This is a genomic window from Burkholderia sp. Se-20373 (assembly GCF_017104705.1).
Lineage (GTDB): Bacteria > Pseudomonadota > Gammaproteobacteria > Burkholderiales > Burkholderiaceae > Burkholderia.
The window spans coordinates 1-47,243 of sequence record NZ_JAAGPH010000053.1 but is presented as its reverse complement, the minus strand read 5'-3'; the positions used below and the strand labels follow the sequence as shown (position 1 = coordinate 47,243).

At 67.2% G+C, this 47,243-nt stretch carries 47 protein-coding genes and 1 pseudogene; 23 read left to right on the top strand and 25 right to left on the bottom strand.

Annotated features, from left to right (window positions below):
• Positions 1-40 precede the first annotated feature (40 nt).
• Positions 41-418, bottom strand: a complete 378-nt coding sequence (locus G3N96_RS18955) for a hypothetical protein (RefSeq protein WP_206138106.1) — start codon at positions 416-418, stop codon at positions 41-43.
• 491 nt (positions 419-909) lie between these two features.
• Here G3N96_RS18955 and G3N96_RS18950 point away from each other — a divergent pair, with 491 nt between their 5' ends.
• The 3 genes from G3N96_RS18950 to G3N96_RS18940 all read left to right on the top strand — a co-directional run bounded on the left by G3N96_RS18950 (position 910) and on the right by G3N96_RS18940 (position 3,215).
• Positions 910-1,263 (top strand): DOPA 4,5-dioxygenase family protein, encoded by a 354-nt coding sequence (locus G3N96_RS18950; RefSeq protein WP_206138105.1) that lies wholly within the window; start codon positions 910-912, stop codon positions 1,261-1,263.
• 117 nt (positions 1,264-1,380) lie between these two features.
• Positions 1,381-1,812 carry a nuclear transport factor 2 family protein gene (locus G3N96_RS18945; protein WP_206138104.1) on the top strand — a complete coding sequence of 144 codons (432 nt, stop codon included), beginning with the start codon at positions 1,381-1,383 and terminating at the stop codon, positions 1,810-1,812.
• Entirely contained in the window at positions 1,809-3,215 is a 1,407-nt protein-coding gene (locus tag G3N96_RS18940; RefSeq protein WP_206138103.1) for an MFS transporter, read from the top strand. Before G3N96_RS18945 ends, G3N96_RS18940 begins: the two co-directional genes overlap by 4 nt.
• A gap of 67 nt (positions 3,216-3,282) precedes the next feature.
• Here the strand turns inward: G3N96_RS18940 and G3N96_RS18935 are convergent, their stop codons facing one another.
• The 3 genes from G3N96_RS18935 to G3N96_RS18925 all read right to left on the bottom strand — a co-directional run bounded on the left by G3N96_RS18935 (position 3,283) and on the right by G3N96_RS18925 (position 6,382).
• Positions 3,283-3,903 carry a hemolysin III family protein gene (locus G3N96_RS18935; protein WP_039349524.1) on the bottom strand — a complete coding sequence of 207 codons (621 nt, stop codon included), beginning with the start codon at positions 3,901-3,903 and terminating at the stop codon, positions 3,283-3,285.
• Positions 3,904-4,084: 181 nt separating this feature from the next.
• Entirely contained in the window at positions 4,085-4,291 is a 207-nt protein-coding gene (locus G3N96_RS18930) for a YbdD/YjiX family protein (RefSeq protein WP_011353713.1), read from the bottom strand.
• A gap of 12 nt (positions 4,292-4,303) precedes the next feature.
• A complete protein-coding gene (locus tag G3N96_RS18925; protein ID WP_089428804.1) occupies positions 4,304-6,382 on the bottom strand; it encodes a carbon starvation CstA family protein in 2,079 nt (692 codons plus the stop codon).
• A gap of 271 nt (positions 6,383-6,653) precedes the next feature.
• Here G3N96_RS18925 and dapF point away from each other — a divergent pair, with 271 nt between their 5' ends.
• The 5 genes from dapF to G3N96_RS18900 all read left to right on the top strand — a co-directional run bounded on the left by dapF (position 6,654) and on the right by G3N96_RS18900 (position 11,092).
• A complete protein-coding gene (dapF, locus tag G3N96_RS18920) occupies positions 6,654-7,463 on the top strand; it encodes a diaminopimelate epimerase (protein ID WP_206138102.1) in 810 nt (269 codons plus the stop codon).
• Positions 7,460-8,347: an RNA polymerase sigma-70 factor gene (locus G3N96_RS18915; protein ID WP_206138101.1), complete on the top strand. Its 888-nt coding sequence runs from the start codon at positions 7,460-7,462 to the stop codon at positions 8,345-8,347. Before dapF ends, G3N96_RS18915 begins: the two co-directional genes overlap by 4 nt.
• Positions 8,348-8,576: 229 nt before the next feature.
• A complete protein-coding gene (locus G3N96_RS18910; protein ID WP_206138100.1) occupies positions 8,577-9,590 on the top strand; it encodes a LysR family transcriptional regulator in 1,014 nt (337 codons plus the stop codon).
• 205 nt (positions 9,591-9,795) lie between these two features.
• Positions 9,796-10,551, top strand: a complete 756-nt coding sequence (locus tag G3N96_RS18905) for an SDR family oxidoreductase (RefSeq protein ID WP_206138099.1) — start codon at positions 9,796-9,798, stop codon at positions 10,549-10,551.
• A 25-nt stretch (positions 10,552-10,576) separates the two neighbouring features.
• Positions 10,577-11,092 (top strand): Ohr family peroxiredoxin, encoded by a 516-nt coding sequence (locus tag G3N96_RS18900; RefSeq protein ID WP_206138098.1) that lies wholly within the window; start codon positions 10,577-10,579, stop codon positions 11,090-11,092.
• Positions 11,093-11,147: 55 nt separating this feature from the next.
• Here G3N96_RS18900 and G3N96_RS18895 read toward each other — a convergent pair whose 3' ends face one another.
• The 3 genes from G3N96_RS18895 to G3N96_RS18885 form a co-directional block, all read right to left on the bottom strand.
• Positions 11,148-11,576 (bottom strand): PRC-barrel domain-containing protein, encoded by a 429-nt coding sequence (locus tag G3N96_RS18895; protein WP_206138097.1) that lies wholly within the window; start codon positions 11,574-11,576, stop codon positions 11,148-11,150.
• Between the two features lie 226 nt (positions 11,577-11,802).
• Complete coding sequence (locus G3N96_RS18890; RefSeq protein ID WP_241022715.1) at positions 11,803-12,933, bottom strand: 3-deoxy-7-phosphoheptulonate synthase; 1,131 nt, start codon at positions 12,931-12,933, stop codon at positions 11,803-11,805.
• A gap of 193 nt (positions 12,934-13,126) precedes the next feature.
• Positions 13,127-14,443: a lipase family protein gene (locus tag G3N96_RS18885; RefSeq protein WP_206138096.1), complete on the bottom strand. Its 1,317-nt coding sequence runs from the start codon at positions 14,441-14,443 to the stop codon at positions 13,127-13,129.
• 402 nt (positions 14,444-14,845) lie between these two features.
• On the opposite strand from G3N96_RS18885, the gene G3N96_RS18880 reads away from it, so the two are divergent.
• The 3 genes from G3N96_RS18880 to G3N96_RS18870 are packed head-to-tail and all read left to right on the top strand — an operon-like array spanning position 14,846 to position 17,117.
• The gene (locus tag G3N96_RS18880) at positions 14,846-15,400 is read left to right on the top strand and encodes a hypothetical protein (RefSeq protein WP_206138095.1); all 555 of its coding nucleotides are present in this window, start codon (positions 14,846-14,848) and stop codon (positions 15,398-15,400) included.
• Positions 15,400-15,852, top strand: coding sequence for a hypothetical protein (locus G3N96_RS18875; protein ID WP_241022714.1), 453 nt, complete (start codon positions 15,400-15,402; stop codon positions 15,850-15,852). The genes G3N96_RS18880 and G3N96_RS18875 overlap by 1 nt, the downstream gene beginning before the upstream one ends.
• Complete coding sequence (locus G3N96_RS18870; RefSeq protein ID WP_206138107.1) at positions 15,852-17,117, top strand: hypothetical protein; 1,266 nt, start codon at positions 15,852-15,854, stop codon at positions 17,115-17,117. The genes G3N96_RS18875 and G3N96_RS18870 overlap by 1 nt, the downstream gene beginning before the upstream one ends.
• 91 nt (positions 17,118-17,208) lie before the next feature.
• Here the strand turns inward: G3N96_RS18870 and G3N96_RS18865 are convergent, their stop codons facing one another.
• Complete coding sequence (locus tag G3N96_RS18865) at positions 17,209-17,913, bottom strand: YceH family protein (protein WP_089459216.1); 705 nt, start codon at positions 17,911-17,913, stop codon at positions 17,209-17,211.
• A 402-nt stretch (positions 17,914-18,315) separates the two neighbouring features.
• Between G3N96_RS18865 and G3N96_RS18860 the strand changes: the two genes are divergently transcribed.
• Complete coding sequence (locus G3N96_RS18860; RefSeq protein ID WP_206138094.1) at positions 18,316-19,080, top strand: SDR family oxidoreductase; 765 nt, start codon at positions 18,316-18,318, stop codon at positions 19,078-19,080.
• A 20-nt stretch (positions 19,081-19,100) separates the two neighbouring features.
• Here the strand turns inward: G3N96_RS18860 and G3N96_RS18855 are convergent, their stop codons facing one another.
• The 3 genes from G3N96_RS18855 to G3N96_RS18845 are packed head-to-tail and all read right to left on the bottom strand — an operon-like array spanning position 19,101 to position 21,534.
• Positions 19,101-19,808 carry an MOSC domain-containing protein gene (locus G3N96_RS18855; protein WP_206138093.1) on the bottom strand — a complete coding sequence of 236 codons (708 nt, stop codon included), beginning with the start codon at positions 19,806-19,808 and terminating at the stop codon, positions 19,101-19,103.
• Entirely contained in the window at positions 19,805-20,701 is an 897-nt protein-coding gene (locus G3N96_RS18850; RefSeq protein WP_206138092.1) for a dihydrodipicolinate synthase family protein, read from the bottom strand. Before G3N96_RS18850 ends, G3N96_RS18855 begins: the two co-directional genes overlap by 4 nt.
• A gap of 50 nt (positions 20,702-20,751) precedes the next feature.
• Entirely contained in the window at positions 20,752-21,534 is a 783-nt protein-coding gene (locus G3N96_RS18845) for an aldolase (protein WP_069252746.1), read from the bottom strand.
• Between the two features lie 134 nt (positions 21,535-21,668).
• Here G3N96_RS18845 and G3N96_RS18840 point away from each other — a divergent pair, with 134 nt between their 5' ends.
• Both G3N96_RS18840 and hutC read left to right on the top strand, forming a co-directional pair.
• On the top strand, positions 21,669-22,211 hold the full coding sequence (locus G3N96_RS18840; RefSeq protein ID WP_039340426.1) for an XRE family transcriptional regulator: 543 nt from the start codon (positions 21,669-21,671) through the stop codon (positions 22,209-22,211).
• Positions 22,212-22,241: 30 nt separating this feature from the next.
• Complete coding sequence (hutC, locus tag G3N96_RS18835) at positions 22,242-22,979, top strand: histidine utilization repressor (RefSeq protein ID WP_069252748.1); 738 nt, start codon at positions 22,242-22,244, stop codon at positions 22,977-22,979.
• Positions 22,980-23,061: 82 nt separating this feature from the next.
• On the opposite strand, the gene G3N96_RS18830 is transcribed toward hutC, so the two are convergent.
• Positions 23,062-23,910, bottom strand: coding sequence for a phytanoyl-CoA dioxygenase family protein (locus tag G3N96_RS18830; protein ID WP_089441378.1), 849 nt, complete (start codon positions 23,908-23,910; stop codon positions 23,062-23,064).
• A 39-nt stretch (positions 23,911-23,949) separates the two neighbouring features.
• Complete coding sequence (locus tag G3N96_RS18825; protein WP_206138091.1) at positions 23,950-24,753, bottom strand: ABC transporter substrate-binding protein; 804 nt, start codon at positions 24,751-24,753, stop codon at positions 23,950-23,952.
• Between the two features lie 488 nt (positions 24,754-25,241).
• Here G3N96_RS18825 and G3N96_RS18820 point away from each other — a divergent pair, with 488 nt between their 5' ends.
• The 3 genes from G3N96_RS18820 (at position 25,242) to G3N96_RS18810 (ending at position 27,460) form a co-directional block, all read left to right on the top strand.
• Complete coding sequence (locus G3N96_RS18820) at positions 25,242-25,721, top strand: helix-turn-helix domain-containing protein (protein ID WP_206138090.1); 480 nt, start codon at positions 25,242-25,244, stop codon at positions 25,719-25,721.
• Positions 25,718-26,407, top strand: coding sequence for a nucleotidyl transferase AbiEii/AbiGii toxin family protein (locus tag G3N96_RS18815; RefSeq protein ID WP_206138089.1), 690 nt, complete (start codon positions 25,718-25,720; stop codon positions 26,405-26,407). The genes G3N96_RS18820 and G3N96_RS18815 overlap by 4 nt, the downstream gene beginning before the upstream one ends.
• Before the next feature lie 192 nt (positions 26,408-26,599).
• On the top strand, positions 26,600-27,460 hold the full coding sequence (locus G3N96_RS18810) for a LysR family transcriptional regulator (RefSeq protein WP_206138088.1): 861 nt from the start codon (positions 26,600-26,602) through the stop codon (positions 27,458-27,460).
• A gap of 97 nt (positions 27,461-27,557) precedes the next feature.
• On the opposite strand, the gene G3N96_RS18805 is transcribed toward G3N96_RS18810, so the two are convergent.
• From G3N96_RS18805 to G3N96_RS18795, 3 genes are all read right to left on the bottom strand, one after another.
• Positions 27,558-28,031, bottom strand: a complete 474-nt coding sequence (locus tag G3N96_RS18805) for a nuclear transport factor 2 family protein (protein WP_206138087.1) — start codon at positions 28,029-28,031, stop codon at positions 27,558-27,560.
• Between the two features lie 68 nt (positions 28,032-28,099).
• Positions 28,100-29,284, bottom strand: a complete 1,185-nt coding sequence (locus G3N96_RS18800; RefSeq protein ID WP_206138086.1) for an amidohydrolase family protein — start codon at positions 29,282-29,284, stop codon at positions 28,100-28,102.
• Positions 29,285-29,369: 85 nt separating this feature from the next.
• Positions 29,370-30,569 carry an amidohydrolase family protein gene (locus G3N96_RS18795; protein ID WP_206138085.1) on the bottom strand — a complete coding sequence of 400 codons (1,200 nt, stop codon included), beginning with the start codon at positions 30,567-30,569 and terminating at the stop codon, positions 29,370-29,372.
• Positions 30,570-31,022: 453 nt separating this feature from the next.
• On the opposite strand from G3N96_RS18795, the gene G3N96_RS18790 reads away from it, so the two are divergent.
• Complete coding sequence (locus G3N96_RS18790) at positions 31,023-31,670, top strand: glycine zipper 2TM domain-containing protein (protein WP_089461894.1); 648 nt, start codon at positions 31,023-31,025, stop codon at positions 31,668-31,670.
• 221 nt (positions 31,671-31,891) lie between these two features.
• Here G3N96_RS18790 and G3N96_RS18785 read toward each other — a convergent pair whose 3' ends face one another.
• The 3 genes from G3N96_RS18785 to G3N96_RS18775 form a co-directional block, all read right to left on the bottom strand.
• Positions 31,892-32,413 carry a hypothetical protein gene (locus G3N96_RS18785; protein ID WP_241022713.1) on the bottom strand — a complete coding sequence of 174 codons (522 nt, stop codon included), beginning with the start codon at positions 32,411-32,413 and terminating at the stop codon, positions 31,892-31,894.
• Positions 32,414-32,519: 106 nt separating this feature from the next.
• On the bottom strand, positions 32,520-33,770 hold the full coding sequence (locus G3N96_RS18780; RefSeq protein WP_206138084.1) for an FAD-dependent oxidoreductase: 1,251 nt from the start codon (positions 33,768-33,770) through the stop codon (positions 32,520-32,522).
• Positions 33,771-33,799: 29 nt separating this feature from the next.
• A complete protein-coding gene (locus tag G3N96_RS18775) occupies positions 33,800-34,153 on the bottom strand; it encodes a RidA family protein (protein ID WP_206138083.1) in 354 nt (117 codons plus the stop codon).
• Between the two features lie 296 nt (positions 34,154-34,449).
• Between G3N96_RS18775 and G3N96_RS18770 the strand changes: the two genes are divergently transcribed.
• Together G3N96_RS18770 and G3N96_RS18765 are read left to right on the top strand one after the other, a co-directional pair.
• Positions 34,450-35,085: an XRE family transcriptional regulator gene (locus tag G3N96_RS18770; protein ID WP_206138082.1), complete on the top strand. Its 636-nt coding sequence runs from the start codon at positions 34,450-34,452 to the stop codon at positions 35,083-35,085.
• A gap of 135 nt (positions 35,086-35,220) precedes the next feature.
• The gene (locus G3N96_RS18765) at positions 35,221-35,730 is read left to right on the top strand and encodes a GNAT family N-acetyltransferase (protein ID WP_206138081.1); all 510 of its coding nucleotides are present in this window, start codon (positions 35,221-35,223) and stop codon (positions 35,728-35,730) included.
• A 193-nt stretch (positions 35,731-35,923) separates the two neighbouring features.
• Here the strand turns inward: G3N96_RS18765 and G3N96_RS18760 are convergent, their stop codons facing one another.
• Complete coding sequence (locus G3N96_RS18760) at positions 35,924-36,538, bottom strand: fimbrial assembly protein (protein WP_206138080.1); 615 nt, start codon at positions 36,536-36,538, stop codon at positions 35,924-35,926.
• Between the two features lie 530 nt (positions 36,539-37,068).
• Here G3N96_RS18760 and G3N96_RS18755 point away from each other — a divergent pair.
• Positions 37,069-38,427 carry an aspartate aminotransferase family protein gene (locus G3N96_RS18755; RefSeq protein WP_206138079.1) on the top strand — a complete coding sequence of 453 codons (1,359 nt, stop codon included), beginning with the start codon at positions 37,069-37,071 and terminating at the stop codon, positions 38,425-38,427.
• A gap of 577 nt (positions 38,428-39,004) precedes the next feature.
• The gene (locus tag G3N96_RS18750) at positions 39,005-40,846 is read left to right on the top strand and encodes an amidohydrolase (protein WP_206138078.1); all 1,842 of its coding nucleotides are present in this window, start codon (positions 39,005-39,007) and stop codon (positions 40,844-40,846) included.
• A gap of 80 nt (positions 40,847-40,926) precedes the next feature.
• Here the strand turns inward: G3N96_RS18750 and G3N96_RS18745 are convergent, their stop codons facing one another.
• Positions 40,927-42,114: a M20 aminoacylase family protein gene (locus G3N96_RS18745; protein ID WP_206138077.1), complete on the bottom strand. Its 1,188-nt coding sequence runs from the start codon at positions 42,112-42,114 to the stop codon at positions 40,927-40,929.
• A gap of 59 nt (positions 42,115-42,173) precedes the next feature.
• On the bottom strand, positions 42,174-43,406 hold the full coding sequence (locus tag G3N96_RS18740) for a diaminopropionate ammonia-lyase (protein ID WP_206138076.1): 1,233 nt from the start codon (positions 43,404-43,406) through the stop codon (positions 42,174-42,176).
• A 158-nt stretch (positions 43,407-43,564) separates the two neighbouring features.
• Here G3N96_RS18740 and G3N96_RS18735 point away from each other — a divergent pair, with 158 nt between their 5' ends.
• Positions 43,565-44,041: an Lrp/AsnC family transcriptional regulator gene (locus G3N96_RS18735; RefSeq protein ID WP_089459233.1), complete on the top strand. Its 477-nt coding sequence runs from the start codon at positions 43,565-43,567 to the stop codon at positions 44,039-44,041.
• A 71-nt stretch (positions 44,042-44,112) separates the two neighbouring features.
• On the opposite strand, the gene G3N96_RS18730 is transcribed toward G3N96_RS18735, so the two are convergent.
• From G3N96_RS18730 to G3N96_RS18720, 3 genes and pseudogenes are all read right to left on the bottom strand, one after another.
• Positions 44,113-45,837, bottom strand: coding sequence for a tannase/feruloyl esterase family alpha/beta hydrolase (locus G3N96_RS18730; RefSeq protein ID WP_206138075.1), 1,725 nt, complete (start codon positions 45,835-45,837; stop codon positions 44,113-44,115).
• Positions 45,838-45,870: 33 nt separating this feature from the next.
• Positions 45,871-47,019: a porin gene (locus tag G3N96_RS18725; protein ID WP_206138074.1), complete on the bottom strand. Its 1,149-nt coding sequence runs from the start codon at positions 47,017-47,019 to the stop codon at positions 45,871-45,873.
• 64 nt (positions 47,020-47,083) lie between these two features.
• Positions 47,084-47,243 (bottom strand): annotated as a pseudogene (locus tag G3N96_RS18720) (3-(3-hydroxy-phenyl)propionate transporter MhpT); the annotation flags it as partial.

Sequence of the window (47,243 nt, the reverse complement as noted above, 5' to 3'; positions counted from 1 at the left end):
CCGGCGAATCGGATCATGCAAGCCATGCTCGCCTCCTGCATCAGAACGTGTTCTCGCCCTTCAGGTAGTACGCGGTCTTCACGAAGAACGCCTTGACCGGATGGCCGCCCTGCGCGTCACGCGCGGCGCGCGCCTCCATCGCGGCACGCGCTTCGCGCGACCGGTCCGGCACCGGGTTGTGGACACGTTCGAGCGCGCGCTGCATCGCGAGCGGATAGTTCTGGTTGCCGGCCGACGTCGCGCGATAACCGGCGCGCGTCATCTGCCGCAGTTGCGCGTCGGTTTCGGCACGCGCCGCCGACCAGCTCGACAGCGACGCATTCGATGCGCCGTCGGTCACGGCGGACTGAGCGAAACTGACGGCGGGCAACGCAACGAGTGCGCAGGAAAGTACCGCAACGGGAACGAGGGATCGCATGGTGGCCTCCAGGTGGTTGTCCCCGCATCGATCATGTTCGACGATGCGTTGAAACCATCGTATGACGCGCTGCATTCCGTATGAATAGCCGATTCTGCAATTGATATTTGCGGTGTCGACACCCGGTGCGCCAATCGCGTCATGCGCGAATCCCGCCGAACAGGCATTTCCTTATTTCATTCAACGCCCTGATCTCGTTTGTTCAGACGATCCGAAGCAACGCACGCAGCGCTTTTTCAATTTCGGAAATGACATGTTGCCGATGCGATCACCACCGGCGCACCCGCCGACAAGGCTTCCGGCGTGATATCGCGCGTGCGGATACCGCAATCGCCGGCCCAATCGAATCGCACGTTTCTCGTGATTCAGGACAAGTCATCGCACCCGGATTGCCGAATCGAGACACGACGCGCACGGCAATGACGCGCGATAATCACGCATCGCCGTTTCGCACGGCACCTCATGCCTTCCCATTTTCATCGAGTCCTTCCATGGCCGCCCTCGACATCACCGCCATCCACAGTTGGCACGCCCACGTCTATTTCGATGCGGCCAGCCGCGACGCGGCCTGGGCGTTTCGCCAGGTCGTCGACGAGCGGTTCGGCGCGGTCATCGAACTCGGCCGCTTTCACGAACGCCTCGTCGGCCCGCACCCGGCCTGGTCGTACCAGATCGCATTCGACGCCGCGCGCTTCAACGAGATCGTGCCGTGGCTCGTGCTGAACCACGGCGCGCTCGACATCTTCCTGCATCCGAATACGAACGACGAACTGCGCGACCATCGCGATTGCGCGGTGTGGATCGGGAAGTCGTATCAGCTGAATCTCGACGCGCTGGCCGGATAAGAGCCGCCACGCGGCCGCCTGCGCCGCGGCGACATCCACGTTTCGGGTCGACGTGAAACGTCCCGCGGCGGTGCGCCCCTACAGTGGGTTCCGTTATCGATGCTTCCGGAACCCGCCATGTCACACGCCCACGCCGATGCCCGGCACATTTATGAAGGCTGGCACGCGGCCGTCGTCGCGCGCGACGTCGATGCGCTGATGGCGCTGTATGCCGACGACGCGGTGCTCGAAACGCCGCTGATCGTCGTCACGCTGCCCGATCATGGCGCCGGCGTGCTGCACGGCAAGGCCGCGATCGGCGCGTTCTTCGCGGCGGCCCTGCGTAATCCGGGCAACTCGCTCGGGCGCTGGTACCGCACCGGCTTGTTCTTCTCGAACGGCCGCCAGCTCACGTGGGAATATCCGCGCGCCACGCCGGACGGCGACCAGGTCGATCTCGTCGAGGTGATGGAGCTGCGCGACGGGCTGATCGCGCATCATCGCGTGTACTGGGGATGGGTCGGGTTTCTCGCGCTGCGGGCCGCCACGCCGGTACCCGACCGCGCATGACGGCCGCCGTGCCGAATCGCGCCGCGGCCCGCCGCGTGCTCGCCGCGACCTGCGTGAGCTACACGCTCGTGCTGCTCGACGCGTCGATCGTCAACGTCGCGCTCACCGACATCGCGCATACGTTCGGCAGCCGCGTGGCCGGCCTGCAGTGGATCGTGAACGCGTACACGCTCGCCTTCGCGAGCCTGCTGATGACGGGCGGCACGCTGGGCGACCGGCTCGGCGATCGCGACGTCTATATCGCCGGGCTCGCGATATTCGTCGCCGCGTCGGCGCTGTGCGGCATCGCGCCGACCCTCCCGGCGCTCGCGATCGCCCGCGCGTTGCAAGGCGTCGGCAGCGCGATGCTGGTGCCCTGCTCGCTCGAGTTGCTCAACCGCGCGTTCCCCGAACCGGCCGCGCGCACGTCGGCGATCAGCCTGTGGATGGGCTGCGGCGGCATCGCGATGGCGTCGGGCCCGCTGATCGGCGGCCTGCTGATCCATCTGTTCGGGTGGCGCAGCCTCTTCTTCGTGAACCTGCCGCTCGGGCTGGCCGGCATCTGGCTCGGCCGCTCGGTCGTGCGCGCCGATGGCGACGCATCGCGGCATTTCGACTGGGGCGGCCAGGCCGCGGCCGTCGTCGCGATCGCGGCGCTGATCGGCACGTTGATCGAAGGCCCGTCGCTCGGCTGGCGCTCGACGCCGATCGTCGGCGGCGCGGCAACGAGCGTCGTCGCGTGGAGCGCGTTCATCGCGATCGAAGCGCGGCGCCGCGAACCGATGCTGCCGCTCGCGTTCTTCCGCAACCGGCTGTTCGCCGGCTCGACGTTCGTGTCGATGGCGTCGGCGTTCGTGTTCTACGGCCTGCTGTTCGTGCTCAGCCTGTTCTATCGGCAGGTCCGCGGCGCGAGCCCGCTCGACACGGGGCTCGCGTTCCTGCCGATGACCGCGATGGTCGCGCTCGGGGGGCTGGGTTCAGGCCGGCTGGTTGCACGCTTCGGCGCGCGCGGCACGATGTGCGCGGCGTTCGCGCTCTATGCGGCCGGCGCGCTCGGCATGACGGGCATCGGCGCGACGACACCCGCGTGGCTCGCTATCGCGCCGATGCTCGCGATCGGCTTCGCATCGGGATTCATCTCGCCGGCCGCGACGTCGCCGGCGCTCGGGACGGTCGACCGGCGCCGCGCCGGCGTGGCGGCAGCCGCGCTGAACGCGGCGCGCCAGAGCGGATCGGCGCTGGGGGTGGCGATTTTCGGTGCGTGCATCGCGACGTTGCAGCCGTTTCCGGCGGCGATGCGGGTGGCGCTCGGCATCGCGACCGGATTGTCGGCGCTCGCCGCCGCGACGTGGTGGATCACTGCGAGGCCGACACCGACACCCGGCGAACCGGCCACGCAGCTACGGGCCGCCACGCGCCGGTAACGCATGCTCCGGCAGGTGCACGCGCGGCGGCACGGCGCGCCGTCATTGCCTCGACGCCGCCCGTCGCTCACGCGACATACATCGCGACACTGACGAACTGGCACAGGCTCCCGGCCAGCACGAACAGATGCCAGATGCCGTGCCCGTGACGGATGCGCTCGTCGTTGATGAAGAAGTAGATCCCCGCGCTGTAGATCAGGCCGCCGGCCACGAGCCACGCGGTACCGACCGGCGGCAGCGCATGGATCAGCGGACGCACCGCGACGAGCGCGAGCCAACCCATCGCCACGTACAGGATCATCGACAGCAGACGTGTGCGCCGCCCGAGCGTCAGCTCCTGCACGATGCCGAACACGGCCAGCCCCCAGCTCACGCCGAACAGCGACCAGCCCCACGGGCCGCGCAGCGTGACCAGCGTGAACGGCGTATAGCTGCCGGCGATCAGCAGGTAGATCGCCGAGTGGTCGCACTTCTGCAGGATCGCTTTCAGGCGCGGGTTGCGCACGCTGTGATACAGCGTCGAGATCGCATAGAGCAGGATCAGCATCGCGCCGTACACGCTGAAGCTCACCACCTTGTATGGATCGCCTTCGAGCGCGCCCATCGTCACGAGCGCAACGAGGCCGACCACCGACAGCACCGCGCCGACGAGATGGGAAATGCTGTTGAAACGCTCACCGACATGCACGACGTGTTCTCCTGCGGGTCCATCGGGAAAAGAGGAAACCCTATGATACCGGCCGGCGGAATTTGCCGTGCTGCGCTCAGGCAAGCGGCGACGCACGCCGCCGGCCCGCCAAAGAAAAAAGCGCCGCGACATGCATCGCGGCGCTTCCCTTTCGATGACCGAACGGCCTGGACCGCCCGATTCAGCAGCACTTCCCCGCACCCGACCCGTACCGCGCGTTCTGACGCTCGCGGAAGAATTCCTCATACGTCATCGGCTCGCGATCCGGATGGGTCGCGCGCATGTGCGCGACGTAGGTGTCGTAGTCGGGCAGGCCGACCATCAGCCGCAACGCCTGCCCGAGGTAACGCCCCGCGCTGCGCAGGTCGCTGCCAAGATCGCTGAACATCGCGGCCTCCCCTTAACGTCCGCTGCCGAGCGCCTGCGCGGCCGGCATCGCTTCGTACGGCGTCTCGCGCACGGTCGGCTTCGACTCGCGGCGCGCGCGCAGCACGGCGATCACGCCGTACACCGCGATCGCCACGACGACGAAGATGAACAGCCCGGCCAGCGCCGCATCGATGTAGTCGTTGAAGATGATCCGCTTCATCTGCGCGATCGACTTCGCCGGCGCGAGCACCTTGCCCTCGTCCACCGCGGCCTGCAGCTTCGCGGCGTGCGCGAGGAAGCTGACCTTCGGGTTCGCGTCGAAAATCTTCTGCCAGCCGGCGGTCAGCGTGCAGATCAGCAGCCACACGGTCGGCACGATCGTCACCCACGCATAGCGCTCGCGCTTCATCTTGAACAGGACGACGGTGCCGAGCACCAGCGCGATCGCGGCGAGCATCTGGTTCGAGATGCCGAACAGCGGCCACAGCGTGTTGATGCCGCCGAGCGGATCGACCACGCCCTGGTACAGGAAGTAGCCCCACGCGGCCACGCACAGCGCGGTGGCGACCAGGTTCGCCGGCAGCGACTCGGTGCGCTTGAGCGCCGGGTGGAACGTGCCGAGCAGGTCCTGCAACATGAAGCGGCCCGCGCGTGTGCCGGCATCGACGGCCGTCAGGATGAACAGCGCCTCGAACAGGATCGCGAAGTGATACCAGAACGCCATCATCGCTTCGCCGCCGATCACCTGGTGCAGGATGTGCGCCATGCCGACGGCCAGCGTCGGCGCGCCGCCCGCCCGCGCGATGATCGTCGTTTCGCCGACGGCCTTCGCGGTCTGCGTCAGCATGTCGGGCGTCAGCACGAAGCCCCATTGCGTGACGGTGTTGGCGACCGCTTCCGGCGTCGAGCCGAGCACGGCGGCCGGCGCGTTCATCGCGAAGTAGATGCCCGGCTCGATCACGCACGCGGCGACCAGCGCCATGATCGCGACGAACGATTCCATCAGCATCGCGCCGTAACCGATGAAGCGCGCATTGGTTTCGTTGTCGATCAGCTTCGGCGTCGTGCCCGACGAGATCAGCGCATGGAAGCCCGACACGGCACCGCACGCGATCGTGATGAACAGGAACGGGAACAGGTTGCCCGACCACACCGGGCCCGTGCCGTCGACGAACTTCGTCAGCGCGGGCATCTTCAGTTCCGGCGCGACGACCAGGATGCCGATCGCGAGGCCGAGGATCGTGCCGATCTTCAGGAAGGTCGACAGGTAGTCGCGCGGCGCGAGCAGCAGCCACACCGGCAGCACCGATGCGACGAAGCCGTAGCCGATCAGGATCCACGTGAGCTGCGTGCCCGTGAACGTGAACCACGCGGCGAGCGTCGGCGAATCGTGCACGTGCTGGCCGAACGCGATCGACGCCATCAGCAGCACGAAGCCGATGATCGACACTTCGCCGATGCGGCCCGGACGGATGTAGCGCGTGTAGACGCCCATGAACAGCGCGATCGGAATCGTCGCGGCGACGGTGAACGTGCCCCACGGCGAATTGGTCAGCGCCTTCACGACGATCAGCGCGAGCACCGCGAGGATGATCACCATGATCAGGAACGCGCCGAACAGCGCGATCACACCGGGCACCGTGCCGAGCTCCATCTTGACGAGATCGCCGAGCGAGCGGCCGTCGCGGCGCGTCGAGATGAACAGCACGATGAAGTCCTGCACCGCGCCGGCGAACACGACGCCGGCCAGGATCCACAGCATGCCGGGCGTGTAGCCCATCTGCGCGGCGAGCACGGGCCCGACGAGCGGGCCGGCGCCGGCGATCGCGGCGAAGTGATGGCCGAACAGCACGTACTTGTTGGTCGGCACGTAGTCGAGGCCGTCGTTGTACTTGACGGCCGGCGTCATCCGCAGCCCGTCGAGCTGCATGACCTTGCTGGCGATGAAACGGCTGTAGAAGCGATACGCGATCAGATACACGCAGACTGCGGCGATCACGATCCAGAGGGCACTGACGCGCTCGCCGTGTGCGAGTGCGATCGTGCCGAACGCGAACGCGCCGAGCAGCGCGACCGCAATCCAGAGCAGGGTACTGGAAGCCCGATTCATGGCGTCTCCTGGTCTCCAATGTGGTTTTAGATGGCATGCGGCGAGGGTGCCGCACACACGTGACGTCGATGCGTCGTGCCGCGGTCTCGCTGAGGCCGGGGCGATGGGCCGTAGTATTCCGCGCGACCGGTGCCGCTTACAAGCGGATAACTACGTATGCGGAGCTACGTAGAATTACGTAGATGCGTGGCGCGGGCACGACCTCGTGCGGCGATTGATCGCGAACGGCGAGCCACGTACAGTGTTCGCCTGCCTCCCTTCCGGAACTGTCATGCCGCTCGGATTTCAGAAGATGAACGCGAATGGCGATGACTTCGCCATCGTCGACCTGCGCGGTCAGGCGCACGATCAAGCGCGCCACATCGTCCCGGATCTGGTGCGGCGCATGGGCGACCGGCGTTTCGGCATCGGCTTCAACCAGCTCGCGGTCGTGTCGGACTGCGACGACGCGGCGGCCCGCGTCGCGTTCTGGAACGCGGACGGCACGCCGCTCGACACCTGCGGCAGCGCGACGCGCGGCGTCGCGTGGCAACTGATGCGGGAAACCGGCCTGTCGTCGTTCGTGCTGCGGACTCCCCGCGGGTATCTCGTGTGCTCGACGGAGGCGAACGGCCTGATCACCGTCGAGATGGGCAGGCCGCTCACCGGCTGGCAGGACGTGCCGCTCGCCGAGGCGCTCGACACCCTCGCGCTGCCGCTGCCCGGCGCGCCGGCCGCGTGCAACATGGGCAATCCGCACTGCACGTTCTTCGTCGACGATCTCGGCACGATCGATGTCGCGGCGCTCGGCCCGGCCATCGAAACGCATCCGCTGTTTCCGCGGAAAACCAACGTGCACTTCGTTCAGGTCATCGATCGCACGCATGTTCGCCTGCGCATCTGGGAGCGCGGCGGCGGCGTGCCGCTCGGTTCGGGATCGTGTTCGTGCGGGGCGGTCGTCAACGGCATCCGGCGCGGGTTGCTCGACGAGACCGTGCGGGTCGAGTGCGACGGCGGCGACGTGACGGTGCGCTGGGACGGCGCCGGCAGCGTGCTCCTGAGCGGGCCGGTCGCGTTCGGGTTCAGCGGGGTGTGGCTGTGACGGCCGACGACGCACACACGTTCCAGGCACTGCGTCCGCGTCTGCAGAAGATCGCGTACCGGATGCTCGGCTCCATCGCGGACGCCGAGGACATCGTGCAGGACGTCTGGCTGCGCTGGCACGACACGGCACGCGCCGGGATCGAGAACACCGAGGCGTGGCTCGTCGCCGTCACGACACGCACGTCGATCGACCGCTTGCGCGCCGCGAAAATCCGGCGCGAGCAATACACCGGGATCTGGCTGCCCGAGCCGGAACTCGACGCATCACCGGCCACGCCCGAGGAAATGATCGAGCGCGCGAACGACGTGTCGGTCGCGTTCCTGCTGCTGCTCGAACGGCTGACGCCGGAGGCGCGTGCCGCCTTCCTGCTGCATGAAATCTTCGAGATCGACTACGACCGGATCGCCGACGCGATCGGCAAGACCGAAGCCGCGTGCCGGCAACTCGTCCGCCGTGCCAAGGCCCGGCTGCGCGACGACGATTCGCCTCGCCACGCGGTGGCGCGCGAAACGCACCACCGGTTGCTGCAGACGTTCTCGCACGCGCTCGCGCAGGGCGACTTCCCGTCGATCCAGGCGCTGCTCGCCGAGGACGCGATCCTGATCGGCGACGGCGGCGGCAAGGTCCAGAGCCTTCCGAGGCCAATGGTCGGCAACCGGCGTGTCGCACAACTGTTCTATGCGACGTGGCTGCGCCACGGCAGCGGGGTCGAGATGCGGCCCGTCGTGCTCAACGGCCAGTGGGCCCTGTTGCGCTTCATCGACGGACAGCTCGACGCCGCGATGTCGTTCGAGACCGACGGCACGCGCATCGTCCGGATTCTCGTGCAGCGCAACCCCGACAAGCTCGCCCGGATCGCGGCAACCTGCACCGCCGGGTGACGTGCGCGCATCGCGCGCCATCGAAGCCCGTGCTCGTGCTCGTGCTCGTGCTCGTGCTCGTGCTCGTGCTCGTGCTCGTGCTCGTGCTCGTGCTCGTGCTCGTGCTGGAAAAATAGCCTTCCCCGCCCGCCGCCGCGTCCCTCTTTTAAAAAAAAGATAGCGGACGGTGTCACAGGCAGCTGTGCTGAAACGTCTAGCCGCGTATGGACACCACGACTCCAGCACCTTCATGCCAGATACTTCCATCCGCCCCCCTGACGCCGACGATCCGTTCGCACGCAGCTTCTCGACCTGCTACGCCGGCGTGGTCACCTTCTTGGCCGTCGTCACCGAAGGCAGCTTCGCCCGTGCCGCCGATCGCCTCGGCGTCGGCCGCTCGTCGGTCAGCCGCCATGTGCAGAGGCTCGAGGACCGGCTCGACGCGCGCCTGTTCCAGCGCACGACGCGCAGCATGTCGCTGACGCGCGAAGGCGAACTCTTCTATGAAAACTGCCGGCCCGGCATCCAACAGCTCGCGCAGGCGCTCGAGGACATGCGCGAGCTGCGCAGCGGCCCGCCGAGCGGACACCTGCGGATCGGCTCGACGCCCGGCTTCGGCCGCAAGATCATCGCGCCGCTGCTGCGCGATTTCCACGCGCAGTATCCGGACATCACGCTCGAGCTGTTGCTGAACGACCGGCCGGCCGATTTCTCCGCCGACCGCATCGACGTCGCGTTTCGCGACGGCCGCACGGAGGACAGCGCGATCGTCGCGCGCCAGCTGATTCCGATGCAGATGATCGTCTGCGCGTCGCCGTCGTACGCGCACCGGCACGGCTTGCCGCGTCACGTGGACGAGTTGGCGCAGCATCGCTGCATCAACCTGCGCACCGCGTCGGGCCGCGCGGCGGAATGGGAATTCAAGATCGACGGGCTGGCGCAGCAGCGCCAGCTCGCCGCGCATCACACCTTCAACGACATGGATCTGGTCGTGCGTGCGGCGCTCGACGGGCTCGGCATCGCGCAACTGCCCGCGTACCAGGTGTGCGACCTGCTCGCCGACGGGCAGCTGGTGAGCTGCCTCGGCCAGCACGCGCCGGACGACGGCGGACACTACCTCTGTTACCTGAGCCGCAAGCACCTGCCGACACGCATACGCGTATTCATCGACTACATGATCGAACAGACGCGCGCCCGCGACCTGCAATGCCTGACGACGATGACCACGATGATGACGACGGCGCCGCTGGAAACGGTCGATTGATGCATTCGAAGCAACACCATGAGCACCTGCGGGGCTCTACCGGATCGCGCGGCATCTGCATACGATGCGGGCTGATCGAACGGCGTGCGGGCATCGTTGCACACCATTCGGCAAGGTGCCGGCGCACGCGCGCGAATGCGATGCACACCGGCTTCGACCGATTCAGGCGGCGCGCCTCCCGCGCGCCCGTTCAAGGAGAGCAATCGTGAAGATCGTGGTGATTGGTGGTACCGGCCTCATCGGCAGCAAAGTCGTCAGGAACCTGATCGCGCGCGGCCACGACGCCATGGCGGCAGCGCCGTCGACCGGCGTCGATACGATCACGGGCGCTGGGCTGGGCGACGCGCTGGCGGGCGCGGACGTCGTGGTCGATCTCGCGAACTCGCCGTCGTTCGAGGAAGCGGCCGTGAAGGCATTCTTCGAGACGTCCGGGCGCAACCTGTTCGCCGCGGAACGCGCGGCGGGCGTGCGCCATCACGTCGCGCTGTCGGTGGTCGGCACCGACCGCCTGCAGCAAAGCGCGTATTTCCGCGGCAAGCTCATCCAGGAAGACCTGATCCGCGCAGCAGGCGTGCCGTACACGATCGTGCGCTCGACGCAGTTCTTCGAATTCGTCGGCGCGATTGCACAGGCGAGCGCCGATGGCGACACCACGCGGCAGGCCACCGCGTTCTTCCAGCCGATCGCATCGGACGACGTCGCGGCCGCCGTCACCGATGTCGCGCTCGACGCACCGCGCAACGGCATCACCGAAATCGGCGGCCCCGATCGGGTGCGGATCGCCGACCTGGTCGAACATTTCCTGAAGATCACGCACGATCCGCGCACGGTGGTCAGGGACGCGGGCGCCGATTACTTCGGTGCGCTGCTGCAGGACGACACGCTCGTCCCCGGGCCCGGCGCCCGCCTCGGTGCGACGACCTTCGATACGTGGTTCAAAAAAAACCAGCCCGCGCGCTGAGCCGCACCGCAGGATCGCGCACGCCATGACGCCGCTACGGCCGCCGCCGCTCTCGTTGCTCGACAAGTATCGCGGGCGGGAACCGCAGACGCTCTACTCGACGACGGTGACCGTTACGGGCGGGGCGGCGGAGCATGGGCGCGCATCGGGTGTCGCGCGTTCCGACGACGGCCGCCTCGATGTGGCGCTGCGCCTGCCGTCCGCACTGGGCGGGCCGGGCGACGGCCCGAACCCGGAGCAACTGTTTGCCGCGAGCTATGCGGCGTGCTTTCACGGGGCGCTGAGCCTGCTCGCCACGCGGGCCGGCGTGTCGATCGCCGGCGCGTCGGTCAGTGCATCGGTCGACTTCTGCCGCGATCCGGTGGATGGGCTGTTCATGCTGAACGCGAACATTCGCGTGCAGCTGCCGGGCGTCGAGCGCACGGTGGCGGAAGAACTCGTCCGCAATACGGAGCGCTTCAGCCCTTATACGAAGATGGCGCACGAAGGCATCGGCCACGTCGTGGCGCTCGCGCCGCCGGACGATCCGTCGAACGGCTGACCGCAAACAAAATACCCGGCGCGTTGCGCGCCGGGCCTTGCCAATCCGTGCTGGCTCAGTGCTTGTCGTCGACCTTCTTCGGCTTCGGCGGCGACGGCACCTTCGCGTACTGGAACGCGGGCGTCGCCTTCAGCGCATCCTTCGTCGCGCCCGGCAGGTAGATGTTGCCGCTGCGCACGTCGAGCGACGCGATCGGCACCGCGACGTCGTGCGCCGCCACACCGAGGAAGCCGCCGGCCGACACGATCGCCGCCGATACCGAGCCGTCCGGCGCGACGATCAGGTCGCGCACGGTGCCGACCTTCTGGTTGTCGTCGTTGTAGACGGCCTTGCCGAGCACGCTCTTCTTCACGCTCCAGCCTTCGAGCAGCGCCTGCGATTGCTCGACGGTCACGCTGAGCGGCTGCGCACCCGCGATCTGCGCGTGCGCGCTGACGCTCGAGGCGAGGACGGTTGCTGCGATGAGGGTCTTGTAGAAAGCCATGCTGTCATGTACTCCGGTTCGGTTGTTGTCGGTGTCGGCGGCCGGCCAAGCCGCCTCCGTGCATGCGCCGTGTGAAACGAAAAGGCCTCTGTACGACGCATCACACCGGCCCATGTTAGCGCCACTCGCAAAACGCTGCATCGGACGTGATGACGCAGCCGCGGTCAGGCGCCTCTTGCCATGGAGACATTACGGACACCGCAGCGAATCGCGTACCTCGCCCTCGTCACGCGTTGCGCGACTGCGCGCGTCGTTGCCGCACCGCCTCCGCCAGCACGTCGAGCACGGGCTCCGTCTGCGTCCAGCTCAGGCACGCATCGGTGATCGACACGCCATACTTCAGCGCCACGCCCGGCTTCAGGTCCTGGCGCCCGGCCTCGAGATGGCTCTCGACCATCACGCCGACGATCCGCTGCTCGCCCTGCGACAGTTGCCGCGCGAGATCCTGCGCGACGTCGATCTGCCGGTCGTGCGACTTGTTCGAGTTCGCGTGCGAGCAGTCGACCATCACTTGCTCGCGCAGGCCGGCCTTGCGCAGCACCACGCAGCTCGCCTCGACATGCTCGGCGTCGTAGTTCGGGCCGTTCTTGCCGCCGCGCAGGATCACGTGCGCGTCGTCGTTGCCGCGCGTCTCGAAGATCGCGGCCATCCCCATCTTCGTCATCCCCATGAACGCATGGCTCGCGGCCGCGGCGACGATCGCGTCGGACGCGACCTGCACGCCGCCGTCGGTACCGTTCTTGAAGCCGATCGGGCAGCTCAAGCCCGACGCGAGCTGGCGATGGCTCTGGCTCTCGGTCGTGCGCGCGCCGATCGCGCCCCACGCGATCAGGTCGGCGATGTACTGCGGGCTCAGCAGGTCGAGGAATTCGGTCGACGCCGGCAGGCCCAGCGCGTTGATGTCGAGCAGCAGTTGCCGCGCGGCGCGCAGCCCCTCGTTGATGCGGAAGCTGCCGTCGAGACGCGGATCGTTGATGTAGCCCTTCCAGCCGACCGTCGTGCGCGGCTTCTCGAAGTAGACGCGCATCGTGATCAGCAGGTCGTCCTTCAGCGCATCGGCGGCGATCTTCAGGCGGCGCGCGTAATCGAGCGCCTGGTCGTGATCGTGGATCGAGCACGGGCCGACGACGAGCAGCAGCCGGTCGTCGCGGCCGTGCAGGATGTCGCCGATCGCACGGCGCGTATCCTCGACGAGCGTCTGCGTGGCGGCCGGCACCGGCAGTTCGTCCAGCAGCAGCGCCGGCGAAATCAGCGGGCGCACGGCGCCGATGCGGACGTCGTCGATGCGCGTGGTGTCCTGCGTCGCGTCGGCGCTGCCTACCTCGCGATCGTGGGAAGGATTGTCGAGGTTCTGCATGGTGATTCTCCGGGGGACGTCTGGAATGATGGGCAGGCTCGATTATGGCACCCGGGCGGGACGGTGGCGGGTTGCGGCGGGGGGACGGGCGCGGCTGCATGACGGCAGCGCGACGGAGATCAACAGGCGAAAAGAAAAAGGCGACCCGCGGAGGGTCGCCCGGCCACGCGCCGCATCATACGCGGCGTGGCGGCTAGTGCGGCGTCTCGGGCGCCAGCGAATTGCTCGGCAGCAGCGACGTCAGCCAGCAATTGCTCGGCGCGGCCTTCCCGTTGAAGCGGTCGTAGAGCCACGGCAGCATGCCGGCAACCCACGGCACGATCGCGCCCGCATGTTCGAGCGGATACTCGTTGTACGTGACCGGCGTGCCGCCGGCACAGAACTTCTGCGCCAGCGCGCGCACGTCGTACGCCATCATCACGCCGTCACCCACCTGGCTGCTGAAGGTGCCGTCCAGCGCGCCCGCCGTGCCCTGGCCGATGAACATCGGGATCGTCGGCGAGGCGGCCAGACCGGCATTCACCTTGTTCGCATAGGTCACGTACACGGGAATGCTGTTGATGTCGTTCGCGTATTGCGGCTTGAACAGCGTGCCCCAGTGCAGCCCCGTGTACTTCGGCAGGATGTAGGCGAGCGACTGGCTCTGGATGTCCTTGAACACGGCGACGCCGGTATCGCTGAGATAGGGCGTCAGGTCGAAGCCGTAGCCGCGCGACAGCCCGGCCAGCGCGGCCGCGGCCACGCCGCCCCACACGATGCTGCCGTCGACGTAGCGCAGGTTGTGCGCGGGATCGACCAGCACGCCGCCTTCAGCCGCGCCGACGAGCTGCCTGTTGATCTCGGGCGCATAGCTCGGCGCGAGCTGCGCGGCCCAGTTCGTCGCGATCGCGCCGCCGGAATAGCCGATCATCGCGACCTTGCTCGACGGATTCAGGCCAGTGGACGGCGTGTTGAGTGCCGCGCGGATCGAATCGAGCGTCGTCATCCCGTATTCGGGGCCGGCGGCGAAGTCGGCCGTCTGGCCTTCCGTATCGGGCACGATGACGTTGTAGCCGAGCAGCAGCAGCGTCGACAGTGGAATCGATTCCGCGCTGTAGAGCAGCGTGCCGACGTTGATGATCTTGGTCACGTCACGGTCGCCGGCGATCACCTGCGACGGCTCGTCGTACGGGTTCAGCGAATCGTAGGCCGACTGGTACGAGATGGCCTGGCCGTTGCTGACCGGGCTCCGGATCACGGACGTCACGTTGACGACCGGCTGGTTCAGCGCGTCAAGGGTGCGATACAGCAACTGCTGCGCGGTCAGCGCGGTGGGGATGCCGGCCACGTGATAGGTAACGTTGCGCGTCTTGAGCACCGTGCCCGGTGGAATCGATGCCAACGGCGTGGTGCCGGTGTACGTGTAGAACGGGTCGGATACGGTCGGCGCGGCGGCGCTGGCTGCCGGCGCGGTGATGGCCAACGCGGCGGACATCGCTGCCGCGGCCATCATGAAACGTCTCGAGGACATGGTTGAGGCCCCTGGGATAACCTGCTTTCATCGAAGGAAGTTCGCGGTGTTGCAGACCATCGCGTGTGCCGCTTCAAAACCGTTTCCGAGCCATCGACTGTCTCCTGTGAATGAGTAATCCGGCCTGTTCTGAACCTGTAATTTTTAGTAGGACTACAAACCGGATGAATTGAAGCACAACGAGCGCGCGCTCGACGGGCGTTTTCGATTGTTTGAAGGTAAACGTCTAAATCGGTCGCCGCGCGATGCGGGTTGCGCAGGCCATTCGGCCGACTGTCCTCGTATTGTCGAAGTGCCGTACGATCACGGCTGTCCGGTACCGAAGCCACGTCGTGCGATGCCGGCCGCGCCCCACACCGGCTGTCTGCAACCGATCGCTCCCTACCCAACCGATACGCCACGATGACCGTCTCCGAACTGCTCCACGCCATTCGCCAACCGTATGCCGACCTGCTCGCGAAAGCGGCGGCACAACCGGCCGTGATCGTCGAACCGGCCTACCGGCGGGCCGACGGCACGCTCGCCACCGAAGGGCCGCTCGCGTTGCCGTGCCGGGCCGACCTCATCGCCACGGAAGGCAAATCGGCGGGTCAGCCGGCGATGGTCGATTCCGCCACGCAGCTGGCGTTCGAGCCGTTGGAATTCGACCTCGAAACAGCGGCCGTGTCGATCCGCCCGTTCGTGTGGGACTGGGCCGCGATCGAGGCCGGCGGTCTCGACGAAAGCGCGGCCGTCGACGCGTTCAAAGCGTGGTTTTTCGCGTGGTTCGATGTCGACGACGAGAACACGCCGGCCGAAGACGGCCTGCACGGCATCGCTCACTACCTGTCGGAACCGGTTCGCACGGAACAGGGGTGGCGCGTCAATGCGGACCTCGGCTCCGCGCCCGAGACGGCCGTCGAGGATCTGCTGTTCCGGCTCGTCGATGCAGGCGCGACGCGGATCGTGCTAGGTTGATGCCGCACTTCATTCGTCACCGGCTCATCATGAAAAAAATCTCTGCCACCCTGCTGCTCTGCGCGTCGCTGCCCGCGTTCGCCAAGGTCTCCACCGACGTGTACTGCTTCAAGTCGGACGGCGACAAACCCGTGCGCTTCGAGATGCGCACCTACTACGACGACGCCGTCGACTGGTCGGGCGCCATGGTCCGCTATGCGAAAGCGAAAACGGCGCTGCCGCTGGTGGTCGAGCACGTGGACGAAGAAGTGCTCGCCGAGGGGCGCCCGCACCAGTTCACGACGACCTGGGTCGAGATGGTCGACGGCAGGATCAACGGGCGGTACGAGATGATGTCGCAAGGCGCGATGATCTATTCGATGACCTACACCAGCGCGCGCACCGGCAAGCAGACCGCGTTCGGCAGGGTACTGGACGTCGACGCGTCCGAACAAACCGGGTGCCGCTGGTGATGTGCCCGCTGATCCGGATCGTGCTGGTGATGATCGCGCTGCGCGCGGGCTGCGTGGATGCCGCGCCGCGCACGGTCTACGAAGGAACGCTGCAAGGCGCCGGCGCCGTCGTGATGGAACTCGACGATCGACCGGCTGCGGATGGTTCAATCTCGGGCCGCTACTTCTATGCGCAGCACGGCATCGACATTCCGCTGCACGGCACGCCCGCGGAATTGACCGAGCCGCTCGTGCGAACGCAGTTGCCGGACGACGCGCGCACGACATTGGGATTCCGCGAGCAGGCCAATTTCGATCATGCCGCGGCCACCTGGCAGGGCACGCGGGACAAGGCCGGCTATCGCGGCCGCTGGACCGATGCGCGCTCCGGCAAGACGCGCAACTTCACGCTGCGGCGCGTTGCGGAGTACGATCCCGACGCGGTTGCGCCCGGTGCCGTCGAAGCGATCACTGCCGTGTCCGGAAGTGGTGTCGGCAGCGGCATCGCGCGCAGCGCGGACATCGACATGCAACACGCGCCGTATGCCACGCTGAAGCTTGCCGGGCATGCACGACCGGTGGGCCCCGAGATCGGTGACGGCACCGTTGCGTACCGGATGTGGAGCGACCCGCGCACGGTGCTCGCATATCCGCGGCTGAGCCAATACCCCGATCCGGCCGTGATGGCGCGGGTCAACCATCTGCTGGAACAACGGCACTGGCAGATGAATCTCGCGGCGCTCGAATGCGCATCGACGCGCTATAACGACGACGGGTCGGCATCCGGATCGCTCGGCGGCTACGACGACGAGCAAGTGACGGTCACGTGGCTGTCGCGTGCGGCGATGGGTATCGTGGAATCGGGCAGCCTGTTCTGCGGCGGCGCGTACCCGGACAATCACTACGATCCTGTCACGTTCGACCTGCTGCGCGGCGCGTACCTCGACTGGAACCGCGTGATCGACGCAACCGCGGTGGGCAAGGACGGCAATCCGGAAACGAGCCCTGCGCTAGCGAGTTTCATTACGCGATTACGCGTCAAGACCACACACGGTCTACAAGTGACGGACGGAAAAGGCGATTCGCTGTCGTGCGCCGACGTGTTCCCCGAATATCTGGCGTTCGAGCTCGATGCCCCCGGCAAGCTGTCGTTCGTCGTATCAGGGATTGGCCACGCGGCAGGCGCCTGTCTCGGGCCGCAACTCGATGCGCCCTTTGCGGCGCTCGCGCCGATCCTGAAACCGGGCGGTTCGCGTTATCTTGTACCGGGTGTCAAGCTGAAGTAACGCGGCGGTGCGTGGCGGTGCCCGCATCGCGCACCGGCCCGGCCGTGTGGCGACGGGGCCGGGCGATGCATACGCACCGCAGCCGCTGATGTCAGGACGCGCCTTGCGCGTCGACGTCGATGCCCAGTTCGCCGGCCATCCGCAGAACCAGCGCATTCAGCCGCGCCACTTCATCCGCGAGGCGCTTCTGTTCGGCCTTCAGCGCTTCGAATTCGGAAGGCGGCACGGAATCCGCACCGCCGGCCTCCGCACTCGCGAAGTCGGCCAGGTTCACTTCGCCGCACATCAGGTGCATCCAGCGGTTCTCGCGCGCGCCCGGCGCACGCGGGAGCCGGACGACGAGCGGCTGCGCACGCGCCGCGAGTTCGTCGAGGAACGCCTCGACCGACGAGATGTCCGCGAAACCGTGCAGGCGCGCGCTGTTCAGGCGCAACTCAGCGGCCGTCTGCGGGCCGCGCAGCAGCAGGATCGTCAGCAGCGCGATTGCCTGGCTCGGAATGCCGAGCACGCGGTTCATGTTGTGCTCGAAACGCGGCACCCGGCTGCTGCTGCCTTCCATCACGATGCTCAGGTGCTTCAGGCCGTCGAGCGCGGTCGTGACTTCATCCTCGCTGACGTTCATCACCGGCGAGCGCGCGGTTTTCTGGTTGCAGCCCGCGGTCAGCGCATTCAGCGACAGCGGATAGGTGTCCGGCACCGTGTGCTGTTTCTCGACGAGCACACCGAGAATGCGGGCCTCGAGGGGCGTGAGTTCGCGAAGGGCGCGTGGCGTGGGCGTATCCGGCGTGGTGTTCATGTGTGGCGTCGCAGCGTGCAGCAGTGAAGGGAAACGGTCGCGGCCCGTCCGGCATCGCGCACGGGCGAGCCATATGATAGCTCGCGTCGCGTGGCCCGGCGCCGCGCGGCGCGCCGGCGCGCGCACTTGCCGCAGCAGGCTTTCGTCCAACGTATCGGCGAGTGGGTGCCACGCGGCGTGGGATACGCACGGCACAGCGGATTCCGCGTCCGCATGCGCGGCGGCGTTTGCACGCCCCGCATGCGAGCGCTACGATAGGCGTCACCCCGACGTCTGCGGCGCCGCGCGACCGCCTTAGCACGCAGTACCACGCATCGTCCGTCCCGCACGCCACGCCGCCACGCATGCGCCCCGCACGTCGACGCCACTCATCCCGTTCACCTCTTCGACCCGCTCACCACCATGACCGCATCCTCTTCCGCGCCGCATGTACGCGCCATCGTCACCGGACACACGCGCGGCCTCGGCGCGTCGCTCGCCGAACAACTGCTGCTGGAAGGCGTCGGCGTGCTCGGCGTGTCGCGCAGCCGCCATCCGTCGCTCGCGTCGCAAGCCGGCGACCGCTTCGCCGAAATCGAACTCGACCTGTCGGATACGTCGGCCGTCGCGGCCTGGCTGGCCGGCGACACGCTCCGCAGCTTCGTCGACGGCGCGTCGATCGTGCTGCTGTTCAACAACGCCGGCATCGTCGATCCGATCGGCCCGCTCGCTGCGCAAGACCCGGCGATCGTCGCACGCGCGGTCGGCGTGAACGTCGCGGCGCCGCTGATGCTGTCGGCCGCGCTCGCGCAATCGGCATCGGCCACGACCGAATGCCGGATCCTGCACGTGTCGAGCGGCGCGGCACGCAACGCGTACGCGGGCTGGAGCGTCTACTGTGCGACCAAGGCGGCACTCGATCACCATGCGCGCGCAGTCGCACTCGACGCGAACCGCGCGCTGCGGATCTGCAGCGTCGCGCCGGGCGTCGTCGATACGGGCATGCAGGCGACGATCCGCTCGACCAGCGAAGACAACTTCCCGATGCGCGAGAAATTCGACCAGCTGAAGTCGAGCGGCGCACTCGCGACGCCCGAGGCAGCCGCGCGTCAGCTGATCGGCTATGCGCTGAGCGACGCATTCGGCTCGGTGCCCATCGCCGACGTGCGGGAACTGCCGAGCCACTGAGGCACGCGGCACGCGGCGCATCATCGCCCTTCTAGCCGCTTCGTCCAGTCTTCGACTTGCCGCTTCGTCCGGCGCCTTTCGAGCATCGTGCGCCAGGCAGGCGGCAGGTTCGGCACGTCACACAGCGCATCGAGCGCGGCCATGTCGAGCGTGCGCCGGTACAGCACGTCGAGCACCGTCGCCAGCGGCCATTGCGGGTGGCGGCGCTCATGCAGCGTCAGCACGTCGCCCGATTCCACCCAGCCTTCCTGCAGCACACGGTAGTACCAGCCGGTCCGGCCGCTTTGCTGCACGAGCGCGGCCATCCGCTGATGATCGAAGCGCGCGTTCAGCTTCCAGCACGGCTGCCGCGACTGCGACACCTGAAGCACGGCGCCGCCCAACGTGAACACATCACCGAGACACACGTCGTGCTCGGTCACGCCGTGCGTCGACAGGTTCTCGCCGAACGCGCCCGGTTGCGCCAGCACGTCGCGCGGGCCGATCTGCGCCGACCACCACGCATAGTGATCGTGCGCATAGTGGTGCACCGCCTTGTCAGGCCCGCCGTGATGCCGCGCATCGGCCTGCTCGTCGCCGGCGAAGCCGAGCGTGCCCAGCCACAGACGCGCGCCGACCGGCTGCTTGTCGATCGCGCTGGCGTGCGGCGTGCCGGCCAGCGGCCGGCACTTGCCGACCCGCACCGCGCCGATGGCGGCCGAGATCAGCGGCCGTGCCGTATCGCTCATGTCGTCACACCGTCGGGGAGCGCCGCGAGCAGGCGTTCGAGCTCACGCGTGCGCGCGTCGCCGAGCCGCATCAGCGGCTTTCTCGGTTCGCCGGCATCGAAGCCGCGCAGGCGCAAGCCGGCCTTCACGGTCACCGGCAACCCGCCGTTGACGATGAACTGCAGCAGCGGCAGCTGCGCATGAAAGACCGTCCTCGCGCGCGTCAGGTCGCCCGCCTGCATCGCGTCGAACAGCGCCAGCGGCAACGCCGCATTCAGGTTCGGCGCGGCCGTGCACCACCCGGCCGCGCCCGCCGAGAGCGCGGCGAGCGCCATCGGATTGCTGCCGTTGTAGAACGGGATCGCGCCGTCGCTCAGCTGCGCGAGCCGGTGCATCCGCCCGATGTCGCCGGTGCTCTCCTTCACCATCGTCACGTTGTCGACGGTCCGGCAGATCGTCGCGATCAGGTCGGGCGACATGTCGACGCCGCTCGTCGCGGGGTTGTTGTACAGCATGATCGGAATACCGATGGCAGCGCCGATCGCGCGATAGTGCGCGACGATCTCGTCGTTGGCGAGCTTCCAGTACGACACCGGCAGCACCATCACCGCATCGGCGCCGGCCTGTTCCGCGAAGCGCGCGCGGCGCACCGCGCCCGCCGTGGTGAGATCGGAAATGCCGACGACGGTCGGCACGCGCCGGCGCACCGCGCGAATCGACGCGGAGGCGACCGCCTCCCATTCGGTGTCGGACAGGTACGCGCTTTCGCCGGTGCTGCCCAGCGGGGCGATCGCGTGGACGCCGTTGGCAATCAGCCGCTCGATCAGCGCTTCAAGCGCTTTGAGGTCGACGCCGCCGTCAGCGGAGAACGGCGTAACCGGGTAGGCAATGATGCCTTTCAGCAGAATGGACACGATAGGTATTCCTCAATGATGATCTGGGACGAGAATGACGAATCGTCCGCTCATGCGACGCAATCCTGATGCGTCCGCAATGCCCGGCGAGCGTAGTAGTCGAACGTCACCGCATCGCGCTTCGGCTTCGAAATCCAGTCGTGCGCTTCGCGCGCCAGCGCCGGCGGCACCGGCTTGATTTCGCCTGCCGCCATCGCGAGCAGCTGCAACTTCGCGGCCCGCTCGATCAGCAGCGCGAGAATGCAGGCTTCCTCGATCGTCTTGCCGACCACGAGCTGGCCGTGATGCGACAGCAGGATCGCGCGCTTGCTGCCGAGCGCCTTCGAGATGATCTCGCCCTCCTCGTTGCCGACCGGCACGCCGGGCCAGTCCTTCAGGAACGCGCAATCGTCGTACAGCGGGCAGGTATCCATGTGCGACACGACGAGCGGCTGCTCGAGCATCGACAGCGCCGCGACGTGCGCCGGATGCGTATGGATGATGCAGTTCACGTCCGGGCGCTCGCGGTAGATCCACGTATGGAACCGGTTGGCCGGATTCGGAATGCCCTCGCCGTCGACGACGTCGAGATCCTCGTTGACCCGCAGCAGGTTCGCCGCCGAGATCTCGTCGAAACCGAGCCCGAGCCGCTGCGTGTAGTACGTGCCGGCGTCGCCGGCGCGGCAGGTGATCTGCCCGGCCAGGCCCGAATCGTGACCGGCGTCGAACAGGATCCGGCACGTGAGCGCGAGCTTCTGCCGCGCGGACCAGCCGCTGTCGCCCACCGCGTTGTCCAGACGCCGCTCCGCCAGCGCAACCAGCGCCTCCTTCGTCAGATTCAGCGTTTCCGCCATGTTCACCTCCTGAATGGATCGGGTCGGTCGCGCCGTTCGCGGCCGCTTTCCCGGCAACACATGACACACAATACACCACAGGACACTTTGTGTCATGCGTTACAATCGGTTTTTCGAAGGACACCTGGCGCCCCATGACGATTCGCCTGAAGCTGCTCAGAAAACAGAAGGGCTGGACGCTCGACGTGCTGGCCGACGAGACGGGCCTCACCAAGAGCTACCTGTCGAAAGTCGAGCGCGGCCTGAGCGTGCCGTCGATCGCGGTCGCGCTGAAGCTGTCGAAGGCACTGAACGTCGACGTCGAGCAGTTGTTCTCGGAAAGCCACAACCGCGAGCTGATCACGGTCACGCGCGCCGGCGAGCGCACGGCGATGGGCGCGGCAGCCGACAGCCAGGCCCACCGCTTCGAAAGCATCGCGGCCGGCGTCGCGCCGAAGAAGATGTTGCCGTTCGTCGTGCATCCGCCGCACGAATTCGTCGCGTCGACGTTCCGCGAGCACGAAGGCGAGGAATTCCTGTTCGTGCACAAGGGTCGCGTCGAAATCGAATTTCCGAACGAGACGGTGCAACTCAAGGCCGGCGATTCAGTCTATTTCAACGCACTCATCCCGCACCGCACGCGCAGCCTCGGCACCGCGCAGGCGGAGATCCTGGTCATCGTCAGTCACGACGACTAGCATCGTCACCTTTTCGCGCAAGGATCCCCGATGGTCACGAAGGCCACCGCACCGTTCCAGCAGATCAAGACGCTCGTTCGCCAGAACGTCGAAGCGGGCGACTGGCGCCCCGGGGATCGCATCCCGTCCGAGCTCGATCTCGCCGCCCAGTTCGGCGTCGCACGCATGACGGTCAACCGCGCGCTGCGCGAGCTGACCGAGGAAGGCGTGCTGAAGCGCATCGCGGGCGTCGGCACGTTCGTCGCCGAAGTGAAGCCGCAGTCGAACCTGCTGATGATCGCGCACATCCGCGACGAAATCCGCGCGCGCGGGCACGAATATCGTTGCCGCGTGCTGAGCCAGTCGAGCGAACCCGCGTCGTTCGACGTCGCGGCCGCGTTCGGCCTGCCGGTCAACACGCCGGTGTTTCATGTGGTGTGCGTGCACGAGGAAAACGGCCGCCCGATCCAGCTCGAGGATCGCTACGTGAACCCGGCCGCCGCGCCCGGGTTCATCGACCAGGATTTCCAGGTCGAACCGCCGTCCGAGTACCTGTTCAACAACGTGTCGCACGACGAACTGGAGATCGAACACGTCGTCGATGCGTCGCTGCCGACCGGCGAACAGGCGCGGCTGCTCGACATGCGCGCCGACGAGCCCTGCCTCACGCTCACGCGCCGCACCTGGACCAACGGGCAGCCCGTCACGTTCGTGCACTTCCTGCATCCGGGCAACCGCTACCGGCTCGGCTCGCGCTTCAAGCCGGGCGCCGGACGCCACCCGACCTGATCCTTTTCCCCAAGTACAAAAGCGCGCGGCGGTCGTTTCGTCAGGAAACGGCCGCCGCGTTCGTCATGACCACCCGCCCGCGTCAGATCGCGCGGGCCTGCCCCGCGCCGCGCGACCACACGACCGGAAACAGCGGGTGATCGAGCGGCGCGCCGTCGGGCAGTTGCTCGGCGAGCCCCGGGAAATCGGGCGACGTCTTCCAGCGGCGCGGCGCGTGACGGATGTCGTCGCCGACGAAGCGGATCGAGAACGCGCGCCGACGGTTCTGCGTTCCGCCCGACGCGTGCAGCGTGAGCATCCGGAAACACACCATGTCGCCGGGCTCGAGCGCCCAGTGGCGGATCGGAAATGCCGCGCGGTCGCCTTCGATGTCGGGCAGGTCAGCCAGGCTGCCTTCCGGGAACCACTTCGCCTCCTTGTCCATGAACGTGCGCGGCATCAGCCACGGCCCGAGATGCGAGCCCGCGACGAACTCCAGCGTCGATTCGAGCGGCACCGGATCGACCGGAATCCACATGCTGACGTTGTCGTCGCCTTCGATGTTGTAGTACGGCTGATCCTGGTGCCACGGCGTGCGCTGCCGCGTGCCGGGCTCCTTCACGAGCAGGTGGTCGTGATGCAGCCGCACGTGCTCGGTGCCCATCAGTGCGGCGGCGACCGACGGCGCCGGCGAGCGCACGATGAAGTCGCGATACGCGTCGTTGTGCTGCCAGTTGCAGAAATCCTCGAAGAACCAGCCCGGATCGTCGGGTCGGCTCGCGACTTTCGCGCGCTCGCTCGGGTGCGCGAGATTCGCGTCGATGCCGGCGCGCAGCGCGGCGACTTCGTCGGGCGAGAAGATGCCCTTGATGCAGACCGCGCCTTCCTCGCGGAACGCGGCGATCAGTTCGGGTGTCACGGCTTGCGCGACGCGGTCCTGGATACTCGTCATGGTGTGCCTGTCGATGGAATGAATCACGGAATCACTGATTCACGGTGCGGAAGTCAGTTGCTGCTTCGCACCGTAGATGTCGAAGTCGAAATATTTCGCGGCGATCTTCTGGTACGTGCCGTTCGCGCGAATCGCGACGATCGCGTCGTTCAGCCGCTTCTTCATTGCTTCGTCGCCCTTGCGCACCCCCATCGCGACGCCGTAGCCGGTAATCCGCACGTCGGTCACGTCGGGGCCCGCGAACGCGTAGCCCTTGCCGCGCGGCGTCTTCAGGAACGAGTAGCCGGCCTGCGTCTTGTCCTGGAAGGTCGCGTCGAGGCGGCCGTTGACGAGATCCTGGTACACCTGGTCCTGGTTCTGGTACGAGACGATCGTCACGCCCCTGGTCGCCCATTCGGCCTTCGCGTACGCCTCCTGCGTCGTGCCCTGGTCGATCCCGATGCGCTTGCCCGCGAGCGACGCGGCGGTCGGCCGCAGCGTCGAGCCGACCGGCGCGACGAGCGCGCCCGGCGACGCATACAGCTTGTTCGAGAAGTCGATCTGCTTGAGCCGCTCGTCGGTGGCCGTCATCGCGGACATGATCACGTCGAACTTGCGCGCGCGCAGCGCCGGGATCATCCCGTCGAAGCCCTGCTCGACCCACACGCACTTCGCATGCAGGTGCTCGCAGATCGCATTGCGCAGGTCGATGTCGAAGCCGGCGAGCGAGCCGTCGGGCTGCTTCGCCTCGAACGGCGGATACGTGGGGTCGATGCCCCAGCGGATCGTCGACGTGTCCTGCGCGAACGATACGAGCGGCGCGAACGCGAGCGCGGTAACGAGGAGCTTTGCAATGCGGTTCATGGTGCGTCCTTGTAGGTCTCGACGCGGCGGGCGAACGCCGGCGTCCGGTGGGGAGCGATGCGCCGGATCGCCCGGCGCGGTGCGCGAAAGACAGGGACTTCGATGAAACTGCGATGCAGTCTAGACCGCTCAATTTTTGAGCGCAAGCGGGGGAAACGGGGGTGGGGTGAATAGCGGGTGCGCGGGGGCCAAAATCAGGGAGGAAAAATTGGGTTGCGCTTAAAACATGGCTTTCTGGCGGGATTTTTCTGGCTCTTTGCGGTGTTTACCCTGCACGACGCACGCCCGCCACAGGGCGTGATTTTCCCGATATCTGTAGGGTGACGATGTCTATAGCGGCGATCTCCCCACGGTCTTGACCGAGCGTGTCCAGCGGTGTGGGCGGTGCGCCCTAGACCACGACGGAATTCTCCGACAACGAAAATCCGCTCAAAGATGTAAGATATACCTTACATCGAAGATCGCCGTACCCACGGCAGGAGGTCGCCATGCAACTCTATGAAATTGGTCAGGCGGTCGCAAAACGGCGGGCGGAACTCGACCTCACGCAGGCCCAACTTGCCAAGCTCGCCGGATTGTCTCGCCTCACCGTGAACCAGCTCGAATCGGGCAAGGTCAAGGATCTCGGCGTCAACAAGCTGATTCCGCTGCTCAGCGTGCTCGGCATTGAGCTCCTGGCACTACCGCGGCAGCCGCAAAACGGTCTCTTCAAGGCCGTTGTGAGTTCCAACGTCAGTTACAAGGGTGAATTGACCGAACGACTGCTGACCGACGCGTTGGCTACCGGACGGATTCCGACGGGATTTGAATCGCAGTTTTCCGTCATCCTCGACGAAGTGCCGCTGCCGGTGGTGGTGAAAGCCGCCGAGGAAGCCGCCGAGCGCTCAGGCACGCCCCTTCGGACCATCTGGAAAAACCTCGCCGCATGGTCGAAGGATCTTCATCTGTACCGGGAGGTATGGGCATGACGGCACCATCCACCTTGCCCGACGGCCCATGGCAAGGTCTTTTCCGTCACGCGCTGGCACTGATCGAAGAGATACGGAAGCACGGCACGTCGAATCCATTCTGGACTTTTGGTGGTGGCACAGTCCTGATGCTGCGCCACGGCCATCGCGTCAGCAAAGATGTCGACATCTTCGTACCCGATCCGCAGTATCTCGGGTACGTGAATCCCCGCATCAGCGACGCTGCAGCCGACATCGCCACGAACTACGAGGAACACGCCGGGTTCGTGAAGCTCCTGCTGCCCGACGGCGAAATCGACTTCGTGGTCTCCCGAAATCTGATGTCTCCCGGCTACGACGAATGGATGCTGATGGATCACGTCGTCAAGGTCGAGACTTCCGCGGAGATCGTCGCCAAGAAAATGTGGCACCGTGGCGATCGACCGACCGCGCGGGACCTGTTCGATCTGTGCCTGGTCATCGAGCGTGAACCGGAGAGCCTGACGGCAGCCGGTGCATTCCTCGTCCGGCATCGCGATACGTTTCTGCGCCTGCTGCACGAGCGTCGGGCGTTCGTACGGGCACGCTTCGATGACATCCAGACACTCGGCTATTCGCCATCGTTCGACTATTGCGTCGAACTGGCCGAAGCATTCCTGCAGAAACTTCCCAATGGCGCACCCGAACAAAAATCACGCCACCGGTGATCCCTTCGGCGCCTGATTGCCGCCGGCCTCCGCTTGACCACTCCATACCCGCGCGGCGAGCAGGATCGCTTCCAGCACCCCGTAACGCCGCGCCGCGTCCGGCGAAACCGCGATTGCCCACTCCGTCCGGCCATGTTAAAAGTCGTCGCACGCATTTGGAAATGAAATGTTCGAATCCGCAAAAGTGCAGAAATGAATAGACCCCTGTTCGACCTCGACCTGCTGCGCGCGCTCGTGATGGTCGCCGACTGCGGCAGCTTCACGACGGCGTCCGCGCGCCTGCATTCGACGCAGTCGACGGTCAGCCAGAAGGTGCGCCGGCTCGAGGAAATCGCCGGGCACCGCCTGCTCGACCGCGGCACGCGCGACGTGCGGCCGACCGACGCGGGCGTGACGGTGCTCAGCTATGCGCGCCGCATGATCGCGCTGAACGACGAGATGCTGGAAGCGCTGTCGGGCGCCACGGTCGCGCTGACGATCCGGCTCGGCGTGCCCGACGATTTCGCGGCGGGCCGCACGACGCACGCGCTCGCGGCGTTCAAGCGCGCACATCCGCAGGTGAAGCTCGAAGTGATGTGCGGGCTGAGCCGCGACATCAGCGCCGCGTACGACCGCGGCGAACTCGACCTCGCGCTGATCAAGCAGCGGCGCGACAGCCGCGAGGCCGTCGTGCGCTGGCCCGAGAAGCTGCGCTGGATCGACAGCGCGAAGCATCCGTCGATCGATCTCGACCCGGTGCCGATCGTCGTGTTTCCGCCGCGCGGGCTCTATCGCGACGACATGATCAAGGCGATCGAGGAGCGCGGCCGCCGCTGGCGGATCAGCTTCACGACGTCGAGCCTGAGCGGCATCCAGGCCGCCGTCGCGGACGGGCTCGGCATCAGCGTGCTGCCCGCGCGCGTGGTGACGGACGAGCACGTCGTGCTGACCGCGAAGCAGGGCTTCGCGCCGATCGAGCACATGGACATCGCGATCCTGCACCGGCCGACGGCCGACCCGATGGTCAGCGAACTGACGAAGGCGCTGGCGACGATGCTGGAGTTGGAGGAGTAGCAAGAAGGCGGGTGCGGCGGCAATGTGCAGGGCGCCGCGGCACGGCCGTTGCGACGAGACAGCGGGCGCGTCGACACGCCCGCGCGCCCGGTAAGCGTCAGAACATCGTGTTCCCGTTCGCGGCCTGCTCGGGCACGGGTTGATTGACGTCCCAATGCTCGACGATCTTGCCGTTCTCGAGCCTGAAGATGTCCATGATCGCGCTGCCGCGCGTGCCCGGTTCGCGCACCGCATGCACGTGCAGGATCACGTAGTCGCCGTCGACGAACGAGCGCTTGATCTCGCTGTGCGACTGCGGATACTTGTCGCGCAGGAACGCGACGAACTTGCGGAAGCCGTCGCGGCCGTCGGCCGCGTTCGGGTTGTGCTGCACGTAGCGATCACCGACGTACGCGAGCGCGGCGTCGGCATCCTTCTCGTTCAGGCCTTTCTCGTAAAACGCGAGCACCGTCCGCCGGTTGGCTTCCTGCTGTGCGTCCGTTGGCGCGGCCGCCACCGCGTGCGCGGTGGTCACGGCGAACAGGGCCGCCGCCATCCATCGTGCGGCCCGTGCCGCTGTCGTGCGTCGCATCGTCGTCTCCCGGGCAATCCCGCTGAAAACCCGATCATACCGGGGGCGACGCTGCGCTCACGCTTCACTCAGATCAGCGCGCCGTCGCGCGCGACGATCTTCCCAGACGACACGACGAGCCGCCGCACCGGCCGCGCAACGACAGCCTCGGCGAACGTCAGCGCGTCGACCAGCACGACGTCCGCGCGGCTGCCCGGCTGCAGCCCGTAACCGTCGAAGCCGCAACCGCGCGCCGCGCCGTGCGTCACGCAGTCGAGCGCGACTTCGAGCGCATCGTCGCGGCGAAAATCGTTGCGCATGCCGATCAGCATCGCGCGTTCGAGCATGTCGGGCGACCCATACGGCGTCCACGTATCGCGCACGCCGTCGTTGCCGCCGATGACCGTCACGCCCGCCGCGCGGCACGCGGCCACCGGCGGCACGGGCACCGCCGCCGGCGCGGTCGTGACGAGCCCGACGCCGAGTTCGGCCATCCGCGCGAGCAACGCATCGCGCTCGCGTTCGGTGATATCGCCGAGGCAGAACCCGTGGCTGATCGTCACCTTGCCCTGCATGCCGTGCGCAGCCGTGCGCTGCAGGATCAGGTCGAGCGAGTACGCGCCCATCGATCCACGCTCGTGCAGATGAAGGTCGAGCCCGCGGCCGTGGCGCTCGGCGATCGCGAACAGCACGTCCACCGCCTCGACCGGATCGCCTTCGATCGCGCACGGGTCGAGCCCGCCGAGCAGATCGGCACCGGCGGCAAGCGCTTCGGACAGCAGTGCGTCGGTGCCCGGCCGCTTGAGCACGCCCGATTGCGGAAACGCGACGATCTGGATTTCAACTTCCCCGCGCAGCGTATCGCGCGTCGCGAGCACGCCATGCAGATGCCGCAACCCGGCTTCGGTGTCGATGTCGACGTGCGTGCGGATGCGCGTCGTGCCGGCCGCGAGGAACGCGCGCGCCAGCGCGAGCGACGCGACTCCCGCGTCATGCCCGCTCGTCGCGCGATAGTGGCGTTCGTTCTCGATGCGGTCGACGAGGCGCGGCCCGACCTGGTTGCGATACCACGGCATTCCCCAGTGCGTCTTGTCGAGGTGCGTGTGGCCTTCGACGAGGCCGGGCAGTGCAAGCGCACCCGCGCCGTCCTCGATCGCGCAGCCGGCGGGCGCGTCGAGCGACGGGCCGACGCGCGCGATGCGATCGCCTTCGATTAGGATGTCGAGCGCGGCGTCGGCGTTCGGGCGGACGTTGCGGATCAGCAGGTTCGTCATGTCGGGTCCGGTGGGGTCGGTCAGTGCAATCAGTGCAGTCAATGCGAAGGCAGCACGGCGCGTGCCGTGCCATCGCTCAGGTCGGTCAGCGCGTGAAGCGCAGCGCGGGAGCGAATGGTGCGCCGGTGTCGCTTTCGCCGCGACGGAACACCCAGCGCTCGGCCGGCACGCCCGCGACGGCCGCCGCTGCGTTCGGCGCACGCACCGCGACGAACGTCGCATCGCAGCCGATTGCGATTCCATAGTTGTCCTTGCCGATCACGCGTGCGCCAGCGTGCGTCGCCATGTCCAGCGCAATGCCGAGCGCTTCGTCGGTGTAGAAGCCCGACCGATAGCCGACCATCATCGCGCGCTGCAGCATGTCGCCATTGCCGTACGGCCACCAGGCGTCACGGATGTTGTCGTTGCCCGCGAACACGTGCACGCCCGCGTCGCGCAGCGCCTGCACCGGCGGAAACGCGCAGTCGCCCGGCGCATTCGTCAGGATCGACACGCCGGCGTCGGCCAGTGTCGCCGCGGTGCGTTGCACGTCGTCATCGCTCACCTGGCCGAGCGCGTACGCGTGGCTCACGTTCACGCGGCCACCGAGCCCCGCCGCGCGCGTGCGCGCCGCGATCCGCAGCAACTGCGCGATGCCCGTTTCACCGGGCTCGTGCAGGTGGATGTCGATCTTCGCGCCGCGCTTCTCGGCGATGCCGAACACGATGTCGAGCTGGCCGTCCGCATCGCCGTCGAGCGTCGTCGGGTCGATCCCGCCGACCACGTCCGCACCTTCGCGCACGGCCGCGTCGAGGATCTCGGCGGTGCCGGGGCACGTGACGACGCCGGCCTGCGGAAACGCGACCAGTTCGATATCGACGATGCCGCGCCACTGCTCGCGTGCAGCCATCACGGCCTGCAGGTTCGACAGGCCCGTCGTTGCATCGACGTCGACGTGGCTGCGCATCGCGACCGTGCCGAAGGCGGCGGCCTGCGCGATCAGCGCATTCGCGCGCTCGACGATCGGCGGCGCGGCCGCGAGCTGGCGCTTTTCGACCGCGAGCCGCTCGCGCAGCGTGCCGACCGGTTCGTGCGGCACCCAGCGATCGCCGACGAAGCTCTTGTCGAGGTGGATGTGGCCGTCGACGAAGCCGGGCAGCACGACGCGGCCGTCGAGGTCGATCGTTTCCGCGCCGGGCGCGGCGGCGCAATCGGCGCCGATCGCGGCAAAGCGGCCGTCACGGACGACGAGGTGGATGGGCTGGCCGCCGGCGTCGACGGCGTTGATGAAGAGACGATCGGTCATGGCTCGGAATGTGGGGCGGTCGCGGCACGTCACCGGCGCGGACAGGGGAAGGCACCGCAGCCGGCACGGCGCGACCGTTGGCAGGGAATCCGGCCACGATATCGGACGCCGTCGCCCGAGGCCAATTAAATGTCGCGATGCCGCGCATTCGATTTCGCGATGCGCGGCGCGCGCGGCCGCCGGGCCTGGCACGGCGATGGGGCGGGATCGTGGGGAAAGCGACGGAAAAACCGAAGGCCGCGCGGCATCGGCATCACCGGAAGGCGGCCGCCGCGCGCCCTTGCCGGGCGTCGCTTCCGCGCCCCGCCCGCGCGGCGATTTACGCGGCAACAGACTTTACACGTTGTTACCCGGCCGCACCGGACGCGCCTCCGGCCATTCCTTATACTCACGCCGAGTTCGCCACCCGTTCCGGCATTCGTCGGCGAACCCGTTGCCGATGCAGGAATCATCATGATGCGCATGCCTTCCACGAAGACCGTTCTGTTCGCCTCGCTCGTCGCCGTCGCGGCGCTTCCGCTGACCGCCTGCGTCGCGCCGGGTTACTACGGCGCGCAGCCGGGGTATCCGCAGCAGCAGCAATACGCGACGCCCGGCTACGCGCAGCCCGCGTATTCGCAACCGGGCTACGTGCAGCAGCAACAACCGTATCCGAACCAGGCGCCGCAGCCGTACGACCAGTACGGCAACCCGCAGCAATACGGGTCGCAGCCGTATGACCAGTACGGCAATCAGCAGCAGTACGGCAACGGCTACGGCACGCAGTACGGCACGGTGTCGAACATCCAGCCGGTCAACGGCTCGGTCGGCCCGTCGGGCGTCGCAGGCACCGTCGTCGGTGCGCTGGTCGGCGGCCTGGTCGGCAACCAGTTCGGCCGCGGTCACGGCCGCGATGCGGCCACCGTGATCGGTGCGCTCGGCGGTGCGGTGGCCGGCAACCAGATCGGCCAGCAGATGGGCGCCGCGCAGGGCCCGAGCAGCTACCGGATCGACGTGCAGGTCAGCGACGGCTCGATGCGCTCTTTCGACGTGCAGTCGCCGGGCAACCTGCGTCCGGGCGATCGCGTGCAGATCAACGGCAATCAACTGGCGCGTTATTGATTCCGATGCGGTGCGCCTGAGCTGATCGGGCGCCTCGTCGCGCGTTTGGCGTCGGGCACCGGTTCGGCGCGACGGCGCGCCTGTTGCACCTCGCTCTCGTTCTTCATGCCGACGCGGCGCGCATCACGCGCCGCCGGCAGTTCCGCGACACCCTCGCCCTCAACGCCCCCGTCGCGCGATCACTCCGACGCTCACCCGCACCCGTGCCCCGGGTATCGGCGTCACACCCGCTCGACGCCAAGCCCGACGCGCGTCGACCGCGCGGCCGCCTGCAGGTGTCGCGAACGCCGATAGATAATCGCCATCAGCGCCATCACCGCCGCGCCGGCATACAGCGACCCGCGCGTCGTCGGGTCGACGCCGAGCATCACGAACACGAACGCGACGAACACGAGGCAGATCCACGACGTGACCGACGCGTACGGCATGCGGAACGCCACCGTCTCGCCGCGCGCGGCCAGCGCGCGCCGGAACCGCATGTGGGTCAGCACGATCATCGCCCAGATCACGGCCACGTCGAACGACAGGAACGACAGGAACGACATCAGCCAGCCGAACACCCGCGCGGGAATCACATAGTTCAGCACCACGCCGACCGACATGAACAGCACGGTCGCCCGCACCGCGCGCGACGGCGACCCGCTTGCGCTCAGCGCCGCGAACGACGCCGGCGCGAGGCCGTTGCCGGCCATGCTCGACAGCATGCGCGCGCCGAGTTCGCGCCGCATCGCGTGCTGTTGCATGTTGTCTCCAGTCGTTGATCGTCGCGGCGAGCCGGGTCGGCCTGCCGCTGGATGGAGCGGCCGGCGTCGTGTGCCGGCCGCCCTGCTGCAGCGCACGGTCGCCGGTTCAGCGGCCGTGCAGAAAGCGTTCGACGCGAAACGGCGTCGGGTCGACGAAGGGCTGCGTGCCGGTCATCAGGTCGGCGACCAGCCGGCCGGTCACGGGGCCGAGCGTGAAGCCGTGATGCGCATGCCCGAACGCGAACCACAGATCGCGGTGGCGCGGCGCCGCGCCAATGACGGGCAGCATGTCGGGCGTGCACGGCCGGCGGCCGAGCCACGGCGCGCCGTCGACGCGCGCGCCGAGCGGAAACAGCTCGCGCGCGACCGGTTCGACGGCGGCGAGCTGGGTGGGTGTCGGCGGCGTATCGCAAAGCCCGAGCTCGACGCCGGTCGTCAGGCGGATGCCGCGCGTCATCGGCGTGATCAGGAAGCCGCTGTCGGCATCGAGCACGGGCCCGTTCAGCCGCGCGCCCGGCTGCGCCGCGTAATGCATGTGATAGCCGCGCTTGACCGCGAGCGGCAGCGTGTAGCCGAGCCGTTCGCACAGCAGGTCCGACCACGGCCCGAGCGCGACGACTGCCGCGCGCGCGTCGACCGGGCCTTGCGCGGTGTCGACGCGCCAGCCGTTCGCGGCCGACAGCGTCAGCGCGTCGCCGGTGAGGATGCGGCCGCCGAGCTGCTCGAAGCGGCGCGCATACGCGGTCACGAGCGCATGCGGATCGCTGATCGAATCGGAGCCCGTGTAGCGCAGCGCGCCGACCAGCGCGCGGCTCAGGTTCGGCTCGGCGTCGCGCAGCGCGGCCGCATCGAGCGCGTCGAAGCTCACGCCGTATTCGGCGCGCCAGCGCTCGGCGGCACGCGTTTCGGCATCGCGCGTCGCGGCCGTGCGGAATACCTTCAGCCAGCCGCCTTCGTGCAGTAATGCGCCGGCGCCGGACGCGCCGATCAGCGCGCGATGCTCGGTCACGCAGTGTTCGATCAGCGGCGCATACGCACGCGCGATCTCGGCATGGCGCGCCGGATGCGAGTTGCGCCAGTAGCGGTACAGGAACGGAATCAGTTTCGGCAGCGCGCCGACGTGATAGCGGACGTCGGGCGAGCGGTTGCACGCGTATTTCAGCAGCGTGCCGAAGCCGCGCGGAAACGCATACGGATACACGCCTTCGCGCTGGATCAGCCCGGCATTGCCGAGCGACGTCTCGTTGCCGGGCGCCTTGCGGTCGACGAGCGCGACCGACAGGCCGCGCTGTTGCAGGTGCACGGCAACGGACACGCCGATCATGCCGCCGCCCAGGACGAGCGTGTCGAATGTCATCGTGAGTGCCTCGGGGCGCAGCGCCGGCGTCAGGCGAGCGCGGTCACGGCGATCTCGACGTCGAGACCGGGTTTCATCAGCAACGCCTGCACACAGGCGCGGGTCGGCGCGTGGCCGGCCGGCACCCAGGCGTCCCACACCGCATTGAAGGCGTCGAAGTGCGCGGCATCGCCGAGCCATATGTTGGCCGTCAGCACGCGCGTCTTGTCGACGCCGGCCGACGCGAGCAGCGCGTCGATGCGCGTGAGGATTTCGGTCGCCTGCACGGCGATCGGCGCGCCGGCCGTATCGGGTACCTGGCCGGCCAGGTGGACGAAGCCGTTCGCGATCACGACCTGGCTCATGCGTGCGCCGGTCTGCAGACGTTTGATTTCACTGGACATGATGGTTTGCACCTTCGCAAGGCCCGCCGCGACCGGCCGGGAAAACAAATGGCTGGGAAAGCCGCTGCCGTGTACGGAATCGTCGGGCAACCGCCGCACGGGCGAGCTGTGCCGATACGCACACGTGTCGTTCACGCCGGCCGCACCGGCCCCGCGAGTTTCGCGCCGTCCGATGCTAGAGTGGCCGTCACGCCCATCATCGGCGATTTCGACGAAAATTATCATATACGAGAAAATTTATTCTCGTATACGACAAAACCCGTATTCACGTCACGTACGCCGCGCCCCGTATCCGCATGCCCAAAGCCACCGTCCCCGTTCCGCCGCCCACCGACGCCGCGCCGCAGCTCGACCACCAGACGGTCGGCGCGCGGCTGCGCGACGCGCGCAAGTCGCGCGGCCTGACGCTCGCGCAACTGTCCGAGCGCTCCGGTATCGCGGTGTCGACGATTTCGAAGGCCGAGCGCGGCGACATTGCGCTCACCTACGACAAGTTCGCGGCGCTCACGCATGCGCTCGCGCTCGACTTCGACACGATGTTCGGCCGCTCCGCACCCGCCGGCGCGATGACGCCGTCGTTCACGCCGGCCGGCCAGCAGATGGTCTATGACACGCCGAACTACGCGTACGGGATGCTCGCGAACGACCTGACCGGCAAGCGGATGGTGCCCGTGCGCGGGCGGATCCACGCGCGCAAGCTGTCGGACTTCGCCGACTACATCCGGCACAGCGGCGAGGAGTTCGTGTTCGTGCTGAGCGGCGAGCTGGAGTTGCGCTTCGAGAACGGCCATGCGTACCGGCTCGGCGCCGGCGACAGCCTGTATTTCGACAGCGCGGTCGGGCACGTGTACCTGAGTCTCGGCGACACCGATGCCGAGGTGCTCGCGTGCTGCGTCGACGGCGATGCCAAGCGGCCGCGCGACGCGATCTGACGATCCGAATGCGATCACGCGGCGGTGCCGAACGTCGCCGCGCAACACCGGGGTTCCTATTACGATAAGGACGATGCATCCCGCGGCCCCAGCGGCTCGCGCCGGCATGCACGACCATCAACCGGAACGCCCCCGATGACGATCACCACCCGCCTGCTCGATGCGGCCGACGCCGCCCGTTTCCAGACCGTTCGCCTGCGTGCGGTCGACACCGCCCCCACCTCCTTCCTGCCGACGCTCGACGAAGAATCGCAGGTGCCGGTCGACGAATTCGCGACGCGCATCACGCCGACCCATGAACGTGCCGTGTTCGGCGCGTTCGACGGCAATACGCTCGTCGGCATCACCGGCGTGCGCCGCGATGCGCGCGCGAAGATCGCGCACAAGGCGACGATCTGGGGCGTGTTCGTCGATCCCGCGTATCGCGGGCAAGGCATCGCGCAAACGCTGCTCGAAAGCGCGACCGCGCACGCGGCGCGGGAATGGGACTGCAAGCAGCTGATGCTGTGCGTGAACGAGGTCAACACCACCGCTGAGCGGCTGTATGCGTCGCAGGGGTTCGTGCGGTTCGGGACGGAACCGCGCTCGATGTTCGTCGATGGGCGGTTCTATGACGAACACCACATGATCAAGACGCTGGCGTAGCGTGCCGCTGCTGCGAACGGGAAGCGCCAGGCACCGCGCGTCGGCGCTCCCGTCATTCGCAGCGACGTCGGCCCACCATGGACCGGCGCCGAACACACGTCGAACGAAACAGGCCAAGTGTGAGCACACACCAACTTTCCATGTAACCCGACAGCGGCCAGTCGTGCCGCTGTCGGTTTATGCGCAAAAACTTTTATTGCAGCAACCCGACCGGCCAAATCCTTACTTGTCTACCGCCGCCCCGCCGCCCCGCCGCCCCGCCGCCCGGGATCGTATCGTCCCCCGCCGACGCGACCGGTTCGAACATCAGCACCAGATCGCCCCGGTAGCTTCCGTTGACCGCGACTGCCCCGCGCGTAGCCGGCGCATTCGCACTGATCGTCAGGTTGCGGGTTTCGTCGTAGCCATTGACGCCGGGCTTGACCAGGGTGAGCGTGCGCGCGCCGTCGTGCGCGATGTCCGCGCCGCCGGCCTTGTCCGTCAGCACGACCTTCGCGTCGGTCATGTCGTCGCGGCCGTTCGACAGCCTCAGCGGCTGCAGCAGCGCGACGCGGATGTCGGGATTCGTCGTGTAGACGCGGATCGGCAGCGTTGCGCCGAACGTCTGCGGCGAGCCGCCCGTCGCATTCAGCTCGACCACGCCATGTGCGGCCGCATCGCCCGATGTCGACACGAACAGGCTGTCGCCGATGTGCGCCGTCAGCCGGATCGTCTTGACGACGGCGTGCGGCGATGTCGGGGCCGCCTGGGCGATGCCGGTGAATGCAATGCATGCGCCCGCCGCGATGATGGATTTGCCGATCTTCATTTTTCTATTCCGTATTCAGGCCGTTTCGTGAAATCCGAATACCGCCCATGAGCGGTTCGCTTCGGACAAAACATTCCGCCCATTCCATTCAAATTCGATATTTCATTATCTCGAAATTTGAATGAAATATCCCCGTGGAATGCCATTTTCGCCATTGCACGCATGGGGCCGGCAATGTCCTTTCGCCGGCCTGCCCACCCTGCCGTCACCCTCCCGTAAGGCAGTATTCACCTAGCCATGTGGACATATTCACGCAACGACATACGTCAACGATAGGTTGCGAAAAACCGGAATCAAATACATGGAAACCTTTATGCCGATTTCCGCTTTTTATTTACCTTTGCTATCTCCTAATCAAATTGAATCGAATGGAAACATGAGCCGGGTCTTCGTGCTGCACGCACATCGACGTGCGCCTCATTGAATCGCCGCGTCCGAGCACCTGCGTCCGCCTCGGTAATTCCGCCTCTATTCAGCCCCCCGCGCTCCGCGCTATCGTCTTCGTCATCCTCACAGCCCAGGAGCTGCCTTTGCCTTCCCGCCACGGAGTCGACCTCATCCGCGCCCGCGCGCTGTTCGATCGCGAGCGCCGTGCATTCACCGAAGCCATGCCGGTCTCGCGCGCCCTGTCCGCAGAGGCGTCCGAGCACTTGCTGTTCGGCGTGCCGTTGCACTGGATGCAGGACTGGTCGACGCCGTTCTCGCTGTATGTGAAAGAAGCGCGCGGCGCGACCTTCACCGACGTCGACGGCCACCGCTACGCCGACTTCTGCCTCGGCGACACCGGTGCGATGTTCGGCCATGCACCCGAACCCGTCGCGCGAGCACTCGTCGAGCAGGCTACGCGCGGCTACACGACGATGCTGCCGAGCGAGGATGCCGCGTGGGTGTCGCGCGAACTCGCGCGGCGCTTCCGGCTACCTGTCTGGCAATTCGCGCTGAGCGCGAGCGACGCGAACCGCTTCGTGCTGCGCTGGGCGCGCGCGGCCACCGGTCGCAACACGATCGTGGTGTTCAACGGCTGCTATCACGGCACCGTCGACGACGTGTTCGTCGATCTCGTCGATGGCCGCCCCGTGCAGCGCGACAGCCTGCTCGGGCAGTCGTACGACCTGCTCGCGAACACGCGCGTCGTCGAATTCAACGACCTCGCCGCGCTCGAAGCGGCGCTGAAAGGCGGCGACGTCGCCTGCGTGCTCGCCGAGCCGGCGATGACGAACATCGGGATGGTGCTGCCCGATCCGGGCTTCTGGGAGGCGGCACGCGAACTGACGCGCCGCCACGGCACGCTGCTCGTGATCGACGAAACGCACACGATCAGCAGCGGCCCGGGCGGCTATGCGGTCGCGCACGATCTCGAGCCGGACATGCTGGTGGTCGGCAAGCCGATCGCGGGCGGCGTGCCGTGTGCGGTGTACGGGTTCAGCGCGGCATTCGCCGAACGCGCGAAGCAGGCGAAGCTGAACGCGCCGCCCGGTCATTCGGGGATCGGCACGACGCTCACCGCGAACATGCTCGCGATGCATGCGATGCGTGCAACGCTCGCCGAAGTTGCGACCGACGCGGCTTATGCGCACATGTTCGAACTCGCCGCGCGATTGGCGACGGGGCTCGAACAGGCGATCGCGAAACACAAACTGCCGTGGTGCGTGACGCGCATCGGCGCACGCACCGAGTTTCAATTCTCGCCGGTGCCGCCACGCAACGGCACGCTCGCCGGCGCGCAGCTCGACAGCGAGCTCGAACACATCGTGCACCTGTACCTGCTGAATCGCGGCGTGCTGATCACGCCGTTCCACAACATGATGCTCGTGTGTCCGCAGACGACGGCCGACAATGTCGACCGGCTCGTCGCGCAGTTCGACGCGTGTCTCGGCGAGTTGATCTGATGGCGTGAGGCAACCGGCGAATGCGGGCGCCGGCTTGCCCGGTTCGTCCGGTTCGCCCCCCGCGGGCCATCCGGTTCGGGGGCCCGCTTACTGCCCAATCTGCTTGCCATCGCCCGACGCCGCAGTGGGCTTGAACAGCAACACGAGAACACCGGCGTAGCGCCCGTTCAGGGCCAGCGCGTCCCTGCTGTTCTGCAGCGCATTGATCTCGCCGAAGCCGCTGCTGCACGGCCTGACCCGGGTGATCTTCCAAACGTAGCCGGCGTGCCACCCGGCGTGACCTTCAGGTTGACCATCGCGAATCCCGCAGGCCGTCAGAACGTGTAAGGATTTTGATCTTGATCCATACGCAAGCCGTGTTTATACATACGATTCAGCATTGACGCATCATGGCCTCGGCGCCATCGCGTTGAATGCGGCACCCGCGACATTCGCCAGCGGGGTTGTCGAAGCAAGCCGCACCGATGCCGATTGATCTTATCCGGCATCCTATTCTTTGCAATATTTAGAATTCCGAAATTGTCTGTAGCGAACAACGAACCAATCCAATGCAATAAAAACCAAAAAGGAGCCAATGATGTTCCATCGACACCAGCTCGGATGTGCATGCTGCAGCCCTCATCTGGTCGCAACTGCCCTTGGCCGGGGCGAACACGAATGGCAGGATCTGATCAAGGAATTGATCCAGCTCGCGGCGCATCGAGCGCCCGAAGCCGTGATCTTTCACGGTGGACGCATCTATCCGGACCCGGAAGACACCAGCTTGCAAGTCGGCGCGCTGGGTATCGCCGACCACAAGGTCATTGCCGCCGGGACGCTGGATGACGTGCGTCGACGCGTACGCGAAAAATTCCCGGAAGCACGCGAGCAGGAGCTCGAAGGCAATCAGACCTTGCTTCCCGGCCTGATCGAACCGCACATGCATATCCTGCCCAGCGCGGTGTTCCAGACCAAGCCCTGGACGGACCTGTCACCGTTCGACGATCAAAGGCTGCGCGGCGACTACGGCGAACGCTTTATCCGCGAGCAACTCGAGGATGCCATCACCGACGCGAAGAAGTCCGGCGAAAAGTGGGTGTGCGGCATTGGCGTCGACCCATCGCTGATGAGCGAATGGCTGGATATCGACAAGCGCTGGCTGGACGGGGTCAGCACGGAAATGTGCCTGTTCCTGGTCAATGCGTCCGGGCATCTCGGCTATGCCAACAGCGCCGCCTTGCAAGCCGCCGGGCTCGAAGAGAGCAACGCCGACGGCGTGCTGACCGAATCGCAAGTCGGCCTGGTGATGAAAGTCATGCCGCCGCCGAAGCCGGTGGATCTGCTGTACCAGATTTTTGAAGTGATGAAGGATGCGAACAAGTGTGGCATTACCACCTTGTTCGATGCCGGCCTGGGGATGGGAATCGGGTTCTACGAAGTCGTCCTGATGCAGACGCTCGCGAAAACGAGCTTGATGCCGGTTCGTGTGGGCGCGGCATTGTTCGGCAATAACGACCTCTGGCAATTGTGGCTGAATCAATTCAAACCCCAACTGGACAGCCCGCCCGAAGCGCTATTTACCATCCGGGCCATGAAACTGATTGCCGACGGCTCCAACCAGGGGTTGACCGGCCTGCAACGCCAGCCCTACAAGTGTTGCGCCGAACACAGCGTTCCCGGCGTGGGACCGAACGGCCTGTTCAACTTCAACCCGGTCGACACACTGGCTCAGATCATGCAGGAAGTCGTCGCGGCCGAATGGCCGGTCCTGACCCATGCCAATGGCGATGAAGCCATCTCCAACGTATTGGCTGCCTACCAGCTGGCGCTGAGCAAGGTTCCGCCCCCGCCGTCAGTCTCGCCCCAACCTGCCAGCGCACCGGTCGAGTTGCGCCACCGGATCGAGCATGCGTCGCTGCTCGGCGACGACGACCTGCGCACGATGAAGCGGCTGTCCGTGTCGCCCAGTTTCCTGATCGGCCATGTCGGCTACTGGGGACGCGCATTCCAGAAGACGATTCTGGGTGAAGAGCGCGCACAGAAGCTCGATCGATGCAAGTCGGCGCTGCGCGAAGGGCTTCGCATCAGCCTGCACAGCGATCGTTTCGTCTCCCCGCTGGGGCCGTTGCGCTACATGGACCAGGCAATCGGACGCGTCATGGAAGCCGACCCGGAGCTGGCGGTGCTGAATGAAGCCGAACGCCTGAGCCCGGCCGAAGCACTGCGTGCGGTGACCATCGACGCGGCCTGGCAATGCCACCTGGACCATCAGATCGGCTCGTTGAAAGAGGGGAAGCAGGCCGACCTCGTGATCCTGGAACAGGATCCCCTGCAGGCCACGCCGGGGAGGAGCTATCATCAACTACGCGACATCCCGGTGGTGGAGACCTGGGTCAGCGGGCGCAAGGTTTACTCGGCTTCCGACACGGCAACCCGGTAAACCATCGCGTTCCGACACCATGCGGCCCGGATCGCCGATCACGCGCTTCGTTTCGACAACCCGTGAGCGGCGATCGTCTTTCATCGCACGCCGCGCGGCTCGCGCAGCGCGAGCCGCGCCACCGCCTCGAAATACCGCGCGCCGATCGACAGAATCTCGTCGTTGAAGTCGTAGCCCGCGTTATGCAGCGGCACGCCGCCGCGCCCTGCCGCCTCGCCGTTGCCGATGAAGACGAAGTTGCCGGGCACCGCCTGCAAGAACGCGCCGAAGTCTTCCGAGATCATCATCGGCTGGACGTTCGCGTCCACGTTCTCCGCGCCCGCGACCTGCGCCGCGGCCTGCACCGCCGTGTCGACCCATTCCGGCGAATTCACCGTCGGCGCGAACTCGTGCGTGTACTCGAACGTGCAGGTCGCGCCGTGCGTGCGGCAGATCCCTTCGCTGATCTCGCGCATCCGCGTGGCCAGCAGCGCCTGCACGTCTCGCGAATAGCTGCGCGTATCGCCCTTGATCGTCACCGTCGACGGCAGCACGTTGCGCAGCCCGTCGGTGATGAACTCCGTGCACGAGATCACGGCCTGCTGGCCCGGATCGAGATTGCGCGACACGATCGTCTGCAGCGCGAGCACGACCTGTGCACCGATCACGATCGGATCGATGCCCATGTGCGGGCGCGCCGCGTGCGTGCCGCGCCCGTCGATCCTGATCACGAAGTTGTTTTCGCTCGCCATGATGCCGCCCGCACGCGTCGAGAACGTGCCCGCGCGCATCCCCGGCATGTTGTGCGCGCCGAAGATCGCGTCGACCGGAAAGCGCTCGAACAGCCCGTCGGCCATCATCGCTTTCGCGCCGCGGCCATGCTCCTCGGCCGGCTGGAAAATGAAACGCACGGTGCCGTCGAAATCCTTGCGCTCGGCCAGCAGTTGCGCGGCGCCGAGCACCATCGACATGTGGCCGTCGTGCCCGCATGCATGCATCTTGCCGGGCGTGCGCGACGCGTGTTCGCGGCCCGGCGCGTGCTCGGCGATGTTCAGCGCGTCCATGTCCGCACGGATGCCGATCGCGCGCTTGCCGGTGCCGGCCGTCAGGTTCGCGACGAGCCCCGTGCCGCCGATCCCGCGATGCACGTCGAGCCCGAGCGTCGTCAGGATGCGCGCGACGTAGTCCGACGTGTTCACCTCGTCGAAACCCGTCTCCGGATGCTGGTGCAAGTGGCGGCGCCAGGTCTTCAGTTGCCCCTGCAGCGTGCTTTCTTCGGTTGCGTCCATGGTGTTGGCCTCGTCAGTCGTAGTCGGTCGTGGTCGATCGGGATCGGTCGTGATGTCGTTCAGGCCGCCACTGCCGCGCGGTCGAGCCAGGCGCGCTGCCGCGCGAGCACGGCGTCGGCCGTCTCGCCGACGCAGCGCAGGTACACGGACGGCGCCGTCGCACCTTCCGTATTGATCGCCAGCACGCGCGAATGCGCATCGAGCCCCACCTGCCGCGCGAGCACCGGGTCGCGCATCAGCACCTCCAGCCCCGCGACGCCCGCCGCGCCCGATTCGCCGGCCACGAGCGGCACGTCGCGGTCGCTGCCGGCCGCGAGGCCGCGCATCGCCTGCACCGCGTCTTCGTCGTCGATCAGCATGAAGTAGTCGATGCACATCTCGAGGAAGTCCCACGCCAGCGGCGACGCCTCGCCGCACGCCAGCCCGGCCATCACGGAATCGACGCTGCCGGTCGCCCTGGTCGCGCGCCCCGCGAGCGCGCTCTGGTACAGGCAGTCGGCCTGGCGCGGCTCGACGACGATGAAGTGCGGCCGCTGCACGCCGTCGCGCTCCCACAGGTAACTCGCGACGCCCGCGGCGAGGCCGCCCACGCCGCCTTGCAGCAGCACGTGCGTGAACGGCCGCCCGTCGTCCTGCGCCGCCTGTGCGGCGGCCTCGGCGGCAATCACGCCATAGCCCTGCATCACGTCGCGCGGAATCGCTTCGTAGCCGTCGTACGACGTATCCGACACGACATACCAGCCGTTCGCCTGCGCGAGCTGCGCCGCGCAGACGACCGACTCGTCGTAGTTCCCCTCGATGCGCACGATCCGCGCGCCGTACGCGGAGATCGCGCGTTCGCGCTCGGCGTCGACGTGCGCGTGCAGCACGATCACGCACCCGCAGCCGATCGCACGCGCGGCGGCGGCCAGCGCGCGGCCGTGATTGCCGTCGGTCGCGCTGATCACCGTCAGGTCGGCCAGCTCCGCCGCGTAGCGGCCGGTGACGAGCCCTTGCGGATCGAGATCCTGCGTGCGTCGCAGCCGCTTCACGAGCCGCACCAGCGCGATCGGCGCGCCGAGCGCCTTGAAGCTGCCGAGCGGCGAGCGGCACGACTCGTCCTTCACGCTGACGCTCGCGACGCCGAGCCGCGCGGCGAGATCGGGCAGCGCGCGCAGCGGCGTGCGCGCGTTGCCGACGAGCGGCCAGTGCGACAGCCACGCGCCGCTTTCGTCGGCCGAAGCAATGTTCATCACGCGGCGCAGCGCGTGGGGATAGGCGACGCGCGAGGCGCGGGGGTTGGCGATCAGCATGGCGGGCAGCACTCCGTGAGTCGGTTCGGGTCGGGCGCGCACGGGTTGCACGCGCCGCCGGTTCGAAAAATAATATTGCGCATGCGGATCAATAAAATCGCCAAATCGGCGGCCGTCACGCAAAAATTTCTCATTCTTTCGAGGCTTCACGCGCCATCATGACCACCCCACTCGATGCGTTCGATCGCAAGCTGCTGATGGAAATCCAGCGCGACGCGCAAACGCCGCAAAGCGAGCTCGGCGCGCGCGTCAACCTGTCGACCGCGGCCGTGAACCGTCGCCTGAAACGTCTCGCTGACGAAGGCGTGATCGAGCGCTACACCGCTGTCGTCGCGCCGGACAAGGTCGATCATCCGCTGACGATCGTCGTCAACGTCGAGGTCGAAAGCGAGCAGATCGACCAGCTCGACGCGATGAAGCGGAGCTTCGAGCGCTGCCCGCAGATCCAGCAGTGCTACTACGTGACGGGGGAATGGGATTTCGTGCTGATCCTGGCCGTGCGCAACATGGATCAGTACAACGCGCTCACGCGCGAGCTGTTCTTCGCGAACAACAACGTGAAGCGGTTCAAGACGCTGGTGAGCATGAGCCGCGTGAAGGTCGGGCTCGAGGTGCCGGTCGAACCGGGCGAGTAAGTGAGCGGTTGCACACGTGAGGCGACCGGCGCGCAAATGCATGCGCCGGCCGCCTCCCATCGACGGCTACGTCAGCGACAACTGAAGCTCGCCGCCGAATTCACGTCGCCCGACCCGTTGTAGCGCGCCACCTGCGGATACGGGCACAGCGGCCGCGTCCGTCCCGCGCCCCATGACGCGGGCACGTCCGCATTCGGCACCGCGTTCGTCGCATCGCGCGCGGTGGCCACCACCGCATTGGGCGCCTGCCCCTGCTCGACCCAGGCCACGAGCGGCGTCAGCAGGTCGAACTGGTCGGCCGCCGGCCCGCCCGAGCAGTGGTTCATCCCCGGCACCGGATAGAAACGCGCGAAATCCGACGCATCGCCGCCGTTCGCTTGCGCAACCCGTGCGTACCAGTCACGCGTGTCGTCGAACGAGAACACCGGGTCGCCCGTGCCGTGATAGACGAGCAGCTTCGCCCCGCGCGTCTTCAGCGCGGACAGGTTGGTCTCGTCGGGCGGCGTCATGAACGTCCACGCGGATTGCGTGTACACGCCGCTGGTCGCGAAGATCGCCGGCGCGTCGTTGTCCATGTCGAAGCCGAGCGCGAAACCGGGCAAGTTCGCGAGCGCCGCGGCGGTTTTGGGCGGCGACATGAACGTGAACGCCATCGCGGCCGGGTCGAGCGTGATCGAATTCGACTGCTTCCACGCGGCCCAGCCGCCGCCGGCGATGCCCGGATCGTACGGAAAGCCCGCGTAGAGCGCCGTGCCCGCGCTATTGCGTGCGCCGGTGAACACGTTCTCGAGCGCGGTCTTCTGCGCGGGCGTCAGGCATGCGCCCGTGCGCGTGCCGTTCGCGCAGGTCGGGATGTCCGCATCGACGCTGAAGTGCGCCTGGCACGCGGCGACGTCCTGCACCATCCCGTCGGCCGCGCCGTCGAGCGCATCGCATTTCTCGAGGATCTTCGCGCCGACGAACTGCCGCTCCGCGTCGTTGAAGCCGCTGCGGATATCCGGCAGCCCGTTCGAGCCGGTCGCCGATGCGATCTTCGCGAACTGCTGCGCGCCGTACATCTCGCCGATCGCCGCCTTCGGCAGATGAAAGCCCGGATCGCCCGCGATGATGCCGTCGTAGTCCGCCGGGTTGCGCACCGCCGTGACCATCGCGTGACGGCCGCCGTTCGAGCAGCCGCCGAAATAGCTGCGGTCGGGCGCCTTGCCGTACGCGAGCCGGATCACCTGCTTGGCCATCGGCGTGAGCGCGTCGACCGCGCCGTAGCCGTAGTCGATGCGCGCCTGCGGATCGAGGCCGAACAGCGGATTCTGCGCGGCGCTGTGCCCGGAATCCGAGCTGATCACCGCGAAGCCCTGGTTCAGCGCGTCGGTCAGCGGCCCGCCGCCGCCGATCTCGCCGGTCGCGGTCACGACGTTGCCGTCGAGGCCGCCGTTCGCCTGGTAGAAGAAGCGGCCGTTCCACGCCTTCGGCAAGCGCATTTCGAAGCCGATCGCATAGGTCTTGCCGTCGACCGTGCTCACGCGCTCGTTCATCTTCCCCGCGATCACGCAGTGCTCGGCGATCGGTTTGCCCGCCACCGTGAGCGCGCCGGCGGCCGCGGTCGTCACCGACGTGAACGACGTGTTCGCATACGCGAGCTTCGCGGCGAGCGCGTCGCAGGTCTGCGCCATCGCGGCCGGGGTCGCGGCGCTCAGGTGCGTCGGTGCGGAATTCACCGAGTCGTCGCCGCCGCAACCGGCGAGCATCGCGGCGGCGGACAGCGGTGCAATACAGAGGAATGCAGATTTCCTGTTCAAGATAACTCCCGTTCGGTTCGTCACGCCGGTGAATCAGAACATGTGCCGCACGCCGACCATCGCGCCGAGCTGCCCCATCCCTTCGCCGGGTGTCGTGCCGGGCCCGCCGCCGCTGACCGAGTAGCGCGCATGCGCGCTGTTCCACAGATACGACGACTGTGCGTAGACCGCCGTGCGCTTCGTCAGCAGATAGGTCGCGCGCAGCGTGGCCATCGTCGCGCGCGTGTCGTGCGCGCTGTTGACGATCCGGTAGCCTTCGCCGTCGACGACGAAATCGGGCTTCACCGCATACGACGCGCCGACGAAGAACAGGTCCGAATGCGCGCCGGCCGCGGCCGGCGAACCGGTCGACACGCGCCGCCCGATCCAGCCCGCGCCGATCTTCGCGCCGGCCGCCTGCGCATACGCGCTCACGTGTACGCGCGCGTCCTTGCCGCCGCTGCTGGTGAAGGGAACGGGCGCCACGCCGTCGAAGAAGTTCGCGGCCGCGCCGGTGCCGCCGCGCTGTTCCTCGTACGACGCCGCCGCACCGAAATACGCGCTGTCGTACTTGAGCATCACCGACCAGTTGCGGCACTGGACGGCGTCGCCCGGCACTTGCCCCGCGCACGTGCCCTGCCCCGGCGAGTTGCCGGTGCCCGCGCCGTCGCGGCCGAACGAATACGCGGCGCCGAACGTCACGCCGCGATACGCGCCGACGTAGGTCACCGCGTTGTCGACGCGGCCGTTCGGCACGTACGCGTCGAACGAGCCGAGCCCGTAGATGTCGGGGCCGATGATGTCCGCGCCCTGCAGCGCGAGATAGGTCATCGTGTACTGACGGCCGAACGCGAGCGTGCCGAAGCCGCTCTTCAGCCCGACGAACGCCTGGCGCCCGAACAACCGGCCGCCCTGGCCGAGATCGCCGCCGCGCACGTTGAAGCCGCTTTCGAGCGTGAACACCGCCTGATAGCCGCCGCCGAGATCCTCGGTGCCGCGCAGCCCCCAGCGCGACGGCAGCTCGCCCGTCACGCCCGGCATGCGCACGACGTGGTCGCCGGCCGCGTTCGCGTGCGACACGAATTCGACGCCCGTGTCGATGATCCCGTACAGCGTCACGCTCGACTGCGCGTGCGCGACCGGCGCGGCAAATGCGCAGCACGCGCCGGCGGCCACGAGGCCGTTCCTTGTCTTCGTTTTCATTTCGTTGCGTCTCCAGACCTTGAGTAAGCGCGCTCTGACGGCGCGCATTGATAAAAACGAAACGTCAGTCGCCGGCTTGCGGGCGGCGAATCAGCAGCAGCGCGGCGCCGGCCGCGACGAGCGTGACGGGAATGCTCGCGCCGATCACGACGGGCGCGCTGCGGCCGGCGGCCAGCAGCGTCGCGGCCGCGAGCGGCCCGACGACGGAACCGAGCCGGCCGACG

Excerpts from the sequence above, each read along its gene's own strand:
- G3N96_RS18780 (WP_206138084.1), bottom strand. The coding sequence starts at position 33,770 with ATGACATTCGACACGCTCGTCCTGGGCGGCGGCATGATCGGCGTGTCC.
- G3N96_RS18800 (WP_206138086.1), bottom strand. The coding sequence starts at position 29,284 with ATGACGAACCTGCTGATCCGCAACGTCCGCCCGAACGCCGACGCCGCG.
- G3N96_RS18820 (WP_206138090.1), top strand. The coding sequence starts at position 25,242 with ATGCAACTCTATGAAATTGGTCAGGCGGTCGCAAAACGGCGGGCGGAA.
- G3N96_RS18785 (WP_241022713.1), bottom strand. The coding sequence starts at position 32,413 with ATGCAACAGCACGCGATGCGGCGCGAACTCGGCGCGCGCATGCTGTCG.
- G3N96_RS18895 (WP_206138097.1), bottom strand. The coding sequence starts at position 11,576 with ATGGCTTTCTACAAGACCCTCATCGCAGCAACCGTCCTCGCCTCGAGC.
- G3N96_RS18765 (WP_206138081.1), top strand. The coding sequence starts at position 35,221 with ATGACGATCACCACCCGCCTGCTCGATGCGGCCGACGCCGCCCGTTTC.
- G3N96_RS18830 (WP_089441378.1), bottom strand. The coding sequence starts at position 23,910 with ATGACGAGTATCCAGGACCGCGTCGCGCAAGCCGTGACACCCGAACTG.
- G3N96_RS18945 (WP_206138104.1), top strand. The coding sequence starts at position 1,381 with ATGTCACACGCCCACGCCGATGCCCGGCACATTTATGAAGGCTGGCAC.
- G3N96_RS18955 (WP_206138106.1), bottom strand. The coding sequence starts at position 418 with ATGCGATCCCTCGTTCCCGTTGCGGTACTTTCCTGCGCACTCGTTGCG.
- G3N96_RS18735 (WP_089459233.1), top strand. The coding sequence starts at position 43,565 with ATGACCACCCCACTCGATGCGTTCGATCGCAAGCTGCTGATGGAAATC.
- G3N96_RS18880 (WP_206138095.1), top strand. The coding sequence starts at position 14,846 with ATGACCGTCTCCGAACTGCTCCACGCCATTCGCCAACCGTATGCCGAC.
- G3N96_RS18805 (WP_206138087.1), bottom strand. The coding sequence starts at position 28,031 with ATGCGACGCACGACAGCGGCACGGGCCGCACGATGGATGGCGGCGGCC.
- G3N96_RS18930 (WP_011353713.1), bottom strand. The coding sequence starts at position 4,291 with ATGTTCAGCGATCTTGGCAGCGACCTGCGCAGCGCGGGGCGTTACCTC.
- G3N96_RS18725 (WP_206138074.1), bottom strand. The coding sequence starts at position 47,019 with ATGAAAACGAAGACAAGGAACGGCCTCGTGGCCGCCGGCGCGTGCTGC.
- G3N96_RS18950 (WP_206138105.1), top strand. The coding sequence starts at position 910 with ATGGCCGCCCTCGACATCACCGCCATCCACAGTTGGCACGCCCACGTC.
- G3N96_RS18910 (WP_206138100.1), top strand. The coding sequence starts at position 8,577 with ATGCCAGATACTTCCATCCGCCCCCCTGACGCCGACGATCCGTTCGCA.
- G3N96_RS18740 (WP_206138076.1), bottom strand. The coding sequence starts at position 43,406 with ATGCTGATCGCCAACCCCCGCGCCTCGCGCGTCGCCTATCCCCACGCG.
- G3N96_RS18855 (WP_206138093.1), bottom strand. The coding sequence starts at position 19,808 with ATGAGCGATACGGCACGGCCGCTGATCTCGGCCGCCATCGGCGCGGTG.
- G3N96_RS18750 (WP_206138078.1), top strand. The coding sequence starts at position 39,005 with ATGTTCCATCGACACCAGCTCGGATGTGCATGCTGCAGCCCTCATCTG.
- G3N96_RS18940 (WP_206138103.1), top strand. The coding sequence starts at position 1,809 with ATGACGGCCGCCGTGCCGAATCGCGCCGCGGCCCGCCGCGTGCTCGCC.
- G3N96_RS18840 (WP_039340426.1), top strand. The coding sequence starts at position 21,669 with ATGACGATTCGCCTGAAGCTGCTCAGAAAACAGAAGGGCTGGACGCTC.
- G3N96_RS18790 (WP_089461894.1), top strand. The coding sequence starts at position 31,023 with ATGATGCGCATGCCTTCCACGAAGACCGTTCTGTTCGCCTCGCTCGTC.
- G3N96_RS18925 (WP_089428804.1), bottom strand. The coding sequence starts at position 6,382 with ATGAATCGGGCTTCCAGTACCCTGCTCTGGATTGCGGTCGCGCTGCTC.
- G3N96_RS18825 (WP_206138091.1), bottom strand. The coding sequence starts at position 24,753 with ATGAACCGCATTGCAAAGCTCCTCGTTACCGCGCTCGCGTTCGCGCCG.
- G3N96_RS18845 (WP_069252746.1), bottom strand. The coding sequence starts at position 21,534 with ATGGCGGAAACGCTGAATCTGACGAAGGAGGCGCTGGTTGCGCTGGCG.
- G3N96_RS18860 (WP_206138094.1), top strand. The coding sequence starts at position 18,316 with ATGACCGCATCCTCTTCCGCGCCGCATGTACGCGCCATCGTCACCGGA.
- G3N96_RS18775 (WP_206138083.1), bottom strand. The coding sequence starts at position 34,153 with ATGTCCAGTGAAATCAAACGTCTGCAGACCGGCGCACGCATGAGCCAG.
- G3N96_RS18795 (WP_206138085.1), bottom strand. The coding sequence starts at position 30,569 with ATGACCGATCGTCTCTTCATCAACGCCGTCGACGCCGGCGGCCAGCCC.
- G3N96_RS18745 (WP_206138077.1), bottom strand. The coding sequence starts at position 42,114 with ATGGACGCAACCGAAGAAAGCACGCTGCAGGGGCAACTGAAGACCTGG.
- G3N96_RS18900 (WP_206138098.1), top strand. The coding sequence starts at position 10,577 with ATGACGCCGCTACGGCCGCCGCCGCTCTCGTTGCTCGACAAGTATCGC.
- G3N96_RS18760 (WP_206138080.1), bottom strand. The coding sequence starts at position 36,538 with ATGAAGATCGGCAAATCCATCATCGCGGCGGGCGCATGCATTGCATTC.
- G3N96_RS18875 (WP_241022714.1), top strand. The coding sequence starts at position 15,400 with ATGCCGCACTTCATTCGTCACCGGCTCATCATGAAAAAAATCTCTGCC.
- hutC (WP_069252748.1), top strand. The coding sequence starts at position 22,242 with ATGGTCACGAAGGCCACCGCACCGTTCCAGCAGATCAAGACGCTCGTT.
- G3N96_RS18885 (WP_206138096.1), bottom strand. The coding sequence starts at position 14,443 with ATGTCCTCGAGACGTTTCATGATGGCCGCGGCAGCGATGTCCGCCGCG.
- dapF (WP_206138102.1), top strand. The coding sequence starts at position 6,654 with ATGCCGCTCGGATTTCAGAAGATGAACGCGAATGGCGATGACTTCGCC.
- G3N96_RS18815 (WP_206138089.1), top strand. The coding sequence starts at position 25,718 with ATGACGGCACCATCCACCTTGCCCGACGGCCCATGGCAAGGTCTTTTC.
- G3N96_RS18865 (WP_089459216.1), bottom strand. The coding sequence starts at position 17,913 with ATGAACACCACGCCGGATACGCCCACGCCACGCGCCCTTCGCGAACTC.
- G3N96_RS18810 (WP_206138088.1), top strand. The coding sequence starts at position 26,600 with ATGAATAGACCCCTGTTCGACCTCGACCTGCTGCGCGCGCTCGTGATG.
- G3N96_RS18770 (WP_206138082.1), top strand. The coding sequence starts at position 34,450 with ATGCCCAAAGCCACCGTCCCCGTTCCGCCGCCCACCGACGCCGCGCCG.
- G3N96_RS18870 (WP_206138107.1), top strand. The coding sequence starts at position 15,852 with ATGTGCCCGCTGATCCGGATCGTGCTGGTGATGATCGCGCTGCGCGCG.
- G3N96_RS18890 (WP_241022715.1), bottom strand. The coding sequence starts at position 12,933 with ATGCAGAACCTCGACAATCCTTCCCACGATCGCGAGGTAGGCAGCGCC.